The sequence below is a fragment of the Actinomycetospora sp. genome (genome assembly GCF_036497245.1).
Classification (GTDB): Bacteria; Actinomycetota; Actinomycetes; order Mycobacteriales; family Pseudonocardiaceae; genus Actinomycetospora.
In genome coordinates this window covers 1-48,820 of record NZ_DASXJS010000062.1, presented here as the reverse complement: position 1 = coordinate 48,820, position 48,820 = coordinate 1, and the positions used below count along the sequence as shown (strand labels likewise).

Annotated in this window: 46 protein-coding genes; 17 read left to right on the top strand and 29 right to left on the bottom strand. The window is 74.4% G+C overall.

All coding sequences use genetic code 11. The features are described 5' to 3' along the window. From VGI02_RS06925 to VGI02_RS06890, 8 genes are all read right to left on the bottom strand, one after another. Positions 1 to 881: complex I subunit 4 family protein (locus VGI02_RS06925; RefSeq protein WP_331626550.1), on the bottom strand; the 881-nt coding region annotated here is incomplete at its 3' end. Then, on the bottom strand, positions 881 to 2,770 hold the full coding sequence (locus VGI02_RS06920) for a proton-conducting transporter transmembrane domain-containing protein (protein WP_331626549.1): 1,890 nt from the start codon (positions 2,768 to 2,770) through the stop codon (positions 881 to 883). The genes VGI02_RS06925 and VGI02_RS06920, both read right to left, overlap by 1 nt. Before the next feature lie 10 nt (positions 2,771 to 2,780). Further along, a complete protein-coding gene (locus tag VGI02_RS06915; RefSeq protein ID WP_414638210.1) occupies positions 2,781 to 3,083 on the bottom strand; it encodes an NADH-quinone oxidoreductase subunit NuoK in 303 nt (100 codons plus the stop codon). A 5-nt stretch (positions 3,084 to 3,088) separates the two neighbouring features. After that, a complete protein-coding gene (locus VGI02_RS06910; RefSeq protein WP_331626547.1) occupies positions 3,089 to 3,592 on the bottom strand; it encodes an NADH-quinone oxidoreductase subunit J in 504 nt (167 codons plus the stop codon). After that, positions 3,589 to 4,518, bottom strand: a complete 930-nt coding sequence (locus VGI02_RS06905) for an NADH-quinone oxidoreductase subunit H (protein WP_331626546.1) — start codon at positions 4,516 to 4,518, stop codon at positions 3,589 to 3,591. Before VGI02_RS06905 ends, VGI02_RS06910 begins: the two co-directional genes overlap by 4 nt. After that, positions 4,511 to 5,605 (bottom strand): hypothetical protein, encoded by a 1,095-nt coding sequence (locus tag VGI02_RS06900; RefSeq protein ID WP_331626545.1) that lies wholly within the window; start codon positions 5,603 to 5,605, stop codon positions 4,511 to 4,513. The genes VGI02_RS06905 and VGI02_RS06900 overlap by 8 nt, the downstream gene beginning before the upstream one ends. Beyond that, on the bottom strand, positions 5,596 to 5,946 hold the full coding sequence (locus tag VGI02_RS06895) for an NADH-quinone oxidoreductase subunit A (RefSeq protein WP_331626544.1): 351 nt from the start codon (positions 5,944 to 5,946) through the stop codon (positions 5,596 to 5,598). The genes VGI02_RS06900 and VGI02_RS06895 overlap by 10 nt, the downstream gene beginning before the upstream one ends. Continuing rightward, a complete protein-coding gene (locus tag VGI02_RS06890; protein ID WP_331626543.1) occupies positions 5,943 to 8,186 on the bottom strand; it encodes a heavy metal translocating P-type ATPase in 2,244 nt (747 codons plus the stop codon). Before VGI02_RS06890 ends, VGI02_RS06895 begins: the two co-directional genes overlap by 4 nt. Positions 8,187 to 8,278: 92 nt before the next feature. Here VGI02_RS06890 and VGI02_RS06885 point away from each other — a divergent pair, with 92 nt between their 5' ends. Beyond that, entirely contained in the window at positions 8,279 to 8,593 is a 315-nt protein-coding gene (locus VGI02_RS06885; protein ID WP_331626542.1) for a metal-sensitive transcriptional regulator, read from the top strand. 34 nt (positions 8,594 to 8,627) lie between these two features. Here the strand turns inward: VGI02_RS06885 and VGI02_RS06880 are convergent, their stop codons facing one another. Both VGI02_RS06880 and VGI02_RS06875 read right to left on the bottom strand, forming a co-directional pair. Next, positions 8,628 to 9,020, bottom strand: a complete 393-nt coding sequence (locus VGI02_RS06880) for a hypothetical protein (RefSeq protein ID WP_331626541.1) — start codon at positions 9,018 to 9,020, stop codon at positions 8,628 to 8,630. Positions 9,021 to 9,076: 56 nt separating this feature from the next. Beyond that, positions 9,077 to 10,288 carry an acetyl-CoA hydrolase/transferase C-terminal domain-containing protein gene (locus VGI02_RS06875; protein ID WP_331626540.1) on the bottom strand — a complete coding sequence of 404 codons (1,212 nt, stop codon included), beginning with the start codon at positions 10,286 to 10,288 and terminating at the stop codon, positions 9,077 to 9,079. 219 nt (positions 10,289 to 10,507) lie between these two features. Between VGI02_RS06875 and VGI02_RS06870 the strand changes: the two genes are divergently transcribed. Next, positions 10,508 to 11,797, top strand: a complete 1,290-nt coding sequence (locus VGI02_RS06870) for a glycoside hydrolase family 183 protein (protein WP_331626539.1) — start codon at positions 10,508 to 10,510, stop codon at positions 11,795 to 11,797. A 34-nt stretch (positions 11,798 to 11,831) separates the two neighbouring features. Here the strand turns inward: VGI02_RS06870 and VGI02_RS06865 are convergent, their stop codons facing one another. The 4 genes from VGI02_RS06865 to VGI02_RS06850 all read right to left on the bottom strand — a co-directional run bounded on the left by VGI02_RS06865 (position 11,832) and on the right by VGI02_RS06850 (position 17,266). Further along, positions 11,832 to 13,268 carry a serine/threonine-protein kinase gene (locus VGI02_RS06865; RefSeq protein WP_331626538.1) on the bottom strand — a complete coding sequence of 479 codons (1,437 nt, stop codon included), beginning with the start codon at positions 13,266 to 13,268 and terminating at the stop codon, positions 11,832 to 11,834. A 524-nt stretch (positions 13,269 to 13,792) separates the two neighbouring features. After that, a complete protein-coding gene (locus VGI02_RS06860) occupies positions 13,793 to 14,533 on the bottom strand; it encodes a GAF and ANTAR domain-containing protein (RefSeq protein ID WP_331626537.1) in 741 nt (246 codons plus the stop codon). After that, a complete protein-coding gene (locus tag VGI02_RS06855) occupies positions 14,530 to 15,393 on the bottom strand; it encodes a GAF domain-containing protein (protein WP_331626536.1) in 864 nt (287 codons plus the stop codon). Before VGI02_RS06855 ends, VGI02_RS06860 begins: the two co-directional genes overlap by 4 nt. Positions 15,394 to 15,733: 340 nt before the next feature. Beyond that, positions 15,734 to 17,266 (bottom strand): peptide MFS transporter, encoded by a 1,533-nt coding sequence (locus tag VGI02_RS06850; RefSeq protein ID WP_331626535.1) that lies wholly within the window; start codon positions 17,264 to 17,266, stop codon positions 15,734 to 15,736. 210 nt (positions 17,267 to 17,476) lie between these two features. On the opposite strand from VGI02_RS06850, the gene VGI02_RS06845 reads away from it, so the two are divergent. Continuing rightward, on the top strand, positions 17,477 to 19,171 hold the full coding sequence (locus VGI02_RS06845; RefSeq protein ID WP_331626534.1) for an L-lactate permease: 1,695 nt from the start codon (positions 17,477 to 17,479) through the stop codon (positions 19,169 to 19,171). Positions 19,172 to 19,175: 4 nt separating this feature from the next. Here the strand turns inward: VGI02_RS06845 and VGI02_RS06840 are convergent, their stop codons facing one another. Next, positions 19,176 to 20,033 carry a hypothetical protein gene (locus tag VGI02_RS06840; RefSeq protein ID WP_331626533.1) on the bottom strand — a complete coding sequence of 286 codons (858 nt, stop codon included), beginning with the start codon at positions 20,031 to 20,033 and terminating at the stop codon, positions 19,176 to 19,178. 91 nt (positions 20,034 to 20,124) lie between these two features. Between VGI02_RS06840 and VGI02_RS06835 the strand changes: the two genes are divergently transcribed. The 4 genes from VGI02_RS06835 (at position 20,125) to VGI02_RS06820 (ending at position 25,193) form a co-directional block, all read left to right on the top strand. After that, positions 20,125 to 20,937, top strand: coding sequence for a TspO-related membrane protein (locus tag VGI02_RS06835; RefSeq protein ID WP_331626532.1), 813 nt, complete (start codon positions 20,125 to 20,127; stop codon positions 20,935 to 20,937). Between the two features lie 117 nt (positions 20,938 to 21,054). Continuing rightward, on the top strand, positions 21,055 to 23,097 hold the full coding sequence (locus VGI02_RS06830) for an ArnT family glycosyltransferase (protein ID WP_331626531.1): 2,043 nt from the start codon (positions 21,055 to 21,057) through the stop codon (positions 23,095 to 23,097). A gap of 86 nt (positions 23,098 to 23,183) precedes the next feature. Then, positions 23,184 to 24,335, top strand: a complete 1,152-nt coding sequence (locus VGI02_RS06825) for an alpha/beta hydrolase (protein ID WP_331626530.1) — start codon at positions 23,184 to 23,186, stop codon at positions 24,333 to 24,335. A 402-nt stretch (positions 24,336 to 24,737) separates the two neighbouring features. After that, the gene (locus VGI02_RS06820; protein WP_331626529.1) at positions 24,738 to 25,193 is read left to right on the top strand and encodes an SDR family oxidoreductase; all 456 of its coding nucleotides are present in this window, start codon (positions 24,738 to 24,740) and stop codon (positions 25,191 to 25,193) included. A gap of 375 nt (positions 25,194 to 25,568) precedes the next feature. Here VGI02_RS06820 and VGI02_RS06815 read toward each other — a convergent pair whose 3' ends face one another. From VGI02_RS06815 to VGI02_RS06805, 3 genes are read right to left on the bottom strand one after another with little or no spacing between them, the layout of a single operon-like run. Next, the gene (locus VGI02_RS06815; protein WP_331626528.1) at positions 25,569 to 26,357 is read right to left on the bottom strand and encodes an SDR family NAD(P)-dependent oxidoreductase; all 789 of its coding nucleotides are present in this window, start codon (positions 26,355 to 26,357) and stop codon (positions 25,569 to 25,571) included. Between the two features lie 29 nt (positions 26,358 to 26,386). After that, on the bottom strand, positions 26,387 to 27,742 hold the full coding sequence (locus VGI02_RS06810) for a HAMP domain-containing sensor histidine kinase (RefSeq protein WP_331626527.1): 1,356 nt from the start codon (positions 27,740 to 27,742) through the stop codon (positions 26,387 to 26,389). Positions 27,743 to 27,745: 3 nt separating this feature from the next. Beyond that, complete coding sequence (locus VGI02_RS06805; protein WP_331626526.1) at positions 27,746 to 28,432, bottom strand: response regulator transcription factor; 687 nt, start codon at positions 28,430 to 28,432, stop codon at positions 27,746 to 27,748. Between the two features lie 70 nt (positions 28,433 to 28,502). Here VGI02_RS06805 and VGI02_RS06800 point away from each other — a divergent pair, with 70 nt between their 5' ends. Together VGI02_RS06800 and VGI02_RS06795 are read left to right on the top strand one after the other, a co-directional pair. After that, positions 28,503 to 29,780: a MurT ligase domain-containing protein gene (locus tag VGI02_RS06800; protein ID WP_331626524.1), complete on the top strand. Its 1,278-nt coding sequence runs from the start codon at positions 28,503 to 28,505 to the stop codon at positions 29,778 to 29,780. After that, on the top strand, positions 29,777 to 30,565 hold the full coding sequence (locus VGI02_RS06795; protein ID WP_331626523.1) for a type 1 glutamine amidotransferase: 789 nt from the start codon (positions 29,777 to 29,779) through the stop codon (positions 30,563 to 30,565). The genes VGI02_RS06800 and VGI02_RS06795 overlap by 4 nt, the downstream gene beginning before the upstream one ends. Here VGI02_RS06795 and VGI02_RS06790 read toward each other — a convergent pair. After that, a complete protein-coding gene (locus tag VGI02_RS06790; RefSeq protein WP_414638209.1) occupies positions 30,531 to 31,436 on the bottom strand; it encodes a LysR family transcriptional regulator in 906 nt (301 codons plus the stop codon). The two genes, VGI02_RS06795 and VGI02_RS06790, sit on opposite strands and share 35 nt — an antisense overlap. 193 nt (positions 31,437 to 31,629) lie before the next feature. On the opposite strand from VGI02_RS06790, the gene VGI02_RS06785 reads away from it, so the two are divergent. Further along, positions 31,630 to 32,832 carry an MFS transporter gene (locus VGI02_RS06785; protein WP_331626552.1) on the top strand — a complete coding sequence of 401 codons (1,203 nt, stop codon included), beginning with the start codon at positions 31,630 to 31,632 and terminating at the stop codon, positions 32,830 to 32,832. Positions 32,833 to 32,984: 152 nt separating this feature from the next. On the opposite strand, the gene VGI02_RS06780 is transcribed toward VGI02_RS06785, so the two are convergent. After that, positions 32,985 to 33,395 (bottom strand): TIGR03668 family PPOX class F420-dependent oxidoreductase, encoded by a 411-nt coding sequence (locus VGI02_RS06780; protein ID WP_331626551.1) that lies wholly within the window; start codon positions 33,393 to 33,395, stop codon positions 32,985 to 32,987. 12 nt (positions 33,396 to 33,407) lie between these two features. Further along, on the bottom strand, positions 33,408 to 34,250 hold the full coding sequence (locus VGI02_RS06775) for an LLM class F420-dependent oxidoreductase (protein WP_527249124.1): 843 nt from the start codon (positions 34,248 to 34,250) through the stop codon (positions 33,408 to 33,410). Between the two features lie 77 nt (positions 34,251 to 34,327). On the opposite strand from VGI02_RS06775, the gene glsA reads away from it, so the two are divergent. Next, positions 34,328 to 35,440, top strand: coding sequence for a glutaminase A (glsA, locus tag VGI02_RS06770; RefSeq protein WP_331626520.1), 1,113 nt, complete (start codon positions 34,328 to 34,330; stop codon positions 35,438 to 35,440). A 46-nt stretch (positions 35,441 to 35,486) separates the two neighbouring features. Next, positions 35,487 to 36,248 (top strand): SDR family NAD(P)-dependent oxidoreductase, encoded by a 762-nt coding sequence (locus tag VGI02_RS06765; protein ID WP_331626519.1) that lies wholly within the window; start codon positions 35,487 to 35,489, stop codon positions 36,246 to 36,248. A 32-nt stretch (positions 36,249 to 36,280) separates the two neighbouring features. Here VGI02_RS06765 and VGI02_RS06760 read toward each other — a convergent pair whose 3' ends face one another. After that, positions 36,281 to 37,126, bottom strand: a complete 846-nt coding sequence (locus VGI02_RS06760) for a helical backbone metal receptor (RefSeq protein ID WP_331626518.1) — start codon at positions 37,124 to 37,126, stop codon at positions 36,281 to 36,283. A gap of 70 nt (positions 37,127 to 37,196) precedes the next feature. Here VGI02_RS06760 and VGI02_RS06755 point away from each other — a divergent pair, with 70 nt between their 5' ends. Then, a complete protein-coding gene (locus tag VGI02_RS06755) occupies positions 37,197 to 38,585 on the top strand; it encodes a WS/DGAT domain-containing protein (protein ID WP_331626517.1) in 1,389 nt (462 codons plus the stop codon). Here VGI02_RS06755 and VGI02_RS06750 read toward each other — a convergent pair. Further along, entirely contained in the window at positions 38,572 to 39,387 is an 816-nt protein-coding gene (locus tag VGI02_RS06750; protein WP_331626516.1) for a mycofactocin-coupled SDR family oxidoreductase, read from the bottom strand. The two genes, VGI02_RS06755 and VGI02_RS06750, sit on opposite strands and share 14 nt — an antisense overlap. A gap of 99 nt (positions 39,388 to 39,486) precedes the next feature. Here VGI02_RS06750 and VGI02_RS06745 point away from each other — a divergent pair, with 99 nt between their 5' ends. Together VGI02_RS06745 and VGI02_RS06740 are read left to right on the top strand one after the other, a co-directional pair. Further along, a complete protein-coding gene (locus VGI02_RS06745) occupies positions 39,487 to 39,708 on the top strand; it encodes a hypothetical protein (protein ID WP_331626515.1) in 222 nt (73 codons plus the stop codon). Continuing rightward, the gene (locus tag VGI02_RS06740) at positions 39,705 to 40,010 is read left to right on the top strand and encodes a hypothetical protein (RefSeq protein ID WP_331626514.1); all 306 of its coding nucleotides are present in this window, start codon (positions 39,705 to 39,707) and stop codon (positions 40,008 to 40,010) included. Before VGI02_RS06745 ends, VGI02_RS06740 begins: the two co-directional genes overlap by 4 nt. A 70-nt stretch (positions 40,011 to 40,080) precedes the next feature. Here VGI02_RS06740 and icmF read toward each other — a convergent pair whose 3' ends face one another. Beyond that, positions 40,081 to 43,323, bottom strand: a complete 3,243-nt coding sequence (gene icmF / locus VGI02_RS06735; RefSeq protein ID WP_331626513.1) for a fused isobutyryl-CoA mutase/GTPase IcmF — start codon at positions 43,321 to 43,323, stop codon at positions 40,081 to 40,083. 71 nt (positions 43,324 to 43,394) lie between these two features. Next, positions 43,395 to 43,976 (bottom strand): NUDIX domain-containing protein, encoded by a 582-nt coding sequence (locus tag VGI02_RS06730; protein WP_331626512.1) that lies wholly within the window; start codon positions 43,974 to 43,976, stop codon positions 43,395 to 43,397. Positions 43,977 to 44,009: 33 nt separating this feature from the next. Between VGI02_RS06730 and VGI02_RS06725 the strand changes: the two genes are divergently transcribed. Beyond that, positions 44,010 to 44,279: a hypothetical protein gene (locus VGI02_RS06725; protein WP_331626553.1), complete on the top strand. Its 270-nt coding sequence runs from the start codon at positions 44,010 to 44,012 to the stop codon at positions 44,277 to 44,279. Between the two features lie 139 nt (positions 44,280 to 44,418). Next, on the top strand, positions 44,419 to 44,928 hold the full coding sequence (locus VGI02_RS06720) for a hypothetical protein (RefSeq protein ID WP_331626511.1): 510 nt from the start codon (positions 44,419 to 44,421) through the stop codon (positions 44,926 to 44,928). 15 nt (positions 44,929 to 44,943) lie between these two features. Here the strand turns inward: VGI02_RS06720 and VGI02_RS06715 are convergent, their stop codons facing one another. From VGI02_RS06715 to VGI02_RS06700, 4 genes are all read right to left on the bottom strand, one after another. Continuing rightward, positions 44,944 to 45,990 carry an NAD(P)H-dependent flavin oxidoreductase gene (locus VGI02_RS06715; protein ID WP_331626510.1) on the bottom strand — a complete coding sequence of 349 codons (1,047 nt, stop codon included), beginning with the start codon at positions 45,988 to 45,990 and terminating at the stop codon, positions 44,944 to 44,946. 28 nt (positions 45,991 to 46,018) lie between these two features. After that, on the bottom strand, positions 46,019 to 46,522 hold the full coding sequence (locus VGI02_RS06710; protein ID WP_331626509.1) for a 2'-5' RNA ligase family protein: 504 nt from the start codon (positions 46,520 to 46,522) through the stop codon (positions 46,019 to 46,021). Further along, positions 46,519 to 47,493, bottom strand: a complete 975-nt coding sequence (locus VGI02_RS06705; RefSeq protein WP_331626508.1) for a pseudouridine synthase — start codon at positions 47,491 to 47,493, stop codon at positions 46,519 to 46,521. The genes VGI02_RS06710 and VGI02_RS06705 overlap by 4 nt, the downstream gene beginning before the upstream one ends. Before the next feature lie 136 nt (positions 47,494 to 47,629). Next, positions 47,630 to 48,820: acyl-CoA dehydrogenase family protein (locus VGI02_RS06700; RefSeq protein WP_331626507.1), on the bottom strand; the 1,191-nt coding region annotated here is incomplete at its 5' end.

The following is a 48,820-nucleotide window of genomic DNA, read 5'->3' as shown; positions in this document are numbered from 1 at the left end:
CCCCACAGCACCGACACGACACCGAGCACCACGACGACGATCGCGGCCGAGCGCCACGGGCCGGGCAGCAGCGGCATCGCGATCCGCACGAACCCGTACGTGCCCATCTTCAGCAGCACCGCGGCGAGCACCGCCGACCCGGCGGCCGGGGCGTCGGTGTGCGCGGGCGGCAGCCAGGTGTGCAGCGGCCAGACGGGGGTCTTGATCGCCAGCCCGACCCCGATCCCGACGAGGGCCAGCACCCCGGTCGCGCCGCTCCCGGCGAGCGGGTCCCGGGCGGCGAGCGCGGGGATGTCGAACGTGATGCCGCCGCGGTCGCGCGCGGCCACCGCGAGCACGAGGAACCCGAGCAGCATCACCAGCGAGCCGAGGAACGTGTAGAGGAAGAACTGCAGCGCCGACCGGAGCCGGTCCCCGGATCCCCACCCGGCGATCACGAAGTACATCAGCACGATCGACAGGTCGAAGAACACGAAGAACAGCACCAGGTCCAGGGCGAGGAACACCCCGACGCAGACCGCCTCGAGCGCGAGGAACAGCAGCACGAACGCCCTGGTGCGGGACGGGTCCTCGTCGACCGGACGCCGCAGCGAGTACAGCGCGACCGCCAGGAACACCGCCGCCGTCATCGCGACCAGCGGCGCCGAGAATCCGTCGGCGCCCAGGTGGTAGCCGACCCCGAAGGCCGGGATCCATCCCACGAAGACCTCGTCGGTGAACCCACCCGCCCGCGGCACGGCCGCCCACACCACGACCGCCCCGGCGACCTCGACCGCGGTGAGGGCCAGCCAGACGCCGAGCACGACCTCCCGGCGCGCGGCCGGGACCGCGGCGAGCACCGCCGCCACGACCAGGGGCGCGAGCCACAGCGCGGTGAGCATCAGCGCACCCCCGTGACCACGAGGACCGCCACCAGCGCAGCGAGGGCGCCCACCGCGACGAGCCCCTGCGCGTAGTACTGGTGCTGCTGGCCGGTCTGCGGCCGCCGCGCGAGATCGCCGAGGCGCCGGACCCCGGTCGCGAGGGCCGCCACCGCGGCCGCCAGCGGGCGCTCGCCGCGCTCCTCGACGACACGGGCGAGCCGCGGGACCGTCGCCGTCGCCCGCGGGAGGGCGGTGCCCAGGGCACCGTCGGCGCGGTCGAGCAGGTGCGCGAGACCGAGGACCGGGCGGACGACGACGGCGCGGGTCGCCGCTTCGAGGCCCAGCCAGCCGCGGGCCGCCGACGCCAGGCGGGGGAGCACGGGGGAGCGCAACCGGATCGGGCGGGTGTGCAGCGCCCACGTCGCCACGGCCGCGAACGCCACGACGACGCCGGTGGTCACCAGCTCCCCGGCGTCGGCCCGGGGGACCAGCCCGGCGAGGACGGCGACCCCGCCGACGGCGGCCGCGGGCACCGTGAGCACCACCAGCGGCAGGGTGATCGCGAGCGGGACGTGGCGGCGGGGCCGGTCGCTGCCCCGGCGGATCGACGGCGACCGGGTCGGCCGCCAGACGAACCACACGGCCCGGGTGGCGTACACGGCGGACAGCGCGGTGGCCAGCAGCCCCGCCACGGTGAGCAGGCCCTGCCCCCAGAGATCCTGGCTACCCAGCGGCACCCCGCCCAGCACCGCGTCCTTCGTCCACCAGATCGACAGCGGCGGCAGGCCGGCCAGCGCGGCCGCGCCGACGGTGAACGTCACGCCGACCACCGGGTGGCGCCGGGCCGCCCCGCGCAGCACCGGGAGCGACCGGCTGCGCAGCACCAGGAGCCACCCGCCCGCCGCGAGGAAGAGCAGCGCCTTGACCGCGGCGTGCGCGACGAGCAGGCCCGCCGCACCCGCCGTCGCACCCACCCCGGCGCCCAGGACCATCAGCCCGACCTGCGCGCACGTCGATGCGGCCAGCAGCTGCTTGAGGTCGCGCTGGGTCGCGGCGACCACCCCGAGCACGACGGCGGTGAGCGCGCCGACCCAGGCGACGAGCGTGGCCGCCCACCCGGTGGCGGCGAGCAGCGGGGCGACGCGGATCAGCAGGACCGCCCCCGCCGCCACCATCGTCGCCGAGTGCAGCAGCGCCGAGACCGGGCTCGGCCCGACCATCGCGCCCGAGAGCCACGCCGAGAACGGCAGCTGCGCCGACTTGCCGAGCGCGGCCACCACCAGCCCCGCCGCGAGCAGCGAGCGCCAGCCCTCTCCGGCGGTGGCGGTCGCGGACAGCGCCAGGCCGGGGACGCCTGCCGCGAGGGCGGCGCCGGTCGCGACGTAGAGCCCGACGTCGGCGGTCCGCGTCGTCAGGAAGGCGCGGGTGGCCGCCGGCCCCACCGCGCGGTCGCGGCGGTCGAAGGCGATGAGCACCCAGCTCGCGGCGCCCATCACCTCCCACGGGGCGAGGAGCGCGGGCAGGGTCGCGGCGGTGACCGTCCCCAGCATCGCCGCCAGGAAGATCAGGACGGACCCGACGAAGCGGCCCTCGCGCAGCTGCGGCTCCGCGGCCGCGGCGAGCAGGACGAGCGCGCCGATCACCGCGACCGTCACGGCGAGCACCGCGCCGAGGCCGTCGACGGCGTAGGTGAAGGTGACCCGGCCGAGCAGCGGGACGACGAGCGTCGGGGCCACGGGAGCGCGGAGCACGGCCACCGCGAGCTGGCCCGCGAGCACCGCGGTGACCACGGCGGCCACCAGCCCGCCGGCGACCACCCGCGCCCCGAGCGCCCGGGGGAACCCGGTGACGAGGGCGAGCCCGGCGCACAGGGGCAGGGTGAGCAGCAGGGCCAGGAGGAGGGTCATCCGTGCCCCCTCACCGCGCCAGCTCCGCGGCGTCGTCGGTGAGATCGACGCGGCGGGCGCGATAGAGGGCGAGCGCCACCGCGAACCCCATCGCCATCTCCACGGCCATCACGGTCACCAGGACGACCACGAGCACCGAGGCGTTGCCCGGATGACCGCCCGCGGACCAGATTCCCCCGGCCGCGAGGATCAGCCCGTTCACCACGAGCTCGAGCCCCATCATGATCATCACGATCGACTGCTGGGAGAGCGCGCCGTACACGCCGGTCGCGACCAGGGCGGCGGCCACCACCAGCACCACCCGCAGGGTCAGCTCGGTCATCGGCCGCCCCCTCGCGAGACCGACAGCGCGACGGTCCCGACGATCGTCGCCAGCAGCGCCAGCCCGAGCACCGTCATCGTCAGCATCTGCGGGCCCATGAGGTCGACGCCGAGCGCCGTCGTCGGGTCCCCGGCCGCGGCGGGGGGCGGGCTGATCGGCCAGGGCACGAGCAGCGCACCGGCCGCGAGGCCCGCGAACACCCCGAGCGCGATCAGGCGGGACCCCCAGCGGTTGTGGACCATGGTCATCGGCTCCAGGCCCGCCGGGTTCATCATCAGCATGACCATGAAGACCACCATGATCATCATCTCGATCGTCATCATGAGCACCACGACGATCCCGAGATAGGTCAGCCCGAACGCCAGCAGCAGCACCGCCACCGCGACGAACGAGGCGAGCAGCAGGAACGTCGCCCGGGCCATCGAGTCGACGACGAACACCCCGATCCCGGTCACGACCGCGACGAGGCCCAGCGCCGCGCACAGCACCAGCAGCGTCATCCGAGCACCACCACGGTGACGACCAGCGCCTGCGCGACGGCCAGCGGGATCAGCACCACCCACGCGAGCGTCGCGAACCGCTCCATCCGCAGCACCGGCACGACCCGGCGCAGCCCGAGCAGCAGCGCCAGGACGACGAGCAGTTTGATCGCGACCCACAGCCACGCGGGCCCGCCGAACGCGTCCGGCCCCGTGATCGGCGGTGGCGCGCCCCCGCCGAGGAACAGCGGCACCGCCATCGCCGCCGCCGCGACGAGCAGCATCCACCGGCCCGCGTGCAGCAGGAGGCGGTCCAGGCCGGCGTGCTCCGCGGCGGCGCCGCCCGCGAGGTCGCGCCCCAACGGCGCCGCGAACGGGCCCCAGAACGCCATCGCCGCGGTGGAGACCAGGTAGAGCACGAACGCCGCCGGCATCCACACGGCGTACCAGAGTCCGTGCTGGGCGTCGGCGATCCTCGCCGGGTCGAGCGAGCCCGCCGCGACGGCCGGCGTGATGATCGCGAACATGTGCGGCAGCTCGTAGGCCAGGCCCAGCGGGAGCACGCGGTAGCCGCCGGCGAGCGACGTCGCCGCATTCGGCCCCCAGCCCGCCGTCCACACCGCGAACCAGGCCAGGACCTCCATGGCGTTGAACCAGACGACCCCGACGTCGAGGTCCACCGGCGCGCTGGTGCCCGGCAGGCCGAGGGGGACGACGGCGAGGGCGAGGACCGCCGCGACCGGGAGGACGGTGAGGCCGACCCGGGCGAGCAGCGGATCGTCGTCGGGCGTGCGCCTGCGCTGCTTCGTGAGCAGCCGGAGGGTCTCGACGACGGGTGCTCCGGCGCGGTCGCCGCTCGTCACCGCCCCTCCGGCGGCCGCCAGACCCGCGACGACGACCAGCGCGGGGGCGAGCAGGAGCAGCAGCAGGGTCGGGAGGTCAGCCATGGTGCTCGTGGCCGTGATGATGGTCGTGGCCCGCCGTCGCGGGCCGGAAGGGCTCGACCGGACCGGCCCCGAGCGCGGTGTCGGGGTCCATTGCGGCCAGCGCCAGCCGCGCGGCCCCGAGCTCGAGGCCGACGAGGGCGGCGACGGCGCGGTGCGCGGCCGGGCGCACCGGCGGGGCGAGGCTGCCGCCCAGGCCCGCGGCGAGCGCCCGGACCCGCGCCTCGACCGTCGACTCCGGGACCGGGACGTGGTCGGTGGCCGCGAGCGCGATGCCGCGCAGGGTCCAGGCGAGGGTGCGCGAGCGGGCGAGCCGCTGACCGAAGGCCGCCGTCTCGCCGGGCGCGGGGTCGCCGTCGCGCAGGGTGCGGGCCCGGGCGGCGGCGCGGTCGGCGCCCGCGAGGCCGAGCACGCGGACGAGGGCGTCGAGCCGGGTGCGGTCGGGTCCCAGCGGGCCGTGCCTGCCGCCGGGGCGGTCGCGGGGACCGGGGACGTCGAGGACCTCGGCGCGCGCGTCGGTGACGAGGTCGCCGGCGAGGGCGGCGTGCACGACCAGTCCCGCCGGCCAGTCGGGGAGGACCGGCCCGAGCACGACGTGCAGCGCGTCGAGAGCGAGCCCGTCGCGGTCCGAGTCGGCCAACCCCGCCATCACGGGCTCGGGCGCAGGGGATTCCCCGATCGAGGATGTGGAGTTGCGGACGTCCAACGTCAGCGGTGCCGCATCGCTGACGCTGGGGGTCAGCGGTGCCGCATCGCTGACATCGGGGTCGCCCCCGCGCGCCAGCCGCTCCTGCGCCCTGTCCAGGGCCTCGGCGAGCTCCGCGGCCGCGCCCACCGTCACGAGCACCCGCGGCGCGGGCACCGTCGCCCACACCGCCCGGACCACCGCCGTCATGCGGCGCCCGAGCCCACCGGCGACCAGGACCACGTCGGCGTCCGCGGGAGAGTCGGCGGCGGGCCAGCGGCGTCGGGCGAGCTCGGCCTCGGCGGCGAGCCGGACCGCGAGCAGGTCGTCGGTGACGGGGGCCGGGGCGATCGTGAGGACGTGCGGACGGCGGGCGGCGAGGCGCAGCGCGAGGCTCACGACCACCGGAACGCCCCCTCCCGCCACGCGTAGAGGACGCCCACGAGCAGCACCCCGAGGAACGCGAACATCTCGACCGCGGCGCCCGTGCCGCTGCGGGCGAGGACCAGCGTCCACGGGTACATGAAGATCATCTCCATGTCGAAGGCGAGGAAGACCAGCGCGATCGTCGACCACCGGACGTGGAACCGCGAGACGGCGTGCTCGACCGGGGGAAGCCCGCCCGCGTGCGGCCACGCGCGCAACGGCCGCCGCTGCGCCCGCACCAGCCAGGACACCGCCACGACCAGCCCGACCCCGACGAGGGCCGCTCCGGCGACCACCGCGAGGCCGAGCGTGGCGCTCACCCCCGGGCCTGCGGCGCGAACCGGCGCAGCCGCAGGCTGTTGGCGACGACGAAGACGCTCGAGAACGCCATCGCCGCGCCCGCGACCATCGGGTTGAGCAGGCCGGACGCGGCGAGCGGGATCGCGGCGACGTTGTAGGCGAACGCCCAGAACAGGTTGCTCTTGATCGTCGCGAGGGTGCGCCGGGCCAGTCGCAGCGCGTCCGGGACGGCGCCGAGGTCCTCACGGACGAGCGTCACGTCGCCCGCCTCGATCGCGGCGTCGGTGCCCGCGCCCATCGCGAGCCCGAGGTCCGCGCGGGCGAGCGCCGCGGCGTCGTTCACCCCGTCGCCGACCATCGCGACCACGTGCCCGTCCGCCTGCAGCGCCGCGACGGCGTCCGCCTTCTGCTCGGGCAGCACCCCCGCGTGCACCTCGTCGATCCCGGCCCGGGCCGCCACCGCGCGGGCGGCGGTCTCGTGGTCGCCGGTGAGCAGGACGGGCCGCACCCCGAGGGCACGCAGCGACGCGACGGCGCCCGCGGCGGACTCGCGCACCGTGTCGCTCACCGCGAGGACCTCGCGGGCCTCGCCGCCCCACCCGACGAGGACCGCCGTCGCCCCGCCCGCGCGGGCCTCCTCGACCCGCGCCGACAGCGCCGCCGGGACCCGCATCCCGTGCTCGGCGAGGAGCGCGGGCCTGCCGACGACGACGTCGTGGGCCGAGACGCCGTCGTGCACCGTCCCGGTCACGCCGAGTCCGTCCACGGTGCGCGCGCCGGACACCGCGGGCAGCGGACCGACACCCCGGGCGGCCTCGGTGATCGCCCGCGCGATCGGGTGGGTGGAGCCGTCCTCGACCGCCCCGGCCCATCGCAGCGCCGTCGCGTCGAGGGCGTCGGGGTCCGCCAGGCCCATCACCCCGGTCGTCAGGGTGCCGGTCTTGTCGAGGACGACGGTGTCGACCCGGCGGGTGGACTCCAGGACCTCGGGGCCGCGCAGCAGGATCCCCAGCTGGGCGCCGCGACCGGTGCCGACCATGAGCGCGGTCGGGGTCGCGAGCCCGAGCGCGCACGGGCACGCGATGACCAGCACGGCGACGGCGGCGGTGAACGCGGCCGTCAGCCCGCCACCGAGGAGGAGCCAGCCGGCGAAGGTCGCGGCCGCGATCACCACGACGATCGGCACGAACACCGCCGACACCCGGTCCGCGAGCCGCTGGACCGCTGCCTTGCCGTTCTGCGCCTCGGCGACCCGTCGGGCGATCCGCGCGAGCTGGGTGTCGGCGCCGACCCGCGTCGCCCGCACCACCAGGCGCGACCCGACGGCCACCGTCGCCCCCACGACCTCGTCGCCAGGCGCGACCTCCACCGGCACCGACTCACCGGTCACGGTGCTGGCGTCCAGCGCGCCGACCCCGTCGACGACGACGCCGTCGGTCGCCACCCGCTCGCCGGGCCGCACCACGAACCTGTCCCCGACGGCGAGCTGCTCGACCGGGATCCGGTGCTCGACGGTGTCCCCCGAGGGCAGGTCGCGCAGCACCGCCACGTCCTTCGCGCCGAGGTCGAGCAGCGCCCGCAGGGCGGCCCCCGCGCGGCGCTTGGCCCGGGCCTCGGCGTAGCGGCCGGCCAGCACGAACGTCGTCACCGCGGCGGCCGTCTCGAGGTAGATGGCGTCGCCCGACGTCGGCGCGAAGGTGAACGCGTGGCGCATGCCGATCATCCCGGCGTCGCCGAACACCAGCGCCCAGACCGACCACGCGAGCGCGGCGAGCGTGCCGAGCGAGATCAGCGTGTCCATCGTCGCGGCGCCGTGACGCAGGTTCACCGCCGCCGCCCGGTGGAACCGCGCCCCACCGATCAGCACCACCGGTGCCGCGAGCGCCAGGGAGACCCACTGCCAGGCGGGGAACTGCCACGCCGGGACCATGGCGAGGGCGACGACGGGCAGCGTCAGCACCAGGCTGACGAGCAGCCGGGTGCGCAGGACCTCGGCGTCCTCGTCGTCGGCCCCGCCGTCGGTCTCCGGGCGGGCCGCGCCGTAGCCGAGGTGCTCGACCGTGCCGACGAGCTCGCCGAGGCCCACCGAGCCGGGGTGCGAGACCTGGGCGTGGGCCGTCGCGTAGTTGACGGTCGCGGTCACGCCGTCGAGCCGGTTGAGCTTGCGCTCGATGCGCATCGCGCACGAGGCACAGGTCATCCCGGTGATCGCCAGCTCGGTGGTGCTGCGCCCCTCGGCGGGTGCCTCGGCCGTCGTCATCTCGCTCCCTCCGGTGAACGGCACCAGGAATACCCCGAGGGGGTACTGCCGTCAACGTCCGGAGGGATACCCCACCTGGGTATGATGGCACCGTGAGCGAGACACCGGACGAGGCCCCTGCCCCGCCGCACGGCTACTCCCCGCACAAGGAGGCGCACCTGCGGCGACTCAAGCGCGTCGAGGGTCAGGTCCGCGGGATCGCACGGATGATCGAGGACGACAAGTACTGCATCGACGTGCTCACGCAGGTCTCTGCCGTGAACGGCGCGCTGCAGACGCTGGCGCTGTCGCTGCTGGAGGAGCACATGGGCACGTGCGTGGTCGACGCCGCGAAGGCGGGCGACGAGCAGGCCAAGGAGAAGGTTGCCGAGGCCTCGGCGGCGATCGCCCGGCTGGTCCGGTCCTGACGGCGTTCCGGGCGGCTCAGGCGGTCAGCGCGGCTCAGGCGGTCAGCGCGTCGACCCGGGTGCGCAGCTGGGCGGCCAGGTTTTCCACCCCGCCGAAGCGGCGGTCGACCACGAACTGGCCCAGGCAGGAGAGCAGCACCGCGGGCCACTCGAGCAGGCCGACGAGGCCGGCTCCCACGAACAGGCCGTAGAGCAGCAGGCTCTCCGCCTCCGGGGTGTGGGCGGCGACCCAGGCCCGGACCGCCTCGTCGTCGCCGGCGTCGAGCGCCGCGAGCAGATCCGGCGCCGTCTCCGGCGCCCCGTGCCGCTCCGGCGGCAGCGCGGGGGCGGTGTCCGCCCTGGCCACCTCGGCCGCCGTACCGGTCGGAACACTGGTCAGCGCGCGGTCGGCCATGAGGTCCTCCGGGAAGGTCGGTGGATCAACCACGCTACCCGGCGTCGGACTCCGGAGTCCCTGCTCGAGCCCCGGATGTCACCAGGCCGTCACGCGCCCGGCTCCCACACCGCGCGCAGCGCCGCCCGACGCTCGGGACGGTCGCGGCCGCGCAGGTCGGCGACGCCGTGCTCGGTGATGACCACGTCGACGTCGTGGCTCGCCGTCGTCACCGGCCGGGAGAGCCGTTCGACGAGGGTGGGCACGCCCCGGTGGGTGCTGGCGAGCGCGACCACCGACAGGCCGCGGCGCGAGCGGGTCGCGGCCGCGGCGTAGTCCGGGTGCCCGCCGATGCCCCCGACGACCGCCCGGGCGGTGCCCTCCACGTTCACCTGCCCGTCGAGGTCCACCTCCACCGCGGTGTTCACGGCGACGAGGGGAGGGTCGGCGGCCAGGCGCGCCGGGTCGTGGGTGTGCTCGACGCCGTGCACCACCGGGCGCCCGGCCCGGCCGCGCTCGTCGGCCCAGTCGTAGAGCCGGCGGCTGCCCACGAGGTAGGTGGCGACGGCGTCCGAGGCGAGCAGGCCGGCCTCGTCGAGGTCCACCACGCCGTCGCCGAGCAGGCCCGAGTCGACGTGGACGGGGCGGCCGCGGTCGAGGACGGCGGCGACGACGGCCTGGCCGAGCTGGCCGGGCGCCCACTGCAGGCGGGCGCCCTCGGGAAGCAGCCCCGCGACGTGGCGGCCGATCGCGCGGTGCTCGTCGGTCGGCTCGCCGGTACCCGGCACCTCGTTCGGGCCGAGGTGGGCCCCGCCGATCACGTGGGTCCGGTCGTCGGGCAGGGGTGCCCCGGCGGCGGCGCGGGGGAGCGCCTCGTCCACCACCGCCGCGATCGGTACCCCGGCCTCGATCACCGCCCGCACCCACGACACCTCGCTGCCGAGCACGAGCCCGAGCGGGTCGGGCGCGGCGCCGACGAGGAGCAGGTCGGGACGCAGCGGACCGCTGACCAGGGCGGGCGTGGCCGACAGGCGCACCGGTACGGATCGCACGTGGCCCTCGGCCACGCCGGTCCGCAAGCCCCAGCCGGGCATGACGGTGCGGGCGTCGCCGAACGCGGCGAGGTCGAGCCCATCGGGGACCGCGGGCATCCACCCGAGCAGCAGGCGCAGGTCACCGCGCTCGCGGGCCAGTGCCGACAGTGCGGCGAACGCGGCGCGGGGCGTGCCGCATCCGTCGGCGACCGCGACGCGGGCACCGGGGCGCACCAGCGCACCGAGCGCGGCGGCGTCGATCGTGCCGGGGACAGGGGAGTCGTTCACGGACGAGTGCTCCGGGGGGTGTGGGGCGTTCGGGTCATCGGCGCTGCGTGATCATGCCGGACCGACCCCGGAGTACTCGGGTGGTCCGTGGGACACCTGTGAGTGAGAGCGCGTGGCGCGCCGCCGCAGTGTCCGATTCGCTTCCTAGCGTGCGCCCACATGGGGGTCCAAACTCGTCCAAACGGGCGCACTCGCCGTCGTCCGCTCACCATGCTGATCGTGGCGACCGTCGCGGTCGTCGCCTTCGTGATCGGCACTGCCGCGATGGCGGCCCCCGCCCCCGTCGTCCCGACGCCGGGCACCCCCACCACCGGGGCCCGCGCACCGGGCACCCCGTCGCCGGGAAGTCGCGTGCCGATGGGGGCCGGGGTGCCGGTCGCCGTGGCGCGGTCCGCCACCGCGAAGGTCGCCGATCTCGTCGGCACGGGCTCGGGCAACGACACGGGCCGACGCTACGGCGTCGAGGGCTCCGACCTCGGGCACATGTTCATGGTCGGGTCCCGCATGGCGATGGTGTTCGGCGACACCTACGGCGACCCGCCGGCCCGGGACTTCTACTCGGTGCGCCACGGCGACTGGCGGTCCAACGTCATCGCCTCCATCGACCCGCCCGCGACCCCCACCGCGGGCCTCCCCTTCCGCGGGATGATCACCGACCGTCCCGGCCACGCCAAGGAGCTGATCCCCTCCAAGAAGATCAAGGGGGTGCAGGAGACCGTGATCCCCACCTACGGGATCGCGACGGGGCCGAAGAACACGACGATGACCCTGCAGTACATGTCGGTACAGTCGTTCGACCAGCCCGGCCACTGGCGGCTCACCGGCTCCGGGATCACGACGTCGAACGACGGCGGCACCACGTGGGTGGACCAGCCGACCGCCCGGTGGCCCGCGAACTCGAAGTTCGGCCAGGTCGCCTACGTCCGCCCCGGCGGCCCCGACGACCCGCGGGCCCCCGTCCGGGACGGCGCAGGGCCCGGTGGCACGGTGTACGTCTACGGCATCCCCGGGGGGCGCTACGGCGACCTGTCGCTCGCGAAGGTCTCCGCCGACCGGCTCACCGACGCCGCGGCCTACCGCTACTGGAACGGGGGCGACTGGGTCGCGGGCGAGGCCAACGCGACGCCGGTGCTCAAGGGCCCGGTGGGGGAGCTGTCCGTGCGTTGGTCGTCGTACTACAAGCGCTGGATCATGATGTACCTCGTCGACGACACCGGCGAGATCGTGCTGCGCACGGCGCCCTCGCCCACCGGACCGTGGGGCCCGGCGCAGACGGTGACCACGACCAAGGACTTCCCGAAGGCCTACGCGCCCTACCTCACGCCGCGCTGGACCGACGGCCCCGACATCTGGTTCACGATGTCGCAGTTCACCAGCTACCGCGTGGCGCTGATGCGCACCCGGCTGACACCGCTGGCGGCCGGCGGAACGGTCCCCACCACGGTGCTGCCGCAGTCGCTCCCCGCCCGGTCGGCCTCGATCTCGGCGCCGCCGACCTCGCCGGGCTGAACCCCGTCACCGGGCGGGACGTCCAGGAGCACCGTCAGCCGGTCGCGTCGCCCGGGTCCGGCTCCGAGGTCGGGGTGACCGTCACCGTCGTGGGCGCCGCCCGGGCCCTGGTGACGGTCGCGTCCGCGCGCCGGTGGACGACGGGAACCGGCCGGTGTGACGCGGTCCCGTCGTGGTCGGCCGACGCGGTCGTCGTCGCGGTGTGGTCGGCGCTGCCGGGTGCGGGTGGATCGGTCGTCGGCCGCGGGTGCGGCGATCCCGGTCCCGCGCGCCCGGTGCTGTGCGCCGTCGTCGGGTCCGCGGTGGTCGTCACTGTCGCGGGAGCCTCGCCCGCGGAGAGGGCCTCGCGTTCCTCCCGCGACGACGACGTGGGCGTCGAGCTCCGGGTGGCGGTCGCGCGGTGCCGGTCGACGGTGCCGACGGTGGTCACGGGTGCGGCGGGGGACCGGTCCGCCTGCAGGGCCTGCCGCGCGAGCGGCGGGATCAGGAGGGGAAGCGGCCCGGGGAGATCCGGCTCGGCGGCGGACGCCGCGACGGTGGCGCCACCGGCGACCGGGTCCGGGGAGGCGTCCGAGGTCTGCACGACGATCGTCGCGAGGGTCAGGGCCGCGGCGACCGCGAGCCCGCCGAGCGCCGCCACGGTCGGAGCGGTGCGCGCGTCCGGTCCTCGGCGTCGCATGACGGCGACCCGGGGATCGGAAGGCGGGTCCGGAGTCGCGACGGAGCCCCCGAGGACGCGGAGCACCTCCTCGGTGGAGGGCCGTTCAGCCGGGTCCTGGGCGCGCATCCGGCGCAGCAGCACGGACAGCGGATCCGTCGGGGGCATCGGCTCCGCGGCCTCGGCGAGGAGGGCACCGAGAGCGAAGACGTCCGTGGCCGGGGAGATCTCCCGGTCGGCCAGTTGCTCGGGCGCGGGGTACCGGGGACGGTCCTCGACCTGCGCCCAGTGCGCGAGCCACTCGCCGACCCCGAGCCCGGCCACCGTCACCCGGTCCGGCCCGAGCCCCACGGTGTCGGCCTCCAGGGCGCCGTGGGCCCAGCCGCGGCGGTGGGCGGGCAGGAGGGCGCGCGCGATCCCGGCACCGAGGTCGCGGACCTCGTCCGCGCTCAGGTGGTGCCGGCTCAGCTCGTCGGCGAGCGTCGCGCCCTCGCGGGCCTGGGTGATCAGGTAGAGCGTGCCGTGGTCGTCGCCACCGTCGTAGATCTCGCCGAGCCCTGGCCCGTGTCCGTGCTGTGCGCTCGTCGGCAGCGGAAGCGTCGTCGGGATCGGGATCCCGTGCTCCGGGGTGGCCAGGGTCATGCTGACCGGACGCTGCAGGACGACATCGCGCCCCTCGTGGATGCAGCACCGACCGTCGGACCGGACGAGTGACCCGACGCGGTAGCGGCCCGCGAGGTCGACCCCGTGCGCGCAACCCGGATCAGCGGCAGGTACGGGCCGACGGCCACGTTCCACAGCGTCGCTGACCATGCCATCTCCCTGAACTGCGACACATCGACGGGACTCGCCGTGGTCCAGGGCGTCTTCTCATCGAGGCTACCGCCGGGACGGTGCTCCGCGCACCAACAGCATGGTTGCTGTGCGCGCGGACACGAGGCTACGGTTGCGCTCACCTCCCAGACGGCCGCCCCAGTCCCCGGTGCCGGCGGGTCACCGATCGACAGCGCTGGAGCACCGGGGAATGACCGCCGAGCACGTCGCCATGGGCAGTGCCCAGGAGTCGCGTCCCACCGCGCCCTTCGCCCGGATGCCCTCGGCCGCCTCGCGGGGCCTTCCGTACGGCCCGTCGATGACCGCGTCACGCCCGTCGGCGGAGCGGTATCCCGAGCGGCTGACCCCAGCACGGGGAACCGATGAGACCGGCGGCGGCCACACGTCGGCCGTCGCGGCCAGGGGGAGGGGGTGTGGACGCGGAGGGGGCGGGCGTCCACACCCCCGGCCTGGCCGGGCCTGACCCCGGGGATCGGCGGCGGCGCCGCCCGGCCCGAGCCCGATCAGTCGTTCGGGTTGATCAGCGGGCCCGTCGGGATGCTGCCGTCGACCACGCCGCGGGCCAGGCCCGTCAGCTGGGTGCGGGTACGCCGCGCGTAGCCGCGGAGAACCACGAACGCGTCGTCGACGGTGATGCCCGCCCGCTCGGCGACGACACCCTTCGCCTGCTCGATGACGACCCGGCTGGTCAGTGCCGCCTGGAGCTGCTCGGTGAGCAGTTCACGCTCACGGGCGCTGCGGTCGGAGAGGATGGCGATGGTGGCCACGTCGGCCAGCGCCTGGCCGACGCCGAGCTCGCCCGTCCGCATCGCGTGTGGCTCGCGGTGGAACAGGTTGAGGGCGCCGATCGTCTGCCCGCGCAGCCGCATCGGGAGGGCGTGCACGGCGGCGAACCCCTCCTCGGCGGCCCGCGAGGAGAACAGCGGCCAGCGGGTCTCCCCGGCGAGGTCGGTGGCGTGGACCTGCGTGCTGGAGCGGAAGCAGTCCAGGCAGGGACCCTGGTCGGCCTGCAGCTGGAAGAGCTCGATGAGGTGCGCCTGCTCGGTGGAGGCCGAGACGACCTGGAGGCTCCCGCGCTGGTCGGAGATCAGGAGGCCGGCAGCGTCCGCTCCGAGCAGGTCCACACAGTCCGCGCAGAGACCGTGGAAGAGATCGATCACGTCGTAGTCGGTGACCAGGGTGTCGGCGAGACGGACGAAGGCCTGGACCAGACCCTGTTCGGAGCTCGCGGCGGGTGTACTCATGGCTGCTCCCCCTTGCCCGGGGCCCGCCCGGTCGGGTCCTCGTCGTCCGGCAGGCCGTGGTCCTGCTCGCCCGTGCCGGTGCTGCTGTCACTGATGGTGGTATCGCCGCGGTGGTCCCGGCGATGCCAGGTCCCGTCGGGATCGAGCCGGAGCCGACGGGCGAGAACGTCGTCGGCGATCGCGGTGATGGGCCGCTCCTGGGTGAAGGCGGCCGCGCGCAGTCGCGCCAGTGCGACCGGAGGGAGCACGCCGGCTTGGGCGCAGAGCATCCCGGTCGCCTGGTGCACCTCGGCCCGGGCGAGCCCGCGGCGTCCGAACCAGTCCCCGATTGCGTCGCTCCCGGCGGGAAGGTCCCCCGCGATGGTGCTCTGTTCGACGTGGTCCAGCAACGTCCAGACCGCGGCGTCGGCGGCGCGCAGCGCCCCGGCCAGCTCGTTGTCGTCGAGCGGTCCCGGCGTGCTCCGGTAGCAGTCGAGGACGCCGATCCGGGAGGCGCCGACGTGCAGCGGGAAGACGTACATCCCGCGCGCCCCGGTGTGGGCGGCCGCTGCGGCGAACACCGGCCAGCGCGCCTCCGTGGGCGCGGCGATGTCGTTCACGAGCACGGCGCGCCCGGTCGTGAAGGACTCCACGCACGGGCCGTCGCCGAGGCTGAACTGCAATTCGTCGATCCGGCGCGCTCCCGCGTCGGTGGCGCACACCGGCTCCTGCGCGCCCTGCAGCTCCGACATGATCGTGATCGCGGCGCCGGTCATCGGGAGCCACGTCACGCACGCCCGGCACACGTCCAACGACGCGTCCGGGCCCTGCGACTCGACGGCGGCCACGAGCGCCCGGTCGAAGCCATCGAGATCAACCACGCGGACCACCGGGCGCCGAGCCGCCGACCTGCCCCGCGTCGGGTGCTCTGGTGCGAGCGGACACGATCGATCAACCTTCCCTGCCGACTGGTGGGCGAACGAACGCGCCTCACCACGCCCGACAGGGTCCGGATCGAGCGCCCCCAGCTCCCGTGCGACGACGGAGACCGTGGGTGGGCCGAACCGTACACCCGGAACGTCCACCCACCGCGATTCGGCGACCAGACCGTGTCGGTCCGTGCCCGGCTGCGCCAGGATCGTCGTCGACCCGACCGGCCACGTGATGGGGCAGCGCGGGCGCAGCGGCACGGCCGGCCGGGTCGTCATCGTCGTGGGGTGGTCAGCGCACCCCGCGCATCGCCCGGCGCACCCACGGCGCCAGCGCCACCAGAACGCCGCCGAGGACCAGGGCCGCGATGCCGAGCGTGGAGAAGTAGGCACCCTCGACCGACGGGTCGTAGAACCCCGCCAGGGTCCCGGCGAGCGCGGATCCGAGCGAGATCGACAGGTAGAACAGCGCCACCGTCTGGGACCGGAAGAGCGCAGGCCCGATCCGGGTCGAGAGTGAGAGCCCGACCGGGGACAGGTTGAGCTCCGCCAGCGCGAACACCAGCATGATCAGCACGATCGCGAGGACCGGTGTCGTCGCCCCCGTCCCGCCCGCCCACGGCAGGAACAGCAGGAACGCGATGCCCATCCCGCCCGCGCCGAGCGCGAACTTGATCGGCGTCGAGGGTGCGCGGGTCCCGAGCTTGGTCCACATCAGGGCGAACAGCGGCGCGAGGACGATCACGAAGAACGGTTCGAGGGAGTTGACGAACTCGGTCGGCATCTCCCAGCCGCCCAGCACCCGGTCCAGCCGTTCGTCGGCGTAGAGCTCCACGACGGTGAACTGCTGCTGGAACAGCGACCAGAACACCACGCTGGCCAGCCACATCGGGATGAACGAGCGCACCCGGCTGCGCTCGTCGGCGGTGACGCGGGGGCTCGTCAGCAGCAACGTGAAGAGCCCGATCGCGATGAGGGCCACGACGATCGCCACCGCGGTCGAGAGGTTGTCCGCGGTCAGGACCCCGAGCACGAACAGCAGCGCCACGACGACCGCCGCGACGAGAACACCGACCGCGGGCCGCACCCATGCTCCGGACGGCAACGGGTTGGGCACCGTGGTCGCGGAGACCGGGATGTTCCGGCGGCCGAGTGTGTAGATCCCCAATCCGATCGCCATGCCGACCGCCGCGAGCCCGAACGCCCAGTGGAAGCCCAGCGTGGTCCGCGTCAACCCGGTGAGCAGCGGGCCGACCAGGGCACCGATGTTGACGCCCATGTAGAAGATCGAGAAGCCGGCGTCGGCGCGCGGGTCGTCGCGGCGGTAGAGCGAGCCGACGACGGACGTCGCCGCGGTCTTCACGCCGCCGGAGCCGAGCGCGACCAGCACCAGCCCGACTGCGACGCCGCCGAGGCCGGGGAGCACCGCGAGCGCGATGTGACCGAGCATCACGGTGCACGCGGCGTAGAACAGCGTCCGCTCCGCGCCCAGGACCCGGTCGGAGATCCAGGCGCCGGCGACGCAGGCGAGGTACACCATGCCGCCGTAGGCGCCGATGATGCTGGTGGCCTCGGCCTTCTCCAGGCCGAGCCCGCCGTCCGGGACGACCGAGTAGTAGAGGTACAGCGTCATCACGGCCTGCATGCCGTAGAAGCTGAAGCGCTCCCACAGCTCGACCGAGAACAGGTTGGCCAACGCGAGCGGATGGCCGAAGAAGCGGCGGTCGGCGGAGAAGTCCTCGCCGGGATCGGGCGTGGTGGCGACGGAGCCGTCGGCGGGGTCGTCCGCCGTGGGGCCGTCCGGGGAACCGGGGGTCGTGGTCACGGGCGATCAGGGTGGCCCATCGAAGAGGTCCGCACCAGTGGTCGTCACCGAAATGTCACGCGCCGTGGGTTACCGCCGCCGTCGACGTCACGCTGACGGGGGGATCTTCCGGAGAGTCGAACACGTCTCGACGCACCGTCACGGGTCCGTCAGGATGCGACACACGCCACAGTGCGACAGCGACGACGCATGCAGGACACGGAGGACCCGATGAATCAGGCGGGATACGTCCAGCAGTACGCGCCCGTGCTGGGCTCTCTGGCCTGGAGCTCACTGGTGGCGGCCCTGCCACTGCTCGTCCTGTTCGTCCTGCTGGGCGGCCTGCGGATGAGGGCGTGGCTTGCGTCGTTGATCGGGCTCGCGGTGGCGCTGGTCGTCGCCGTGCTCGTGTACGGCATGCCGGTCGGTCAGGCGGCGCTCTCCGGAGTCGAGGGAGCCGTCTTCGGGTTCTTCCCGATCCTCTGGATCGTCATCAACGCCCTGTGGATCTACCGGATGACGGTGCAGTCCGGGCACTTCGACGTGCTGCGGCGCTCGTTCGGGGCGGTCTCGTCGGACCAGCGCGTCCAAGCGGTGATCATCGCGTTCGCGTTCGGGGCGCTGCTCGAGGCGCTCGCGGGGTTCGGCGCGCCCGTCGCGATCTGCACGATCATGCTCATCGGGCTGGGGTTCCGCCCGCTCAAGGCCGCGACGGTCGCGCTGGTGGCCAACACCGCCCCCGTCGCGTTCGGGGCGATCGCCGTCCCGATCACGACGCTGGCCCAGGTCACCGGGCTGCCCGAGGACACCCTCGGCGCGGTGGTCGGTCGCCAGACCCCGGTGCTCGCGCTGTTCGTGCCGTTCGTGCTGGTCGCTCTGGTGGACGGCACGCGCGGGCTGCGCGAGACCTGGCCGGTGGCGCTGGCCGGCGGTCTGTCCTTCGGGATCGCCCAGTTCCTGGTGTCGAACTACCTCTCGGTCCCGCTGACCGACATCATCGCCGCGCTGGTCTCGGCCGGTGCGGTGGTCCTGATGGTCCGGGTGCGGGCCGGCTCGACGACCGCGGCACCGGTCCCGGTGCCCGCGGGCGGTACCGGGGACAGGGACACGACGCCGGGCGACACCGGCCCGGAGCCGCCGTCGGCCGACGGACCGGGTCGTGACGGCGACGGAGGGCCCGACTCCCGCCGGGACGTGCTCCTCGCCTACGCCCCCTACGTGATCATCATCGTGCTCTTCTCCGTCCAGCAGATACCGGTGATCACCTCGGCGCTGAGCGCCGCGACCCTCAAGTTCCGCTGGCCCGGGCTGGACGTGCGCACGCCGTCGGGATCCCAGGCGTCGTCGACGACGTTCACCCTCAACTGGCTCGCCGCGGCCGGCACGATCCTGCTCATCGCCGGTGTCCTGACGATGCTGGTGCTGCGGGTGCGCCCGGGTGAGGCGCTGCGGGCGTACGGGTCGACCCTGCGCGAACTGCGCTCGGCGATCGTCACCGTCATGGCCGTGCTGGCGCTGGCCTACGTCATGAACCTCTCCGGCCAGACGATCACCATCGGGCAGTGGCTCGCCGCGACCGGCGGGTTCTTCGCCGTCCTCTCCCCGGTGCTGGGGTGGCTGGGCACGGCGGTCACCGGGTCGGACACGTCGTCGAACTCGCTGTTCGGGGCGCTGCAGACCGCCGCAGCGCAGAAGGCGGGCCTCGATCCGGTGCTGCTGGCGTCGGCGAACTCCTCGGGTGGGGTGCTCGGGAAGATGATCTCGCCCCAGAACCTCGCCATCGCCGCGGCGGCCGTCGGGATGGCCGGGCGCGAGGGCGAGATCTTCCGACGGGTGCTGCCGTGGAGCCTGGTCTTCCTGGCGGGCATGTGCGTGCTGGTGTACCTGCAGTCCACCCCGGTGCTGGGCTGGATGATCCCCGGGTGAGCCCTCAGGGTGTGCCGGCGCGGTGCAGCGCCAGCATCCCGTCGGCGGAACCGGTCTGCGCCCAGGTCCCGGAGGCCGCCGTCCAGGTCCGTCCGTCGTAGGTCACGCGGTCGACGGCGAGCCGGGTGGAGTGCGCGACCAGCCAGGACGCGATCGACCAGCCCGCCTCCGCGGTCTGGCGCCCGGAGAGCCGCGCGTTGCCGAGCTCGGAGCTCGCCAGGCTCGCCACGGTCTCCTCCGGAGGCGCTGAGAGGTCGAGGTTGCCGCAGGTCAGGCCACCCGGCGCCTGCCCGAGGAACACGAGGGCGAGGGTGCGGGCCTCCGGCTCGTGGTCGGCGTAGGCCTCGGGGTACCCGCTGCGCTGCACCCGCTGGGCGGCCTGGGTGACGTCCATGCCCGCCCAGCCCGGGATCGCGAGAAGGGCGTCGTAGAACTTCGTCGTCGCCGTGACGGTGTTCGTCAGCTGGGCGGTGGTGCCCCAGCCCTGGCTCGGGCGCTGCTGGAAGAGCCCCAGCGAGTCGCGGTCGCCACCGTTGAGGTTGGCCAGCCCGGACTCCTGGATGGCGGTGGCGAGGGCGATGGTGATCGCCCGGTCCGGGGCCCCGAGCTTGCGCCCGACCCCGGCGATCGTGGCCGCGTTGTCCATCTGCTCGGGCGAGCCGCTCCACGAGGAGCGCAGGCCGGGGGAGTTCGGCGGCGCCGTCACGGTGCACTGCGGACCGGCGACCACGGCGGACACCCCGTTCACGATCGCCACGATGATCCCGACGATCGCCAGGACCACGACGACGCCGAGCGCGACGGGCAGGAGCCACCGCGGCCGTCCGGCGAACGGGCCGCCGGGCCACCTCGTTCCCGTCACTGTCCGCCCCCGGGTCGTCCTCGCACTCGGTGGGACCCAGTGTTCCACCCGTGTCGGTTTCGCCCGGGACGAGGTCGGGCACGCCCGCGCGGTGACCGACACCGTCTCCAGGCCCCCGACGACGACGGCGACGGGCGTCGACGGGGTCCGCGCGGCTGCGGTGCTGGTCACCGCGATCGCCCAGTGCGTCGTCGGGGGGCTCGGCGGGTCCGGGCGGGCCGGGGAGCCGATCGGCGTGGTCTCGGCCGCGTTCTCGACGCCGATCGTGCCCGCGCCGGGCGCCTTCGCCATCTGGGGGCTGATCTACCTCGGCGTGCTCGTGGTGGCGGTGCGCCAGGCGCTGCCCTCGCAGTGGGCGCGCCCCGAGCACCGGGCGACCGGGTGGTGGCTGGTGGGCGCCGCGGTCGCCAACGCCGGGTGGATCGTGCTGTTCTCCCAGCGCCTCGTCGGCTGGGCGGAGGTGGCGATCGTCGCGCTCCTGGTCTGCCTGGCCGCGGTGCTCGCCCGGCTCGCCCCCGGGGAGCGGGGCCCCGCCCCGGTCGCGGACCGGTGGACGCTGCACGGCCCGCTCGCGCTGTACGCCGGCTGGGTCAGCGTCGCGACGGTGGTCGGCACCGCCGCGACCGGTCGCTGGACGGGCCTCCCCGGGGACGGCGCCGTGGCGGTCGTCCTCGCACTGGTGGTGCTGCTCGTGACGGGGCTCGTCGCGGCCGTGGTCGCGAACGCCGCGCCCGCGCCCGTCGCCTACGCGGCGGGCGGGCTCTGGGCGCTGGGCGGGATCGTCGTCGCGGGGCGGGGGACGGCCGTGACGGTCGCGGCGGTGGTGGCCGCCGTGCTCGTCGTGGCGGCGGTGGCCCGGCGGCTCCGGGGGGCCGAGGAGCCGCTCGCCGTGTCGTTCGGCTGATCGGCGACCACTCGCCGCGCGGCTCACACGTCGCTCCCACACCACTCGGCGGCCGCACAGCCCGCCCACAGGGAATGCCCAGCCCGCGGTGAGGAAACCGCCTGATCGTCGGGCCCCGTGAGCACCTCCGTCATCACGGCACCGCCCGTCGACCCGGCATCCCCGGAGGAGCCCCGGGTCACGGCCCGGTGGTTCCGCCCCGGGTTCCTCGGCGTCCTCGCGCTGGCCGCCCTCGTCGACCTCTGGGACGTCGGGGCCAACGGCGACGCCAACACCTTCTACGCGGCCGCGGTCCAGGCCTCGACCCGCAACCCGGTCGCCTGGCTCTTCGCCGCGGTCGACGCCCCCGGCTTCATCACCGTGGACAAGCCCCCGGCCGACAACTGGTGGATGGGGCTCTGGGCCAACCTGTTCGGGTTCTCGCCGTGGTCGATGCTGATCCCGCAGGCGGTGCTCGGCATCGCGTCGGTGGCGCTGCTGGTGCTCACGGTGCGGCGCTGGTCGGGGCCGGGCGCGGCGCTGGTGGCGGGCGTCGTCCTGGCGCTCACCCCGGTCGCGGTGATCATGTTCCGGTTCGACGACCCCGACCCCATGCTCACGTTCCTGCTGGTCGCCGCGGCCTACGCGCTCGTGCGCGCGGTGGACGCGGCACCCCGGCGGGCCGGGACCTGGTGGCTCGTCGTCTGCGGCGCGCTGATCGGGCTCGGCTTCCTCGCCAAGATGGGCGTGGCGATGCTCGTGGTGCCCGCGTTCGCGCTCGTGCACCTCGTGGCCTCCGACGTCTCCTGGCGGCGACGGATCGGTCAGCTCGTGGCGGGCCTGGCGGGCATCGTCGTGGGCGCCGGGTGGTTCGTGGCGCTCGCCGCGGTGTGGCCCGCCTCCGCGCGACCCTGGATCGGCGGCTCGACCGACAACTCGCTGCTCCAGCTCGCGGTCGGCTACAACGGCCTGTCCCGCATCATCGGCCGGTCGGGTGGCGGTGCGGGCGGGCCCGGTGGTGCCGGCGGGCCCGGTGGTGCTCCTGGTGGCGGCCGGGGCGGCCCGCCCGGCGGCTTCGCGGGATTCGGCGGGCAGGCCGGGCTCGGCCGGATGTTCTCCACGGAGTTCGGCGGCCAGATCGCGTGGCTGCTCCCGGCCGCGCTGCTGGCCGTCGTCGCCCTGCTCTGGGTGAGCCGACGGGCCCCTGCCGGTGATCGCCTGCGGGCGGCGACCGTCCTCTGGGGAGGGTGGCTCGTCGTGAGCGGCGCGGTCTTCTCCCTGATGGCGGGGATCGTCCACTCGTACTACACGATCGTCATGGCCCCGGCGATCGCCGCGCTCGTCGCGATCGGGGCGCAGGAGGCATGGCGGCGCCGGGACGACGCCGCGGCCCGCGTGGTGCTGGCGGTGGGGATCGTCGGCACCGCGGCGTGGTCGGCGGTGCTGCTCTGGCGCAGCCCGACCTTCCTGCCGTGGCTGCCGGGGACGGTCCTCGTGGCCGGGGTGCTCGCGGCGGCCGTGGTCGTCGTCCCGGCGGTGCTCGCCCGCCGCGCGGGGGTCGTCGCGGCCGTGGTGCTCGGCCTCGTCGCCACCCTGGGCGGGGCGAGCGCCTACGCCGTCGACACCGTCGTCACCCCGCACGGGGGCGCCGAGGCGAGTGCCGGGCCGGCGGTGCGTGACTCCCGGACCGCCCGGTTCACCGCGGCGATGCGGGCCGGTCAGGGCGGTCAGGGCGGCCGGGGTGGTCAGGCAGGCCAGGGCGGTCAGGCGGGACGCGGTGCCCCCGGCGGCTTCGGCGGTTTCCGGTCCGCCGACCCGCAGGTGGCGGCACTGCTGCGCGGCGCGGGCACGCAGTGGTCGGCGGCGACCCCGACGACGATGGCCGCGGCCGGGCTGGAGCTCGCCAGCGACACCTCGGTGATGGGGCTCGGCGGGTTCTCCGGGTCCGACCCGACCCCGACGCTGCCGCAGTTCCAGGCCGACGTCGCGTCCCACCGGGTGCGCTACTACGTGGCCCCGGCGACGACGGGCGCCGGCGGCCGCGGCGGGGCCCGCGGCTTCGGCGGCTTCGGCGGGCGTGGTGCGGCGCTCGCGCCGGTCCAGTCGTGGGTCCATGCGCACTGGACCGGCACCACCGTCGGCGCGGACACCGTCTACGACCTGGCGGCCGCGCCACGCTAGGTGGCTCCGCCCCGTGAGCACTTTCCGGGGCTATGACCCCGGAAAGTGCTCACAAGGGCGGAGCCCACCTACGGCATGATCGAGCGGTGACGCTCGCCCGGATCGCGCTCGGCACGATCGGTGTCCTCGGTGCGGGCGGCCTGCTCGTCGTCGTGCTGGGGACCTTCCGGCCGCGCATCCCGGTGATCGGGTTCCTCGGCTCCTTCGTCTCGGGGCAGTACCCGGTGCACGTGGTCGCGGCGGCGCTCGCCGGGGTCGGTGCGGGCCTCGGGCTGGTGGCGCTGGGGGTGCCGCGGCTCGGGGTGGTGGTGGCCATCGTCGCCGGGGTGGCTCTGCTCGGCGGCGTCGTCGTGCTGGCGGCGCTGCGGACCACGGCGCGCGCCGAGGGGGTGCGCCTGGACTGGCCGCTGGCCCTCACCGCGGTCGACCAGTCCGGGTCGGCCCCGGACGCCACGGTGCGCTACCGGCCGGGCCTCGACCTCGACGTGACGCTGCCGCCCGGCCCGGGCCCGCACCCGGTGATGGTCTGGGTCCACGGCGGCAGCTGGGTGCGGGGCGAGCGGACCGACCGCGAGCGCAGCAACCGCTGGTACGCCGACCACGGTCTCGCGGTGGTCTCGGTGGGCTATCGGCTGCCCGGCGATACACCGCTGCCCGGTGCGACCCTCGGGGAGGCGCAGCGCGACGACGTGGCCGCCGCCCTGGCCTGGGTTCGCGGCGCCGGCCGGGCGTACGGTCTCGATCCGGGGGCGGTGACCCTCGCCGGGCAGTCGGCCGGGGCCACGCTGGCCCTCTCGACCACGGCGGCCCTGGTCGGCGTCCCCGGCTCGAGCCTGCCGCAACCCACCCCGACGCCGCCGCCGGCCGCGACGGTGGCGTTCTACCCCGTCGTCGACATGACCCTGATCGCGCCCGGCCTGCAGGACGCGGTGTTCGGCGGTCCGGCGGCGTCCGTCCCCGCCCTGACCCGGGCCGCGTCGCCCATCGATCTCGTGGCCGCGAGCCTCCCGCCGACGATGCTCGTCGTGGGGAAGGCGGACAACTTCATCCGCGCCGATCTGGTCCGGCGCCACGACGCCGCCCTGCGCGCCGCGGGCGTCCCGGGCCGGCTGCTCCAGGTGCCGTACGCCGACCACGTCTTCGATCACCCCTACGGCTCACCCGGCGGCCAGATCGCCCGTCCGGCCGTGCTCGCGTTCCTCCGCGAGCGTGCGTGGTCCCCGACCTCGCGCCGCTGACACCGGCGAGGACCGCCGGTCACGGTCGGTCCGTCGACGAGATGGACCGGGCCCCGTGAGTGGCCTGACCGGGGGTCGGACGATCACCTCGACGAGGGGTGATGGGGTCCGCCCGTGCCTAGGCAGTTGATCACGGCGAGCGCGGCGGACGACGGCCTGGATCGCGCGCGGTGCGGCGTCGTGCACCAGACCCGGCGCGTTCCGCCGCAGAAGTCGATGACAGACAGGGGACGCGCTCGGCATGATCATCTGCCTAGCGACTCCACCGTCGAGTGTCCCGCCGTCCTCGCCTTCGTCGTCGCCGCCGTCTTCTTCGCGCCGGCGCCGCGGAGCGTGCGCGCGCCGCCGGCGGGGGACACCATCGACGACCCCGCTCCCGACCCGGCCCCAGGAGGTCCCCGCATGACCAGCCCCGTCCTCGTGACCGGCGCCCGCGGCACCGTCGGCTCCGGCGTCGTCGCCGGCCTGCGCGCCGCGGGCGTGCCCGTCCGCGCCGCGGGCCGTGACCCCGAGAAGCTCGATGTCCCCGACGACGTGGCCCGGGTCCGGCTCGACCTCGCCGACCCGTCCTCGTTCGGTCCCGCGCTCGACGGGGTGCGCGCGGTGTTCTGCTACGTCACCGGGGAGCTCGACGGGTTCGCGGCGGCGGCCGTGCGGGCGGGGGTGGAGCATGTCGTGCTGTTGTCCTCGGAGTCGGTGCTGACCGAGACCGACCCCGTCCCCGGCGGGCTCGCCGCCCCACCACGCCGACGCCGAGGCGGCCCTGCGGGGATCGCCCGCCGACGAGTCGCCGGGTCGCCGACACGCTGTGATGACGACTCGCCGGACGGAGCGCGTTCACCGTCCGGTAACCCTTGACGTCGTCCGGGACCGGAGTAGCGTCGCCCCTGTCGATGTGGTCCTGATCACAGGGTTTGACCTTCACCGAGAGTCCCTGGGGATCGACCGCAGCGGCTGGCCGAGAGCCCCGACGAGGAGGCAGGTGATCCATTGATCGCAGGGAAAATCCCGCACTGGACCGGCCAGCACCGCTCGTCGGAGCACGGCCGCCCGTAGCCCTCGAGCTCGGGACGGCACGCCCACGAGAGCGCAACCCCACGAGCAGTGGGCCGGTGACCCCAGCGGGTCCCGAATCCGAACGTTCCTCCGAGCCCGGGACGGCGTCACCCCTCGACGGGGAGGCGCCGTCCCGGCATGTCCGGGGCCTTTCGGGAACGCGGGCCGTTCGGGACGTCAGTAGTGCACGACGCCGGGCTGCCCGCCCCCGGCGCCGATCGCGTCCCCGGTGACCGCGACCGAGCGCGGCGAGGCCAGGAACGTCACGACGTCGGCCACCTCCTCCGCGGTGATCAACCGACGGAGGCTCGTCGTGGCCGCGAGACCCCGCCGGACCTCGTCCTCGGAGGTACCCCGTGCGGACGCCTGGTCGGCGAGCATCTGTGGGATGCGCTCGGTCTCGGTGATCCCGGGATGGACGCAGGTCGCGGTGATGCCGTGCGGGCCGAGCTCGTCGGCGAGGTTCGCGGTGAGCGCGGCGACCGCGACGTTGCGGATCGTCCCGGCGATCGACCCGGTCCTGCGGGCGTTGAGCCCGCTGATGTTCACGATCCGCCCCGCGCCCTGCGCGATCATCGACGGGGCGACCGCCCGGGCGGTGCGCAGATAGCCCATCACCTTGGTGTCGAACTCGGTCGCCACGGCGTCGTCGGAGAGCTCGGTCAACGGCGGGATCGGGCTGCCGCCCGCCGGGCGGGCGGCCGCGTTCACGAGGACGTCCACCCCGCCCCACTCGCCGACCACCCGCGCGACCATCGCGCGCACGGCCGCGTCGTCGGTGGTGTCCGCGACGGCGGTGAGGGTGGTGCCGTCCACCGACGCCGCCGCCGTGTCGAGGTCGCCCGCCGAGCGCGCGACGAGCGCCACCGACGCGCCTTCCCTGGCGAGCGTCCGCGCGCACGCCAGTCCGATCCCGCGCGAGGCTCCCGTGACGATCGCCCGCGCACCAGCCAGTCCGAGGTCCATGTGCCGGGCCTTCCCCCGCGGGCCGCGTCTCACGCCCCGCCGTCGGTCGCACTGTCGTCGGAAGGCGGTTCCTGGTCCGGGACGTCCCCGGAGGGCAGGAGGAGGGTGACGGTCGTGGGCGTCGACGAGCGCAGCCGCAGCCGGCCACCCTGTGCCTCGGCGAGCCGGCGGGCCAGCGCCAGGCCGATGCCGTGCCCGTCCGCGTCCCCGGGCCGATGCGCGAAGAGGATCGTCTCGTCCACGGCGAGGGTGCCCTCGTCGGCGACGTCGAGCGCGACCGCCGGGCCCGCGTCCCGGGCGGTCAGCGTCACCCGGCCCGTGCCGTGGACCATCGCGTTCTCCACCAGCACCGCGAGGATCTGGCGGACGGCGGCCCCCGAGGCGCGGGCGCGCAGATCCGCGTCCTCGACCCCCGCCGCGATCGTGCGACCGTCGGGCACCCCGTCGGCCCGGACCTCGGCGACCACCCGGTCCACGAGGTCGTCCACGGCGAGCTCCTCGCGCCGCGCCCCGACCGGTTCGCGGGCCAGGCGCAGCAGTTCCTCGACGGTGCGGTCGAGCCGGTCGGCCGCCTCGAGGGCCCCGTCCACGGCCGTCGCGACCAGGGGGGACCCCGGGGGCAGGCTCGCCGCCTCCTCCAGGCGCAGTCGCAGCCCGGCGAGCGGGGTGCGCAGCTGGTGCGAGGCCTCGGCGGAGAACGCGCGCTCGCGGGTGAGCAGCTCGTCGAGGCGGGTCGCGGTGACGGCGAGCGAACGGTGCACGGCCGCGATCTCCGGCGCGGGATCGCGACGGCCGGTCGGGGCCGGCTCGGAGACGGTGAAGTCGCCCTCCCCGAGCCGGGCGGCGTCGGCGGCGAGCACCTCCAGGGGCGCGGAGAGCCGCACCGCCAGGCGCCGGGCGACCAGCCGCGTGCCCGCCACCGCGGCGATCCCCAGCACGAGCATCACCGCCCAGGTCACCCCGGTGCGCTCGACGGACTCCGCCCCCTCGCGCGACGCGCGCAGGACGCCCACCCGCCGGTCCCCGTCGAGCACCGGGACGGCGACGAGGTAGTCGCCCTCCTCGGTGGTGCGCACGACGCGCCCGGTCAGCGCCCCGGCGAGAGCAGGCGCGAGCCGGTCCGGACCGTCCCCGGTGATCTTGCGCCCGTCCAGGCCGTAGACCGCCGCTGGGCTCTCCGCGGACACCGGGGAGACGTTCACCGGGACGTCCCCGGCCGCGAGCACCCCGGCGATGCCGTCCGCGGCGACCTGCGCGTCGCCCTCGAGGTCGCTCTGCTCGTCGACGACGTAGTACCGGGCCGCACCGACGGCCAGCGGCAGGCCGAACACGGTGATCGCCACCATGGAGACCACGACGGCGAACCGGATGATCCGCGCCTGCACCCCTCAGCCCTCCGGCCGCTCGAGGCGGTACCCGTGTCCGCGGACGGTGACGATCGCCGGCCGGGACCCGAGCTTGCGGCGCAGCGCCGCGATGTGGACGTCGAGGGTCTTCGTCGACCCCGCCCAGTGCTCGTCCCACACGTCGCTCATCAGTGCCTCCCGGGTGACGACGGCGCCCGGCTCGGCGGCGAGGCGGGCCAGCAGGTCGAACTCCTTCGCCCGCAGCGCGAGCGCGGTGCCCTCCCGGCTGACGGTGCGTGCGGCGAGGTCGATGGTCAGGTCGTCGAGCACGATGCGCCCGCCGCGGGCCGACCCCTCGGGCAGCGCCGCACCCGCCCGGCGCAGGTGGGCGCGCAGGCGGGCGGTCAGCTCGGTGTAGCGCACCGGCTTGGTGAGGTAGTCGTCCGCACCCGCTTCGAGGGCCACCACGACGTCCATCTCGTCGGCGCGGGCCGTGAGCACGACGATCACCGCGTCGGGGTGGGCCAGGCGCAGCCGCCGGCACACCTCGGCGCCCTCGAGGTCGGGGAGCCCGAGGTCGAGCAGCACCAGATCCGGGCCCGGGAGCGACCGGTCGAGCGACGACCCACCGTCCGCGAACGGACGGACCCGGTGGCCCTCGGCCTCCAGCCGGGACGCGAGCACCCCCCGGATGGTCTCGTCGTCCTCGACGACCCACAGCTCGGCCACAGCGGACCACCGTACGGTCGCGGTTCGCCTTGCCGACCGTTAACCCGGACCCGCGCACGATTCCGCCGTGATGTCCCGACGACCGGCACGGCTGCCCCTGCAGGCCCGCGCCGCGGTGGCTGCTGCCCGGCTGGTCGGCGCGGTGGCGCGGTCCACGGGCCGCCACGGCGCGGTGATCGGCGGCCGGGTCGCCACGGTGCTCGACCGACGCGTGCTAGCCCGCCTCGCGGCCGGGCGCACCGTCGTGCTGGTCACCGGCACCAACGGCAAGACCACGACCACCTCGATGATCGCCCGGGTGCTCGGAGGCGCCGGGCGCGAGGTCGCCACCAACCACCTCGGCGCGAACATGCCCGACGGCATCACGACCGCGCTGCTCGATGCCCTCTCGGTGGCGGCCTCCGGCCCGGCGGGGACCCCGCCGGTGGCCGTCATGGAGGTCGACGAGTCCTACCTCGGCGAGGTGGCCGCGGCCACCGATCCCCACGTGATCGTCCTGCTCAACTTCAGTCGCGACCAGCTCGACCGCGTCGGGGAGGTGCGCACCGTGGCCCGCCGGGTCGGTGACGCGGTCGCGGCGCACCCGACGGCGCGCGTCGTGGCGTTCGCCGACGACGTGCTGTGCGCCGGCGCGGGCCTGCGGGCCGCATCGCCGCTCTGGGTGTCCTCGCCGACGCGCTGGACCGGCGACGCGGGCGTGTGCCCGCACTGCGACGGCGCCGTGACCCATGCGGGCGTGCGCTGGGCCTGCTCGTCGTGCGGGCTGGCCCGCCCCGAGGGCGACTGGGCGCTCGTCGAGGACGACGAGGTGCCCACCGTGCGGGGGCCCGGAGGCGGCGCGACCCCGCTGGACCTGCAGCTGCCGGGGCACGCGAACCGACTGAACGCGGTGTTCGCGCTGGCGGTCGGCGCCGAGCTCGGGGTGGCCCCCGCCGTCGCCGCCGCCCGGTTGCGCGACCTCGAGCAGGTCGGCGGGCGCTACCGCACCGTCACCCGGCCCGGCGGCACCACGCGGTTGCTGCTCGCCAAGAACCCCGCGGGCTGGGCCCAGGTCCTCGACCTGCTCGACGAGGGTCCGCCGCGACCCGTCGTCGTCGCCGTCAACTCCCGCGAGGCCGACGGCCGCGACGTGTCGTGGCTGTGGGACGTGCCGTTCGAGCGGCTCGCGCGGCACCCGCTGGTCGCCGCGGGGGAGCGGGCCGCCGACGTGTCGGTGCGCCTGGCCTACGCCGGGGTGGACCACCGGCTGGCCGACGACGCGGTGGCCGCCACGCGCGACACCCTCGGCGAGGTCGACCTCGTCGGCAACTACACGGCCTTCCACGACGCCGCCCGGGCCCTGACGTGAGCGCGCCCGTCACCGTCGTCCTGCTGCTCCCCGAGGTGCTGGGCACCTACGGCGACGCGGGCAACGCCGCCGTCCTGGCGACCCGCCTGCGCTGGCGCGGGATCGAGGGGCGCGTGCTCACCGTCGGCTGGACCGAGGCGGTCCCGTCGGGCGGCGACGTCTACGTGCTCGGCGGGGGAGAGGACGCCGCCCAGGTCCTCGCCTGCGACCGGCTGCGCGACTCCATCGGCCTGCGCCGCGCCCTCGACCGCGGGGCGCCGACCCTCGCGGTCTGCGCGGGGCTGCAGATCCTCGGCACCGCGTTCACCGTCGCCGACGGGACCCGGGTGCCGGGAGTGGGCGTGCTCGACCTCGAGACCCGGCCCGGCGGCGGGCCGCGCCGGATCGGCGACGTGGTGGCGGACCCGCTGGTGGACGGGCTGTCCGGCCCGCTGGAGGGGTTCGAGAACCACGGCGGGATCACCGAGCTCGGCCCGGACGCGGCGCCGCTGGCCCGCGTGCGCGAGGTCGGCCGCGGCCCCGGCGGTGCGGGCAACGGCACCGGCGACCGCCTCGAGGGCGCGGTGTCCGACCGTGGCCGCGGCAACGTCGTCGGGACCTATCTGCACGGCCCGGTCCTCGCCCGGAACCCGGCGCTCGCGGACCTGCTGCTCACCCGGGCCGTCGGGGAGCTGCCCCCGTTGGAGGTGCCGGAGGGGATGCCGGTGTCGACGGCCCTGCGGCTGCACGCCCGCGGCGAGGACCTCGGCGTCAGGACAGGCGTTCGGCGACGTGCGGGGGCATGAGCACCGCGCTGCGGGCCAGGAGGGCCACGAAGCGTGAGGTGAGGGTGTCGGGTTCGGGGCCCGTGGTCGCGGCCAGCTCCCGCTCGGCGCGGGGAACGAGCCGGGCGATGCGCCCGCCGAACGACGACGGCACGATGCCCGCGGGCACCAGCGCGGGCCCGATCCCGGCGTCCACGAGCTGCGGGGCCATCGCGGTCTGCTCGGTGCGCACCGCGACCTTCGGCCGGAACCCGGCGGCCTGGGCCGCGGCGTCCAGCTCCGCCGAGAGCTCGTGGCCCGGGCCGTACTGCACCCACGCCACGTCGGCCAGCCGGGAGAGGTCGATCTCGTGGCCGCGGACGTCGGGCGGTCCCTGCGCGGGCAGGAGCACGACGAGCTCCTCGGTGCCGAGGATCCGGACCCGGCCGCGCCAGCCGGCCGGCGTCGGACCGATCCCGACGTCGGCCTGCCCACCCTGCATCGCGGCGGTGAGGGTCTCGGCGGTGCGGTGCTCGAGCAGCCGGACGCCGACGCCGGGGTGGTCGGCGCGCCACCGCGTGAGCACGCCCGGGAGCAGGCCGAGCCCCACCGAGTAGACCGCCGCGATCCGGAGCTCGCCCGCCGACGTGCCCGCCACCGAGCGCGCCGCCGTGGTCGCGCGCGCCGCCGCGTCCACCGAGGCCCGCGCGTGGGGGAGCAGCGCCCGGCCGGTGGGGGTCAGGCTCACCGAGCGGGGCAGGCGGCTGAACAGTGACGCCCCCAGTTCCCGCTCCAGGGCCGCGACCTGTTGCGACAGCCCCGGCTGGGAGACCCCGAGCTGCTGCGCGGCGCGTGTGAACGAGCCCTCGTCCACGACCGTGAGGTAGGCCTCGAACTGGCGCAGCGTCGGCATCTGACCAGCGTGCATGAACTGAGCTTATGGAGTCGACCCCTGAGGTTCTTCGACTTATGGCCTCGTGCGTCGAACCATGGATCACGGCGTTGCTTGATCGATCCCGAAAGGACCTGCCGTGCTCCCCTCCCACTGTGCCGACTCCTCCTGGGCCGCCGCGCTCCGGCCCGGTGGTGACCGCACCCGTCTCCCCGTGGGCCTGTCGCTGTTCGCCCTCGCCGTCGGCACGTTCGGCATCGGCACCACCGAGTTCGTGATCATGGGGCTGCTGCCCCAGGTCGCCGCGGGTCTCGGCGTCACCGTCCCGGAGGCCGGCCACCTCATCTCGGCCTACGCACTCGGCGTCGTCGTCGGTGCGCCGCTGCTCGCCGGCGCCACGGTGTCCTTCTCCCGACGCACCGTGCTGATCGCGCTGATGGGCACGTTCGCCGTCGGCAACCTGCTCTCGGCGCTCGCCCCGGAGATGGGCTCGCTGCTGCTCATCCGGTTCCTCACCGGGCTGCCGCACGGCGCGTTCTTCGGCGCCGCGTCGGTGGCCGGGGCCTCGATGGTCGACCGGTCCCACCGGGCGCGCGCCGTGTCGAAGGTCTTCCTCGGCCTGACCATCGCGAACGTGGCCGGTGTCCCGCTGGGCACCCTGCTCGGTCAGCAGGCCGGGTGGCGCGCCACCTTCGCGTTCATCGGCGTCATCGGGCTGCTCGCGGTGGCCGCCGTCTGGGCGTTCGTCCCCGACGCCGCGCCGGCGCAGGATGGCCGCGCCGCGCTGCGTGGCGAGCTCGGCGCGATGCGGAACCCACAGGTGCTGCTCTCGCTCGGCGCCGTCGTGTTCGGTTTCGGCGCGATGTTCGCCTGCTACTCCTACGTAACCCCGATGCTCACGCAGGTCGGCGGCTTCTCCCCGTCGGTCGTGACGCTGCTGCTGGCCGTCGTCGGGCTGGGGATGACCGCCGGGTCCGTGATCGGCGGGCGGCTCTCGGACCGCGCGCCCCTGAAGACGCTGTGCGGCTGCCTGGTCCTGCTCGCGGTGGTGCTCGCGACGTTCCCGCTGACCGTGGGGACGCCGTTGCTCGCCGTCGCATCGCTGTTCGGGGCGGGCATGTTCTCGCTCGCCCTCGGGCCGGCGATCCAGACCCGGATCATGGACATCGTGGGCGAGGCCCCGACCATGGCCTCCGCGGCGATCCAGTCCGCCTCCAACGTGGCCAACTCGCTGGGCGCCTGGCTCGGCGGCATGGTCATCGCGGCCGGGTTCGGACTGCTGGCGCCCGCGGTGGTCGGGGCGGTGCTCGCCGTCGTCGGGCTCGCGGTGCTGATGGTCAGCGGCGGGATGCAGGTGCACACCCGCCGGGCCCGGCGCCGCGAGGGGGCCCCGGTCCTCGCCCCGGTCCCGGCCTGATCCCGAGCGAAGGGCACCGTCGGTCGATCTATTCGACCGGAGGTGCCCTTCGCTCATGGCGGAGCTCCCGGCCGCATGATCACCGGGTACTCGTCGGGCTCGATCGGCCTCGGGAGGCCGATGTGTACCCGTTGATCAACGACTGGCGGGGCCTACGACGCCGTCCACCCCGACCAGCGCGACACGGTCACCTCGATGACCGGGCCCTCCGGCGGGTCGGCCACGTGCTGCGGGTACCGGGCCCCGAGCAGGGCCCGCGCCTCCACCAGCGCCTCGTCGTCGTCACGCACCACCGCCGACCCGTCCACCCGGACCCACCACAGCGCCGACCAGTCCTCGGAGTACTCGTCGGCGAGCAGGCACACGGCGGGGTCCTCCGCGATGTTCGCCAGCCGGCGCAGCGCCCGCGTCCGCTTGGGCTTGCCGTCGACGGCGACGAGGACCCGCTCACCGACCACGGCGAACACGACCGGCACGAGGTGCGGGACCCCCGCACCGGAGACCGTGGCCAGGCGGGCGACGCGCGCCGCGGCGAACCGTGCCCGCGCGTCGTCCGGGCCCAGGGTCGGCACCGCTCAGCTCCCGACCAGCGGGGCCAGCTCGTCGAGCTGCTTCATCACGGTGTCGCGGTCGGAGGAGCTGACCCCGTAGATCACGCGGTCCATCCCGATGCGCCGGTATCCGTCGAGGGCCTCCGGCGAGGTCTCGGCACCGAATAGCGACATCGGGATCCGGCCCCGCCCGGCGTCGGCGGCCCGCTGTTGGAGGGCGTCGGCGCGCTGCGCGAACTCGTCGAGGTTGTCGGGGCCGACGCGCTGGGGCATCCACTCGTCGCCGTAGTCGAGGATGCGGTCCTCGACGCCGGGGCCCATGCCGCCGATCAGCACCGGCGGGTGCGGCTGCGTCACCGGCTTGGGCCACGACCACGAGCGGTCGAAGTCCACGAACTCGCCGTGGAACTCCGCCTCGTCCCGGGTCCAGAGCTCCTTCATGGCCTTGACCTGCTCGCCCATGAGCCGCATGCGGGTCTTCGGGTTGGTGCCGTGGTCGGCCATCTCCTCGCGGTTCCAGCCCGCGCCGATCCCGAAGAGGAACCGCCCGTTCGACAGGCGGTCCAGCGACGCGACCTCCTTGGCGGTGTGGATCGTGTCGCGCTGGATGACCAGGCAGATGCCGGTGCCGACCTTGAGCGTCGTCGTCGCGGCCGCCGCGGCCATCAGCCCGACGAAGGGGTCGTAGGTGTGCACGTACATCCGGGGCAGGTCGCCGCCGCCGGGGTACGGGGACGTCCGCGCGACCGGGATGTGGGAGTGCTCGGGGAACCACAGCGAGTCGAAGCCGCGGTCCTCCACCTCCCGGGCCAGGCTCGCCGGGTCGATCGCTTCGTCCGTCGGGAACATCATGATGCCGTGATCCACACCCCGGGAGTCCCCGGAAGGGCGCTCGGCCACACCGGGACGAGCGCACCCCCGGGTTCGTGGTCCATCATGCGCGCGTGGCCTGGGACGAGACCCTCACCGAGCAGGAGGTGCGCCGTGCGCGCGAGCAGCTCGAGCAGCTGCTGGAGCGCCAGGCGCGGATGGGGACGGCCGACGTCGTCACCTATCACCCGCCGGAGGCGATCTCGCAGCGCGACCTGTTCGCGCTGGCGGGCACCCACGTCGACGGCACCCAGTGGACCGTCGGCGACCACGAGCACCGCTTCCCGCTCCAGTCGATCTCCAAGGTGTTCACCTACGCGCTCGCCCTCGAGGACAACGGCCGGGAGGCGACGCTCACCCGGGTCGGCGTCGAGCCCTCCGGCGACCCGTTCAACTCGCTGGCGTTCGACGAGTTCAACCGGCGCCCGCACAACCCGATGGTCAATGCAGGCGCCCTCGTCGCGGCGGACATCGTCGGCGGCGCGGACGTCGACGAGAAGGTCGGGCGCCTCCTCGAGCGGATGCGGCTCTACACCGGGAACCCGGACCTCGAGGTCGACCAGGAGCTGCTCGAGGCCCAGCTCGCCGACGCCGACCGCAACCTCGGCATCAGCTACTACATGCGCTCGCTCGGGATGCTCGTCGGCGAGGTCGCCGAGATCCTCGCCGTCTACCTCTCGGCCTGCTCGGTGATGGTCACGACGGCGGAGCTCTCCGTCGCGGCGGCCACGCTGGCGCACGGCGGGATCAACCCGCGCACCGACGAGCGGGCGATGCCCCGGACCTACGTCCGCGACGTCATCGGCGTGATGTTCACCTGCGGCATGTACGACGCGGCCGGCCAGTGGGCCAACGACGTCGGCATCCCGGCCAAGAGCGGGGTCTCCGGCGGGATCATGGCGAGCATCCCGAACCAGGTCGGGCTGGGCGTGTTCTCCCCGGGCCTCGACATCCACGGCAACTCGGTGCGCGGGGTCAACGTCTGCCGCGAGCTCTCCGACCGCTTCGGGCTGCACATCTTCGCCGACCCCGGCGAGACCCAGCTCGGGCGCCTCGGCGGCCGGGTCTGGCCCGAACCGGAGCCCGAGCCCGAGCCGGGAGCGCTCGACCCCGACCCGCGTGACGAGGAGTCGGGCGACGACCACGAGGGCGCGACCCCGCCCGCCGTCGTCGAGGCCCGGTCGTAGCCACGGGACGCCGCTCCTCGGCACGCCGCCCGTTACGGTGCCGGGCGTGGGCATCCTCGATCGTTTCCGACTGGACGACCGCGTCGCGATCGTCACCGGCGCCTCCTCCGGGCTGGGGGCCGTCTTCGCGCGCACCCTCGCCGAGGCCGGTGCCGACGTCGTCCTCGGTGCCCGGCGCATCGAGAAGCTCGACGAGACCCGGGCCGCCGTCGAGAAGCTCGGCAGGCGGGCCGTCGCGGTGCGCACCGACGTCGCGGTGCCCGAGGACTGCCAGACCCTCGTCGACGCGGCGATGACCGAGTTCGACCACGTCGACGTCCTGGTCAACAACGCCGGGGTCGGGACCGCCGTGGCGGCCACCCGGGAGACCCCGGAGCAGTTCCGCGAGGTGATCGACACCAACCTCAACGGCTGCTACTGGATGGCGCAGGCGGCGGCGAAGGTCATGACCCCGGGCAGCTCGATCGTCAACATCTCCTCGGTGCTCGGCCTCACGACGGCGGGTCTGCCGCAGGCCGCGTACTCCGCGTCGAAGGCCGGGCTGATCGGGCTGACCCGCGACCTCGCGCAGCAGTGGACCCCGCGCAAGGGCATCCGGGTCAACGCGCTCGCCCCCGGGTTCTTCACCTCCGAGATGACCGACTCCTACCAGGAGGGCTACCTCGACACCCAGCTGCCGCGCGTGCTGGCCGGGCGCATCGGCGATCCCGACGAGCTGGCCGCGGCGCTGGTCTTCCTCGCCTCCGACGCCGGGTCTTACGTCACCGGCATCACGTTGCCGGTCGAGGGTGGCCTGCTGACGTCGTAGGTGGCCTGCGGCCTCGTGAGCAGAAAGTGCGGCTACGGCCGCACGTGGTGCTCACGAGCGCGGAGCGCACCGGGGATCGTCCTGGCCGCCTCCAGCAGGCTCGGCCCGTACCAGGTGAGCAGTCGGCCGCTGACCAGCGCGGACGGCGCCGCGAACGCCTCCGGCCCGTCGTCGGCGGTGAACGTGTACGGCTCGTCGGGCAGGACGACGAGGTCGTGCGGCGGGAGATCGTCGACGTCGATGCGCGGATAGCGCTCGGCGGTCGGCCCGCCGTCGGCGAGGGCGTTGTCGATACCGAGGCGGTCGAGGATCGCGCCGGTGAAGGTGTCCCGCCCCACGGCCATCCACGGCTTGCGCCAGATCGGCACGATCGCGGTCCGCCGGTCGGCCGCCGTGACGCGGGGCAGGTCGGCCCACGCCTTCTCGGCGCCCTCGAGCCACGCCGGTCGTTCCAGCCCGCACGCCGCGAGCATCCCGTCGAGGCTCGCGAAGGCGCCGTCGACGGTGCGGACGTCGGTCACGTAGACCGGCAGGCCGGCGTCGCGGAGCGCCTGGAGGTCGGCGGGACGGTTCTCCTCCTCGTTGGCGACGACGAGGTCGGGCGCCAGCGCGACGATCGCCTCGACGTCGGGGTTCTTCGTGCCGCGGATCCGGGCCGGGGGAGCGGAGCCCGTGTCGTCGAGGTCGAGCGGGTGCGTGCACCAGTCGGTCACCCCGACGAGCAGGCCCGGCTCGGTCACCCCGATCGCCTCGGTGAGGGAGGGGACGAGGCTCACGACGCGCCGGACCCGGGTGGGCACCGGCACCCCGGCCCCCAGGTCGTCGCGGACGGTCTCACGCGTCGTCTGCTCGGCCATGCCCTCGATCGTGCCAGTCATCCGGGCCCTCCGGCACGGGATGGCCGAGGTCAGCCGGTACCGTCCGTCCCTCACACTTGGAGGGGTTCCGATGGATCGGTGGGCGTCGGGCATCGACACGGCGTGGCTGCAGCTCGACCGGGAGACCAACCGGATGGTCGTGCACGGCCTGCTGTTCTGCGCCGGGCCGGTGGATCTCGAGGCGTTGCGGGAGCGCGTGGCGCAGCGGTGGGTCGCCGTGTACCCGGGGCTGCGGCAACGACCGACGTGGCCCGCCGGACCCGCGGGCCCCGCCCGCTGGGTCGACGCCCCGCCGGACCTGGAGCGCCACGTCACGACGATGGCGCTCCCCGAGCCCGGCGACGACGCCGCTCTGGAAGGCCGGATCGGCGAGCTGATGTCGCGCCCGCTGCCGACCGACCGGCCGTGGTGGCGGATGGAGCTGGTGACCGGATACCGGGGCGACGACGGCGGTAGCGGCAGCGCCGTGCATGTCGCGATCCACCACGGGCTGGCCGACGGAGTGGCGCTCAACCACCTCTTCCACGCCCTCGCCGACCACGCCCATGAAGGTGGCGCTGCCGACCCGTGCACCCCCGCGGCGTACGCCGCACCGCCGCGCCACCCGGCCCGCGGGCACGACCTGCGCCTGCTGCACCGCGAGATCCGCGAGCGGGCGTCGTCGCTGTGGGACACCGTCCGGCGCGTCAGCACGCCCGAGGGGGCCTACGAACTGGTCGCCACCGGACGGGCGGTGCGCTCGTCCGCGGCGCTGCTCGCCCGTCCGCCGCGCGAGGTCCCGTCGGCGCTGCAGGGCCGACCGGGCGTCGCGAAGGCCGCCCGCTGGACCAGCGCCGTCCCGCTCGACGACGTCCGGGCGGCGGGCAAGGAACAGGGCGGGAGCGTCAACGACGTCGTCTGCGCCGCGATCGCCGGCGCGCTGCGGACCTTCCTGGGCGAGGGCGCCCCGCGGCTGCGTGCCGTGATGCCGTCCAACCTGCGCCCACTCGACGAGCCCATCTCCGACGAACTGGGCAACGAGTTCGGCCTGGTCCTGCCGCCGCTACCCACCGACGAGGCCGACCCCGCGCGCCGCGTCGAGCGGATGCACCGGGCCATGGCGACGATCAAGCGCACCGACCAGGCCCTGGCCACCTTCGCGGGGATCGCCGGCGCCGGGCTCGCGTCGGCGTCGTTCACCCAGGGCCTGGTCCGGCGCTACGCCCGGGCCGCCTCGCTGATCATCTCCAACGTCCCCGGCCCGCTCGAGGAGCTGACGATCGACGGGGCCCGGGTGCGCGACGTGATGTTCTGGGTGCCCTGCTCCGGCGATCTCGGGCTCGGGGTGTCGGTGCTGTCCTACGCGGGCCGGATCCGACTCGGCGTGGACGCGGACCTCGGGCTGCTCGGCGGGGAGGCCGGCGTCGACCGGTTCACCGAGGCGCTCGAGGAGGAGCTCGCCCGGCTCAGAACTCGGTGACGCCCGCGTCCGGGGCGATCTCGTGCGCGGTGATGAACCGCGACTCGTCGGAGGCGAGGAAGAGCACCGTCTCGGCGACGTCCTCCGGCGCGGTGATCTCGACCGGCAGCATGTTGGTGAACATGGCACCCGGGCGGGGGTTCTCCGCCATCGCCTCGCCCAGCGCGGCCTGCATCGCCCCGCTGCCCATCCCGGTCGCCATCCCCGTCGGGTGCACGCTGTTGACCCGGATCGAGTGCTGCGCCAGCTCGGCGGCGAACGCCTTCGCCATGCCGCGCACCGCCCACTTGCTCGTCGTGTACGGGACCATGAACGGCTGCACCTTCAGCCCGGCCGCCGAGCTGATGACGATCACCGAGCCGCCGCCGGCCGTGACGAGGTGCGGTGCCCCCACCATGATCGTGTTCCAGACTCCCGCCACGTTGACGTCGAGCGTGTCCCGAAATATTTCCGGCGTGATGCGGTGCCAGGCCCGCGGGATGCAGATGCCGGCGTTCGCGACGACGACGTCGAGGTGGCCCAGCACCTCGACGGCATCGTCGACGACTCCGCGCAGCGCCTCCAGGTCGCGGACGTCGGCCTGCCCGGCGACCGCCCGCCCGCCACCGGCCTCGACCAGGCGGACCGTCTCGTCGAGGTCGGCGGGTGTGGCCGAGGCGTAGTCGACCCCGGGCAGCGGCCCGCACACGTCGACCACGACGACCTCGGCACCCTCGCCGGCCAGGCGCACCGCGTCGGCGCGCCCCTGTCCGCGCGCCGCCCCGGTGACCAGGGCGACCTTGCCCGCGACCCGTCCCGCCATGTCGACTCCCGTGTCCTCGACGCACCGCCACGGTGGCAGTGACTGCCAAAAAAGGCTACGCCCGGCTCCGCTCGTACGGAGCTGCGTATGGTGGTGTGCATGAGCGAGCGCATGACCGTGAGCTTCGTCGAGCAGATCGCGCGGCGCGTGCGGGCGCGCGGCGTCGACACACCGGGCGGGGCGTCGGGCTACCTCGAGCGACTGGTGCGTGAGGACGAACTGCGGGAGGCGGCTCGGGCCTCGGCGTCGTGGTTCCAGGCGCACCCGTCCTACGAGGCCGACGCGGCCGAGGAGTCCGTGGGCGCCTGGCGCGATCGGTGAGGCGGGGCGAGGTCTACCGCTATGCCCCTGTCCTGCAGCGCGCGGGGCAGTCGACGGTCCGTCTGGTCGTCTCCGCCGACGTCGTGAACGAGAACGACGACCTCGCGGCCTGCTACGCCCTCCACGTCGTCGACACCGATCCGGGCTCGCTCCTCGCGGTCGAGATCGCCCCGCACGGTTGGGCCTTCGCGCTCCTGCTCGACCGCTCGCCGCGCTCCCTGCTGGTCGAGCGCCTCGGTACGGCGACCACTGAGCAGATGGAGGCCGTGGACACCTCGCTCCGGGCCGTCCTGGAGCTGTAGGTGGGCGGAGCCCTCGTGAGCACTTTCCGGTGCTATAGCACCGGAAAGTGCTCACGAGGCCGTAGGCCACCTACATGGAGCGCCGGTACTGCCCGCCCACCTCGAAGAACGCGTCGGTGAGCTGACCGAGCGAACAGACCCGCGCGGCGTTCATCAGCTCGGCGAACACGTTCTCCCCGGCGGTCGCGGCGTCCTGCAGGCGCCGCATCGCGTCGGCCGACTCGGTGGAGTGCCGCGCCTGGAAGTCGTCCAGGCGCTGGAGCTGCGAGGTCTTCTCGTCCTCGCTGGCCCGGGAGAGCTCGATCTCCTTCGGCGGCTCGGCGTCCTCGGCGTCGGGGGGCGGCAGGAAGGTGTTCACGCCGATGATCGGCAGCGAGCCGTCGTGCTTGCGGCCCTCGTAGAGCATCGACTCGTCCTGGATCTTCCCGCGCTGGTAGCCGGTCTCCATCGCGCCGAGCACCCCGCCGCGCTCGGCGATCCGGTCGAACTCCGCGAGCACGGCCTCCTCGACGAGATCGGTGAGCTCCTCCATGACGAACGAGCCCTGCAGCGGGTTCTCGTTGAGCGAGAGTCCCCATTCCTTGTTGATGATCATCTGGATGGCCAGTGCCCGGCGCACCGATTCCTGCGACGGCGTCGTGACGGCCTCGTCGTAGGCGTTGGTGTGCAGGGAGTTCGCGTTGTCGTAGAGGGCGCAGAGGGCCTGCAGCGTCGTCCGGATGTCGTTGAACTGCATCTCCTGCGCGTGCAGCGACCGGCCCGAGGTCTGCACGTGGTACTTCAGCTTCTGCGAGCGCTCGTTCGCGCCGTAGCGCTCGCGCATCGCGACCGCCCAGATGCGGCGCGCGACCCGCCCGATCACGGAGTACTCGGCGTCCATCCCGTTCGAGAAGAAGAACGAGAGGTTCGGAGCGAAGTCGTCGATGTCCATCCCGCGCGCGAGGTAGGACTCGACGTAGGTGAACCCGTTCGACAGCGTGAACGCCAGCTGCGAGATGGGGTTCGCCCCGGCCTCCGCGATGTGGTAGCCGGAGATCGACACGGAGTAGAAGTTGCGCACCTGGTGCGCGATGAACCACTCCTGGATGTCGGCCATCATCCGCAGCGAGAACTCGGTCGAGAAGATGCAGGTGTTCTGGCCCTGGTCCTCCTTGAGGATGTCGGCCTGCACCGTCCCGCGCACGTTGGCGACGGCGTGGGCGACGAGGTCCGTCCGCTCGGACTCCGACGGGTCGCGACCCTCCTTCTCGACGAACGCGTCGACGACCTGGTCGATCGCGGTGTTGAGGAAGTACGCGAGCAGCGTCGGCGCCGGGCCGTTGATCGTCATCGAGACCGACGTCGTCGGCGAGGTCAGGTCGAAGCCCGAGTACAGCACCTTCATGTCGTCGAGCGTGGCGATCGAGACGCCGCTGGTCCCGACCTTGCCGTAGACGTCCGGGGGAGTGGCGGGGTCCCGGCCGTAGAGGGTGACCGAGTCGAACGCCGTCGACAGCCGCTTCGCCTCGGAGTCCTCCGAGAGGTAGTGGAACCGCCGGTTGGTGCGGAACGCGTCGCCCTCGCCGGCGAACATGCGGGCGGGGTCCTCACCCTCGCGCTTGAAGGCGAAGACGCCTGCGGTGAACGGGAAGTGCCCCGGCAGGTTCTCGACCCGCAGGAACCGCAGCACCTCCTCGTCGGCCCCGAAGCGCGGCAGCGCGACGCGGTTGACCTTGGAGCCGGAGAGCGTCTCCCGGGTCAGCCGGGTGCGCAGCTCCTTGTCCCGGACGTGGACGACGAGCTCGTCGCCCGCGTAGTCCTCCTTGGTCTGCTCCCAGCCGTCGAGCAGCTCCGACGCCTCGCGCGGCAGATCCCGCTCCGCGTCCTCGAGCACGGCGGGCAGGTCGCCGGCGTCCCGGTCGCCGAGCGCCTCGCGGGCCTGCCGCAGCGCGGACCGGCGCCGGGCCGCGACGACCATCGACTCGGTCTCGTCGTGGTAGCCCCGCACCGTGGCGGCGACGTCGGCGAGGTAGCGCTCGCGATCGGCCGGGATGGCCGACGCGCTGAAGGTGGAGACCGCGGTGTCCGGGATCTCCAGCCGGCCCTCGCCCGCCCCGAGCCCGTGCTCGCCGAGCAGCGACATCAGCTTCCCGTAGAGCGCGGTGACGCCCTCGTCGTGGAAGGTCGCGGCGCTGGTCCCGAAGACCGGCATGTCCTCCCACGAGGCGCCGAACGCGTCGCGGTTGCGCACCAGCTGGCGGGCGACGTCGCGCCGGGCGTCGTCACCGCCGCGCCGCTCGAACTTGTTGATCGCGACGACGTCCGCGAAGTCCAGCATGTCGATCTTCTCGAGCTGCGACGCGGCCCCGAACTCGGGCGTCATCACGTAGAGCGAGACGTCCGCGAACTCGACGATCCCGGCGTCCCCCTGGCCGATGCCGGGGGTCTCGACGACGACGAGATCGGCACCGGAGGCGCGCAGGACGGCGATGACGTCGGCGAGGCGCTCGGGCAGCGCGGTGCCCGAGCCGCGGTTGGCCATCGACCGGAACGCGATGGGCCCGCCGAGGGCGTTCATCCGGATCCGGTCGCCGAGCAGCGCCCCGCCACCCCGGCGACGCGTGGGGTCGACGGCGAGGACGGCGACCTTGAGCTTGTCCTCCCGGTCCATCCTGGTGCGGCGGACCAGCTCGTCGGTCAGCGACGACTTGCCGGACCCACCGGTGCCGGTGATCCCGAGGACCGGGACGTGGCGGTCGGTGTTGGCGGCGTCGATGCGCTCGCGGACCTCGGTGGGCAGGGCGCCCGACTCGGCCATCGTCACCGCGCGGGCGACGACCGCGCGCTCGCCGGTGAACAGCCCTTCCCAGCTCGAGGGTGCCTGCGCGGACAGGTCCTCGTCGCACTCCCGGATGATCATGTTGATCATTCCCGGGAGACCGAGGGTCTGGCCGTCCTGCGGGGAGAAGATCCGCGACACCCCGTGGGCGTGCAGCTGGTCGATCTCGCGCTGGACGATGACCCCGCCGCCACCGCCGTACACGCGGACGTGCCCGGCGCCGCGCTCGCGCAGCAGGTCGACCAGGTACGTGAAGTACTCGACGTGCCCGCCCTGGTACGAGCTGATGGCGACGGCGTGGGCGTCCTCCTCGACGGCCGCGGAGACCACGTCGTCGACGGAGCGGTCGTGACCGAGGTGGATCACCTCGGCGCCCTGGCGCTGCAGGATCCGCCGCATGATGTTGATCGCCGCGTCGTGCCCGTCGAACAGGCTCGCCGCGGTGACGACGCGGATCGGGTTGGTCGGCACGTGCAGGTCGCTCTGCTGGGCCATGGAGTGATCGTCCTCGCTCGTCGACGCAGGCGTCCCGATGACGCCGACCTCCAATATAGTAGGACGTCCGACTATTTGCGAGACCTCGTGCCCTCCGCCACGTACTGCAGGAGGCCGACGAGCGTCCCCGCGCCCAGCAGCTCGCCCGCTCCCGCGAGCCGAACCACGTCGGAGATCGGCACCCACCGGGCCCGGCCCGGCTCGTGGCGGTCGAGGGGCTCGCCCGTCGGTTCGGCGTCGCGCCACAGGTGCACGTGCACCGTCGTCGACACCCCTCCCGGCAGCGGCTCGAACTCGATGAGCGGCCTCCCGGGGCCGCGCGGCCGCCAACCGGTCTCCTCGGCGGCCTCGCGGGCGGCCGCCGCCCGGGCCTCCTCGCCGTCGTCGACCCCGCCGCCGGGGAGCTCCCACCCGTACCGGTTCACCGGATAGCGGTAGGTGCGGAGCATGAGCACCTCCTCGCCGGATTCCCCCGCCCGGACGACGAGGGCCACGGCCACCCGCGGCAGGTGGACGACGGGGTAGTCGAAACGGTCGCCCTCGGGTGCCGTGACGTCGTGGACCTCGACCCGGAGGCCCGCGTCGTCGGCCGGGCCGGGCGCCGACCACGCGGTTGTGGCCCCGTGGGTGGTCCACGCGTCGGCGGGTGTCACGCCGGTCACTTCTGTCTCAGCCTGCGACGATTCGTGTACATCGTCGTCACCTGGATCGGTGATCTGAGGTTCTTGTGTGTTCACCACGTCACGCTCGGGTATCAGGAGGTCACCGGCCGCCTGGTCGGAGAGAGACGAGGGAATTTCATGATCATCCTCGGCGTCATCCTGATCATCATCGGGGCCGTCACGGGCATCTCGATCCTGTACACGATCGGCGCGATCCTGGCGATCGTCGGCCTCGTGCTGACCATCCTCGGGGCTGTGGGCCGCGGGATCGGCGGCCGGAAGACCTACTTCTAGACGATCCGGCCGTCCAGCCGCCCGTCCCTCACGCGAGGGACGGGCGAGGCTGGCGCGTTCGGTCGCACTCCGTCACGAGGCGTGGCGATATCTGCCAGTCTTCTTTCCCTCGTTGTTCACGGAGAGTTAGTTTCACACCGTGCCCCTCCCTGCGTACTCCGGTCGGCGCGCCCTCTGTCATGCCACCACCGTCCTCCCACCCCAGGCTCCGCCCGCCGGTCTGCCGCCCGCGGTCGGGTCGACGGTCCCGCCCGGCCCCTCCGGACCCCGACCCGCGACGGTGTCCGCGGTCTTCTGGGTGGCCCTGGCCCAGGTGGTCTGCTCGTTGCTCGGCGCGGCCGTCCTCGCGATGTTCCTGCTCGCCGTCGACACCGGTTCCGGCGAAGGCGTGGCTGCCGCGGCACTGCTGCTGGGCGTGACCGTGGTGGTCGACGCGTGCTGGCTCGGCCTCGCCTGGATGGTCCGGGGCGGGAGCGAGGTCGCCCGGGTGACCCTGGCGGTGCTCACCGCGATCGGCGCCCTCGTCGCCCTGGCCTTTTGCGTGGTCGCCTGGGCGGTGGTCGTGCCCCTCGTCGGGCTCGCGCTGCAGTCCGCGGTCCTGGTCCTGCTGTTCGCTCCCGCCACCAACGCCTGGTTCGCCGGGCGCTGAGGCAGGCACCCCGGCTCACACCAGGCCGCGCACCACGTCCGCGACGGGGATCGCGGCGGCCTTCCGGAAGTGGGTCCCGGCCCAGAGATGGAGCCGGGAGGTGTCACCGGCCGCCGCGGCAGCGGCGCGCATCGGCCGCGTCAGGTGGTGCACCTCGGGATAGGCGGCGGGCGCGGCCGGGCCGTGCTCCACCGCGAACCGCGTGGTGAGGGCGCGGGCCGGACGGCCGGTGTAGGCGCGGGTGACCGTCGTGCCCGAGAAGGACGGGTCCGCGAGGGCCTCGCGGTGTGTCGCCGAGGTGCCGGCCTCCGGGCAACGCAGCAGCGCCGTGCCCAGCTGCACGGCCACCGCGCCCGCCTCGAGGGCCCGGCGGGCGGCCGCGGTGTCGGCGATCCCGCCGGCGGCGATCATCGGCAGGGTGGTCGCCCGGCGGATCGCGGCGAGCAGGTCGAGGGTGTCGGTGTCGTTCGGGATGTCCGCCTCGTCGTGCGTTCCTCGGTGCCCGCCCGCCTCGGCGCCCTGCACGCACAGCCCGTCGAACCCGGCGTCGGTCGCCGCGCGTGCTTCGTCGACGTTCGTCACCGTCGCGACCAGCGCGGCCCCGGTGGCGCGCAGAGCGGCGAGGCGTGCCGCGTCGGGCAGCGCGAACGTCACGCTGATCGCGTCCGGCGGGTCCTGGGCGAGCACCGCGATCTTCGCGTCGAGCGCGTCGCCGGCGTCCGGCTCCACGTCGGGACGGGGGTTCCCCAGCTCCGCTCCGAGGGCCTCGGCCTCCGGGGCCAGCTGCCGGCCGTAGGCGTCGACGGCCGTGTCGCGACGGCGCTGCTCGCGGCCGGTGCGCGACCGGGTCGGGGGCAGGAAGAGGTTCACCCCGAAGCGCCCGGCGGTGCGCTCGCGGAGCTCGGCCATCTGGGCCGCGAGCTTCTCCGCGGTGATGTAGCCCGCCGCGAGGTAGCCGTAGGCGCCCGCCTCGGTGACCGCCGCGACCAGCTCCGGGGTCGACGGGCCACCCGCCATCGGGGCCGCCACGACCGGCAGCGCACCCGACCCCTCGGCCCTCACGGACATGCTCCGCGGACGTCCGTCCCGATCACGACCCGAACCGGAATTCCCCCGCCGCCTCCCACGGCCCGCCACGGTAGTGCCACAGGGCGAGCGCATCGACCTGGGTGTCGTACTCGGTGTGGGACTCCCGGACGGTCTCGAGCGTGCGCCGTGCCTCCTCGGGCGTGACCTTGTTCTGGATCGTCACGTGCGGGCGCCAGCGCCGGGCGTCCTGGTCGGTGAGGTCGTCCGCGACGCGGCGGGCGATCGCGCCGCGCAGCCCCTCGAGCGCCGACGACTGCAGCCGCAGCCCCACCCCGCGCCCCATCTTGAACGGCTCGCCCACGTGGAGCGAGGGGCGCGGCCGCTCGACCAGCGTGGCGAGCGCCCCCTGCAGCTCCTCGAGCCGCTCCCCGGGCAGGGCGTGGAAGAGCGTGATGTGGGCGCCCACGTGCAGCCGGTCGGAGGGGAACCAGCGACGTCGCTTCGCATCGAGGTCGTCCTGGGCGTCGGCCGCGAGCACGGCACTGATGATCAGAGGGTCGGTCACGGGGACAGAGTGCCCACTTCCGGTGCCGCTGCGGGGCCCGCGAGCCAACCGGCCGGGTCGTCCCAGGCCCGGAGGGTGCGCCGGCTGTGCACCACGCGGCGTTCGCCGGAATCCGGATCGGGCCACGCGAGCGTCGCGGCGAGCAGCTGCAGCGGCGTGCGGAAGTCGTCGAGGGGTACGTCGCGCAGCTGCGGGTAGAAGGGGTCGCCCAGGATCGGGATCCCGAGCGAGGCCAGGTGCAGGCGCAGCTGGTGGGTCCGTCCGGTGTGGGGCGTCAGGCGGTACCGCGCGATCGGGCCGAGGAGCCCGTCGTCGCGGTGGTCGAGCAGCTCGATCCCGGTCGTGGCGTTCGGCTCGCCGGGCACCTCCGCCGCGGTGACGATCCCGCGCTCCTTGACGATCCGGGACCGCACCACGGTCGTCGTCGGGAGCGTGGGGTCGTAGCGGGTGATCGCGGTGTAGGTCTTGTCGACGCGGCGGTCGCGGAACAGGTTCTGGTAGGCGCCGCGCCGCTCGCGGCGCACCACGAACAGCACCAGCCCCGCCGTCACGCGGTCGAGCCGGTGGGCGGGGGAGAGCTCGGGCAACCGGTGCTCGTCGCGCAGCCGGACCAGGGCCGTCTGCCGGATGTGGCGCCCGCGGGGGATCGTCGCGAGGAAGTGCGGCTTGTCGGCGACGAGGACGTCGTCGTCGCGATGGGCCACCTCCACCGCGAACGGCACCGGCGCCTCGTCGGGCAGGTCGCGGTGGAACCAGACCGACCCGCCACTGACGTACGGCGCGTCGGCCCCGAGCGGGCCGTCGGCGTCGTGGAAGCGGCCGTCCGCGAACATCGCGTCGATCTCCGCGGCCGGCAGGGGGACCCGCCCGACGAGGTGGTCGCGGATCGTCGACCACTGGTCCGACACCGGCATCCGCATCCGCGCGGGGTCCAGCCCGAACCGCGGGGGGAGGGAGGCCGGTGGACGCATCGCCTCCCATTCTGCGCGAGGGGAACCCTGGGCCCTTCTAGCCGCCCGAGGGTTCCCCTCGTGCCCGACCCGGCCGCGCGCGAGGGGAGGATCCGATCGCTCTATCCGCCTGAGGGTTCCCCTCGTGCGGGCGGGGTCAGGCGCCGGGGATCAGCGCGTCCGACACGATCTTGCGCTGGATCTCGGAGGTCCCCTCGAAGATCTTGGTGAGCCGGGCGTCGCGCCAGTACCGCTCCACCGAGTACTCCGTGGTGTAGCCGTTGCCGCCGAAGATCTGCAGCGCCTGGCTCGTCACCTGTTCGGCCATCTCGGAGGCGACGAGCTTGGCCTGGGAGGTCTCCACGTTCGCCTGCTCGCCGGAGTCCAGGAGGTACGCCGCGTGCATCCAGAGCTGTCGCGCCGCCTCGACCTGCGCCGACATGTCCGCGATCGCGTGCCGGATCACCTGCTGATCGCCGATCGGGTGCCCGAACTGCACGCGTTGCCTGCAGTACGCGGCCGCGTCCTCGACGGCCGCCCGCGCGAGCCCGACCGCACGTGCTGCCGTCTGCACCCGTGCCGGTCCGAGCCAGCGCAGGCTCTCCTTGAACCCCTGCCCCTCGGCCTGCCCGGTGTCCTGCAGCGCGTCGCCGGCCAGCCGCAGCCCGTCGAAGCGCAGCTCCCACGTCGTCAGTCCGAAGTAGCCGATCTTGTCGATCGGGGTGCCGGAGACGCCGTCCGGGAAGGACCCGCGGGACTTCTCCACGAGGAAGAGCTCGAGCCCGTCCGAGCGGCCCTCGCCCTCGGCGGGCGGCCGTGTGCGGGCGAGCAGGTGCAGGAAGTCCGCCCGCTCGGCGTGGCCGACCCAGCGCTTGGTGCCGGTCACGACCCACTCGTCTCCATCCCGGACCGCCGCGCAGTCGGCGTTCGCCAGGTCGGAGCCCGCTTCCGGCTCGGAGAACGCGATGCCGCCGATCCACTCACCCTTCGCCGACCGGCGCAGCAGCTCGGAGCGCCGGGCCTCGTCCGGCGACGCGCACCCCGTGCCGTTGCCGCGCGCGATGATGCTGGCGACGCTCATCCAGCCCCGCGCCAGCTCCTCGCAGATCAGGCAGTACTCGAAGACCCCGAGCCCGAGCCCGCCGTGCTCGCGGTCGAGCATGATCCCGAAGTAGCCCAGTTCGGCGAGCCTCGCCAGGAGCGCATCGGGGATCTCCCCGCGCTGCGGGTCGAGCTCGTCGGCGAGCGGGAGCACCTCCTCCATGGCGAAGGTGCGCGCCGTCCGCTGGATCTCCAGCCGCTCCGGCGTGAGGTACACGCTCGTCGTCGGCGCGATCGTCTCGACGCC

Excerpts from the sequence above, each read along its gene's own strand:
- VGI02_RS06845 (WP_331626534.1), top strand. The coding sequence starts at position 17,477 with ATGAATCAGGCGGGATACGTCCAGCAGTACGCGCCCGTGCTGGGCTCT.
- VGI02_RS06760 (WP_331626518.1), bottom strand. The coding sequence starts at position 37,126 with ATGACTGGCACGATCGAGGGCATGGCCGAGCAGACGACGCGTGAGACC.
- VGI02_RS06755 (WP_331626517.1), top strand. The coding sequence starts at position 37,197 with ATGGATCGGTGGGCGTCGGGCATCGACACGGCGTGGCTGCAGCTCGAC.
- VGI02_RS06750 (WP_331626516.1), bottom strand. The coding sequence starts at position 39,387 with ATGGCGGGACGGGTCGCGGGCAAGGTCGCCCTGGTCACCGGGGCGGCG.
- VGI02_RS06860 (WP_331626537.1), bottom strand. The coding sequence starts at position 14,533 with ATGAGTACACCCGCCGCGAGCTCCGAACAGGGTCTGGTCCAGGCCTTC.
- icmF (WP_331626513.1), bottom strand. The coding sequence starts at position 43,323 with ATGGCCCAGCAGAGCGACCTGCACGTGCCGACCAACCCGATCCGCGTC.
- VGI02_RS06890 (WP_331626543.1), bottom strand. The coding sequence starts at position 8,186 with ATGACGACGGCCGAGGCACCCGCCGAGGGGCGCAGCACCACCGAGCTG.
- VGI02_RS06745 (WP_331626515.1), top strand. The coding sequence starts at position 39,487 with ATGAGCGAGCGCATGACCGTGAGCTTCGTCGAGCAGATCGCGCGGCGC.
- VGI02_RS06800 (WP_331626524.1), top strand. The coding sequence starts at position 28,503 with ATGTCCCGACGACCGGCACGGCTGCCCCTGCAGGCCCGCGCCGCGGTG.
- VGI02_RS06815 (WP_331626528.1), bottom strand. The coding sequence starts at position 26,357 with ATGGACCTCGGACTGGCTGGTGCGCGGGCGATCGTCACGGGAGCCTCG.
- VGI02_RS06865 (WP_331626538.1), bottom strand. The coding sequence starts at position 13,268 with ATGGTCAGCGACGCTGTGGAACGTGGCCGTCGGCCCGTACCTGCCGCT.
- VGI02_RS06905 (WP_331626546.1), bottom strand. The coding sequence starts at position 4,518 with ATGGCTGACCTCCCGACCCTGCTGCTGCTCCTGCTCGCCCCCGCGCTG.
- VGI02_RS06910 (WP_331626547.1), bottom strand. The coding sequence starts at position 3,592 with ATGACGCTGCTGGTGCTGTGCGCGGCGCTGGGCCTCGTCGCGGTCGTG.
- VGI02_RS06920 (WP_331626549.1), bottom strand. The coding sequence starts at position 2,770 with ATGACCCTCCTCCTGGCCCTGCTGCTCACCCTGCCCCTGTGCGCCGGG.
- VGI02_RS06790 (WP_414638209.1), bottom strand. The coding sequence starts at position 31,436 with ATGCCGACGCTGCGCCAGTTCGAGGCCTACCTCACGGTCGTGGACGAG.
- VGI02_RS06705 (WP_331626508.1), bottom strand. The coding sequence starts at position 47,493 with ATGCGTCCACCGGCCTCCCTCCCCCCGCGGTTCGGGCTGGACCCCGCG.
- VGI02_RS06820 (WP_331626529.1), top strand. The coding sequence starts at position 24,738 with ATGACCAGCCCCGTCCTCGTGACCGGCGCCCGCGGCACCGTCGGCTCC.